This window comes from Streptomyces tremellae, assembly GCF_039540215.1.
GTDB classification, from domain to species: Bacteria; Actinomycetota; Actinomycetes; order Streptomycetales; family Streptomycetaceae; genus Streptomyces; species Streptomyces tremellae.
Genome location: NZ_BAABEP010000049.1, coordinates 1 through 50,463, shown reverse-complemented (window position 1 = coordinate 50,463; position 50,463 = coordinate 1). Strand labels below are relative to the sequence as shown.

The window sequence follows — 50,463 nt, the reverse complement described above, 5'->3', positions numbered from 1 at the left end:
GTCGGCTGCCGCTCGCGGCGGACGTGCTCGCCGCGTGCGCCTCGGCGGGCGCGGGCCCGCGCGAGGCGGCCGAGGCCGTCGGGACCTCGCTCGGCGGGCCGGTGGGCGACCTGCTGGCCGGCGCGGCGGCGGAGATCCAGCTCGGCGGCGAACCCGCCGTCGCCTGGGGCAGGTTCGGCGGGATACCGGGCGCGGCGGGACTCGCCCGCTGCCTGGAGCGCGCCTGCTCCACAGGCGCCCCCGCCGCCGAACCGCTGGCCCGGCTGGCACAGGGGCTGCGGGCCGAGCGGTCGAGGAGGGCCACGGCCAGGGCCCAGCGCGCACAGGTGCTGATCACGGGCCCGGTCGGCCTGTGCTTCCTGCCCGCTTTCCTCGCCACGGGGGTGGCCCCTGTGGTGCTCGGCCTGGCCACCGGGCTCCTGGGCGGCCGGTGAGGGGCGGCGCCCGGCGGGGGGCGAGGACGGGGGCCGCGTGGACGGGGGCCGCGTGCGCAGGCGGGCGGCGGGCGCCGTACGGCCACCCAGCGGGGATCGGCCGTACGGAACGAACACACCACGGCGAGTACGGAACGAACACAGCAAGGCGATCACCGAACGCATCCACGACGGCGGTGGCGCCGGACAAGGCGAAAGGCGAGGCACATGGACATGGGGATGAGCGGCATGAGGGGAACGGGCGGCGCGAGGGCGTTCGCGATCACGGCGGTGTCGCGGCTCAGGGCGGCGTGGGCGCGGCGCCCACGTTCGGACGCGGGCATGACCACGGCGGAGTACGCGATGGGCACGATCTCCGCGTGCGCCTTCGCCGCGGTGCTCTACAAGGTGGTCACGGGGAGCACGGTGCAGGGTGCCCTGCAGTCGCTGATCGGACGGGCGCTCCATGCGACGTTCTGACCGCGTCCCCGGCGGGCCGGGGCCGCGGCGCGACGGCGGCTATGTCACGGCGGAGGCTGCGGTGACCGTCCCGGGGCTCGTGGTCTTCTCGATGGCCCTGGTGTGGGGCCTTGCGGCGGCGGCCGCCCAGATCCAGTGCGTGGAGGCCGCGCGGGCCGGGGCGCGGGCGGCCGCCCGGTCCGAGCCGCGGGCCACGGCGCTCGACGCGGCCCGCTCGGCGGCGCCGGAGGGCGCCGAGGTCAGGCTCGCCAGGACCGGCGACCTGTGGACGGTGCGGGTGTCGGCGCCCACGCCGGGGCCAGGCGCGCTGGCGCTGACGCTGTCCGCCGAGGCGGTGGCGTCAGCCGAGGACGCGGTGCCCGCCGCCGGAGCGGCGGCAGGGGGCGGCGCGTGAGCGGGTGCGGCCGTGCCCGGTGCCGTCCCCGGGCGGCGCCGGGCCGCGGTGCGGCGGGAGACCGCGGTGCGGCGGGAGACCGCGGTGCGGCGACCGTGGTGGCGGCCGTGCTCGCCTGCGCGCTCTGCGCGCTGTTCGGGGTGTTGCTCGCGCTCGGCCAGGCCGTGGCGGCGCGGCACCGGGCAGGGGCCGCCGCCGACCTCGCGGCGCTGGCCGCGGCCGACACGGCACCGTACGGAGGTGCGGCGGCCTGCCGCCGCGCGGAACGGGTCGCGGCGGCGCAGGGGGCGCGGCTGGCCGCGTGCGCGGTGCAGGGGCCGGTCGCGGAGGTGACCGCGGTCGCCAGGGTCGGCCCGTACGCCCCGCACGTCAGGGCCCGTGCGGGGCCCGGGGCCCCGGCCGTCTTGGCGGCGAGCTCAGGGACCGGAGGCGCACCCTAGACCGGTGGTTCCGGCACCTGTGGGTCAGGGGCCTGAGGGGCCTGAGGGGCCGAGTGCGCCGAAGCCGGCGGGGCCGGTGCCCGTGGGGCGGCGCCCTGCTGTGCCGGGACCGACGGTGGTGGGCCTGGGGCCGGTGGCCCCTGGGGCGGGGCGGGTGTCCCCGGGGCCTCGTGGGGCTCGGGGGCGCCCCGGTGCTGGGCGGGCCCCGCGGAGACCGCGGACCCCTCGGAGTCCTCGGGCGCGTTCCTCAGCAGCTCCGTGAGGAGGCGGACCGCGGCGCGTTTGTGCAGGGGGTCGTTGCCGTTGCCGCACTTGGGCGACTGGATGCAGGACGGGCAGCCGGCCTCGCACTCGCAGGAGGCGATGACCTCGCGCGTGGCGGTGAGCCAGGCGCGGGCCGTGTGGAAGGCGCGCTCGGCGAAGCCCGCGCCGCCCGGGTGGCCGTCGTAGACGAAGACCGTGGGCAGCAGCGTGTCGGGGTGGAGCGGGATCGAGACGCCGCCGATGTCCCAGCGGTCGCAGGTGGCGAAGAGGGGGAGGAGCCCGATGGAGGCGTGTTCCGCGGCGTGCAGGGCGCCGCCGAGCTGTTCGGGGTTGACGCGGGCGGCGTCGAGCTGGTCCTCGGTGACCGTCCACCACACGGCGCGGGTGCGCAGCGTGCGCGGCGGCAGGTCGAGCTTGCTCTCGCCGAGCACCTCGCCGGTGATCAAGCGGCGTCTGAGGAAGGAGACGACCTGGTTGGTGACCTCGACGGAGCCGTAGCAGAGGCGTCCGCCGCCCCACGGGACCTCGGTCTCGGTCTCCAGCACGGAGATGGCGGTCGTGTCGCGGGCCGTCGTCGAGTACGGCGGGTCGGCCTCCTCGACCAGGGCGACGGAGTCGGCCAGGTCCAGGTGCTTCACCAGGTACGTACGGCCCTGGTGGAGGTGGACGGCGCCGTCGTGCACGGCGGTGTGGGCGGCGGCCTCGTCGACCGTGCCGAGCAGCCGTCCCGTGCCGGCCTCCACGACCTGGACGGGGCTGCCGCCCCCGCCGCGGATGTCCGCGAGGTCGGCCGCGCGCCTGCGCTGCGTCCAGTACCAGCCGGAGGAGCGGCGGCGCAGCAGGGCGGCCGACTCCAGCTGCGGCAGCAGCTTTGCCGTCGCGGGGCCGAACAGCGGCAGGTCGTCCTGAGTGAGGGGCAGCTCGGCGGCGGCCGCGCACAGGTGGGGGGCGAGCACGTACGGGTTGTCGGGGTCGAGGACGGTCGACTCGACGGGCTGCCTGAACAGCGCCTCCGGGTGGTGGACGAGGAAGGTGTCCAGCGGGTCGTCCCTGGCCACCAGCACGGCGAGGGCGCCCTGCCCCGACCGCCCCGCGCGCCCCGCCTGCTGCCACAGGGAGGCGCGGGTGCCCGGGTAGCCGGTGATCAGGACGGCGTCGAGGCCGGAGACGTCGATGCCGAGTTCGAGGGCGGTGGTGGCGGCGAGGCCGAGGAGTTCGCCCGAGTGCAGGGCGGCCTCAAGGGCGCGGCGTTCCTCCGGCAGGTAGCCGCCCCGGTAGGCGGCGACCCGGCCCGGCAGGGAGCGGTCGACCTCGGCCAGGCGCTCCTTGGCGATGACGGAGATCAGCTCGGCGCCGCGGCGGGACCGTACGAAGGCGACGGTGCGGACGCCCTGCACGGTCAGGTCGGTGAGGAGGTCGGCGGTCTCCGCGGTGGCGGTGCGGCGCACGGGTGCGCCCCGCTCACCGTGCAGGTCGGTGAGCGGGGGCTCCCACAGGGCGAAGACGACCTCGCCGCGCGGTGAGGCGTCGTCGGCGACTTCGCGCACGGTCAGGCCGGTGAGGCGGCCCGCTGTGAGCGCGGGGTCGGCGGCGGTGGCCGAGGCGAGCAGGAAGACCGGGTGCGCGCCGTAGCGCGCGCACACGCGGCGCAGCCGCCGCAGCACCTGGGCGACGTGCGAGCCGAAGACGCCCCGGTAGGTGTGGCACTCGTCGATCACGACATAGCGCAGGGCGCGCAGGAAGGAGGACCAGCGCGGGTGGGACGGGAGGATCCCGCGGTGCAGCATGTCGGGGTTGGTCAGGACGTAGTTCGCGTACTGGCGCACCCACTCGCGCTCCTCGACGGGCGTGTCGCCGTCGTAGACGGCGGGGCGTACGGCCGTGCCGAGCGGCGCGGCCAGCTCGCGCACGGCGCGGCGCTGGTCGGCGGCGAGCGCCTTGGTGGGCGCCAGGTACAGGGCGGTGGCGCCCCGGCCGTTCGGCGCCTCGGAGCCGTCGAGGAGGGTGCTGAGGACGGGCGCGAGGTAGGCGAGGGACTTGCCGGACGCCGTGCCGGTGGCGATCACCACGGACTCGCCGTCGAGCGCGTGCTCCGCCGCCTGAGCCTGGTGGGCCCACGGATGGTCGATCCCGGCCGTCTGGATCGCCGCGACGACCTCGCTGCGAATGCGATCGGGCCAGACCGCATGACGTCCCGGTCGAGGGGGCAGGTGCTCCGTATGGGTGATGCGCGCAGCCCGGCCCGCCGCGGCGGCGAGCCGGTCGAGGACCGCGTCCGGCGTGGGGCGGTCTTCCCCGCTCCCGGCGGGTCCACTGGGGTGGTGATTCCTGGCCATCGGCATCGAGTGTGTCACTGGCGTGCGGGACAATGGCCCCAAGGCGTCGTGCATGGCTGCTGGTAAGTGATTGAATGCCATCGCGGCTGGCGATACGTCCCCTGGCTCCGTCGGGGAGACCCGAGGGGCGACCGCTCGATAGCAAGGTGCTGGAGGATCCGTGGACCTGTCCCTGTCGACTCGCAACGTGTCCGGCCCTGGAGGCGACCGTACGGTCGTCGAGGTCGGTGGCGAGATTGATGTGTATACCGCGCCCAAGCTGCGCGAGCAGTTGGTGGAGTTGGTGAACGACGGCAGCTACCACCTGGTCGTCGACATGGAGGGCGTGGACTTCCTCGACTCGACCGGGCTCGGCGTGCTCGTGGGCGGCCTCAAGAGGGTCCGCGCACACGAGGGCTCGCTGCGTCTCGTCTGCAACCAGGAGCGCATTCTCAAGATCTTCCGGATCACGGGCCTCACCAAGGTGTTCCCGATCCACACCACGGTGGACGAGGCCGTGGCCGCCACCGACTGACGTCGGCAGCGGCTTCCGGAGGAATGGGCGGGGGAGCCGGGCGCGTCTGCCCGGGTCCCGCGTTCGCAGGCTCGTGGAAGTGGTGGAGAGTGCACGCTCGTATGTCCGAGGGGGATCCGAATGGCCACCGTTGAACTCCGCTTCAGCGCCCAGCCGGAACATGTCAGAACGGCCCGTCTGGTGGCCGCTGCCGTGGCGCGGCGGGCCGGAGTCGACGAGGCCGTTCTCGACGAGGTCAGGCTCGCCGTGGGTGAGGCGTGCAGCCGTGCCGTGGGGCTGCACCGCAGCCATGGCATCACCTCCCCCGTGATGGTGGCGCTGACCGAGGAGGAGAAGACCTTCTCCATCGAGGTCGGTGACGGGGTGCCGGGATCCGGCGCGTCCGGGGCCGGTCCCGGTGCGGGCGGCCCCGCCGCGGACTCCGAGGGCGGAGAGGGCGAGGACGAGATGGGGCTCGCGGTGATCAGCGGGCTTGTCGACGACGTCAAGGTCACCTCGGGCGCCGAGGGCGGCGTGATCAGGATGAGCTGGCCGACCGCTTCAGCGGTGCCGCTGGCCTGAGGGGCGCCGCGCGTTCAGGAGAGGTCCTGTGAGCAGGGCCTCTTTTCTCATGCCCGGCGCCGCCGGGGGCGTACGTCACCCCCTCCGGGCGTACGCCCCCGGCCGGTCGTGCGCGCCGCGTCTGGATCGTGCGCCCGCCCCCTTCCGGGCGTACGCGGCCCTGCCCCCGTCGTACATGTCCTGCTCATGCCCCACCTCCGCCTCCGCATCCACCTCCGCCTCCGCCCCGCCCCCGTCGCAGGCGGGGCTCTCGCAGCCGCCGGGGCGCTCGTACTCGTCGGTAGCGTGAGGTGTCTCTCGCCGTGAGGTGTCTCTCATGTGGGGCAAAACCGGTCAAGCCGGTGCGGAGGGGTTCGCTTCGGCGCCGCCACGGGGTGAGCGGCGTGTATGTTCCGGGGCCGAGAGCCTCGGAAGGGACCGATCGGTGAAGAAGAAGCTTGCGGCCACGCTGTCCGGTGGCGCTGTGGTGCTCCTGGCGCTGTCCGGGTGCGGCAACAACGACGGCAAGGTGAACGACTGGGCCAAGGGCTTCTGCGACAAGGTGCAGCCGCAGCGGCAGGCCATCTCCGACGCCAACGAGTCCATCGTGAAGGCCACCTCCACCGCGAGCTCGCCCGGGGACGTCAAGAAGGTGGACTCGGCGGCCTTCAGGACCAACGCCAACGCCTACCGTGCGCTGGCCTCCGCGGTGAAGTCGGCCGGCGCGCCGCCCGTGGACGACGGCGAGAAGACCCAGAAGGACGCGGTCAGCGAGCTCAACGCGACCGCGAGCGCGTACGCGGCGCTCCAGAAGCAGGTCGACGCGCTGGACACCAAGGACCAGGCGAAGTTCGCGCAGCAGCTCGGCGACGTCTCGACGCAGCTCGGCAAGATCGGGTCGAGCGGCGACTCCGCGCTGCGCAAGCTCCAGTCGGGCGACCTCGGCAAAGCCATGGCCAAGCAGCCCGGCTGCAAGAAGGGCACCCCCTCGGGGGCGGCCTCCGCCTCGGCGTCGTAGGCCCGGCGGGCGGGCCGGTGCCGGGCGCTGTCAGTGGTGCCCGTCACAATGTGGGGGTGAGTACCACCAGTCTTCCCGCACCCGACCGCGCGGCCCGGCTCCGCGAAGCCCTGCTGGCCGCGGAGTTCACCGCAGACGGCCTGCTCGACCTGCTCGGCGCGCCCGCCTACGCGGCGCTGGCGCGCAGCGAGACCGTGCCCGCGCTGCGTGCCACCGGTGGCGCGGCCCGGCTCGACACGCTGGTGCGGCTGTTCCTGCTCCAGCGCGCCGTGCCCGCGGAGCGCGCCGCGGCCGCGCTGCCGCTGGCGGACGCCCTGGCCGACGGCTGGCTCGCCGAGGCGGGCGGCGGGGGCGTGCGGGCGACGGTCGACGTCCGGCCGTACGGCGGGCCGGAGGGGCAGGACTGGTTCATCGTCTCCGACCTGGGCTGCGCGGTCGGCGGCGCCGCGGGCGCGGGCGGGCGCGGCGCGGGCGTCGTGCTGGGCGTCGGCGGCGCGTCGACCACCCTCGCGGGGCTCACGGTCCGCGCGCGGGCCGGCACCGCCCTGGACCTCGGCACGGGCTCCGGCATCCAGGCGCTGCACGCCTCGCAGCACGCGGGCAGGGTCACGGCGACCGACCTCAACCCGAGGGCCCTTGAGTTCGCCCGGCTCACGCTCGCGCTGTCCGGGGCGCCAGGCGCCGAGCTGCTCGAAGGCTCGCTGTTCGAGCCGGTGGGCGACCGGACGTTCGACCTCATCGTGTCGAACCCGCCGTTCGTGATCTCGCCCGCTGGCCCCGACGAGGACGCCGCGCGGCGCACGTACAGGGACGGCGGGATGGCCGGCGACGACCTCTGCCGCACGCTGGTGCGGCAGGCGGGCGACCATCTCGCGGAGGGCGGCTTCGCCCACTTCCTCGCCAATTGGGAGCACGTCGAGGGCGAGGAGTGGCAGGACCGGCTGCGCTCCTGGGTCCCGCAGGGCTGCGACGCCTGGATCGTGCAGCGGGAGGTCCAGGACGTCACCCAGTACGCGGAGCTGTGGCTGCGCGACAGCGGGGAGCACGGCGGCCCCGACCCCGAGCGGTACGAGCGGCTGTACGGGGCCTGGCTCGACGAGTTCGGCCGCAGGAGGACCCGCGCGGTCGGCTTCGGCTGGATCACGCTCCGCAAGGCCGCCTCCGACCGTCCCTCGGTCGTCGTGGAGGACTGGCCGCACCCCGTGGAGCAGCCGCTCGGCGAGACCGTGCGGGCGCACTTCGCCCGGCAGGACTACCTGCGCACGCACGACGACGCGGCCCTGCTCGCCGACCGCTTCACGCTCGCGCCCGAAGTAGTGCAGGAACAGGTCGGCCTGCCCGGCGCGGAGGACCCCGAGCACGTGGTGCTGCGCCAGCACCGTGGCATGCGCAGGGCGACGGAGGTCGACACGGTCGGCGCGGGCTTCGCCGGCGTCTGCGACGGCACCCTCACCGCGGGCCGCATCCTCGACGCGATCGCCCAGCTGGTGGACGAGGACCCGGTCGCGCTCAGGGACCGCACCCCCGAGTCCATCCGCCTGCTGATCGGTGAGGGCTATCTGGAGCCGGCGGCGGACGGCGCCCCCGCGGCGGTGGGGGAGGCCGCGGCGATCTAGGGCCTCTCGTGTGGGTCATGCCGGGCTCGCGTGTCCCGGCACCGCGTCTCGCGGCGTTGTCGTCGGTCGCCAGGGTCCCGCCATGACCCCCTCCTCCGCCGTGCGGTCCGGCCCCAGCCTCCGGCCCCCAGCCTCCGGCCGGGGGCACCCCCAGGCACCGGACCCCGCTCCCTGATCCGTCCTGAGCCAGACGAAAGACCCCAGACCCTGCCCCGGGGGCGCGCCCATAATCGCGGGCATGGACGTCGGGCACGCCGGGGCCCTCACCTTCGCCGGCTTCGAGATGTTCCTGGCCCTCAGCAGGAACGAGCACTTCGGGCAGGCCGCCGCCGAGCTGGGGGTGAGCGCGGCCACCGTCCAGCGCACCGTGCGCGCGCTGGAGCGGAAGCCCGGGGTGGCGCTGATCGAGCAGTCGGCGCGCCGGGTGCGCATGCTGCACAGCGGGCACGTGCTGGTGCGCGAGGCGCAGGCGGTGCTGCGGGCCAGGCCCGACGCCGTGGACACCACGCGGGCCGAGTCGGGGGTGCCGCACCGCAGGCTGCGGATCGCGCACACCCACTCCCTCGGGCTCTGCTTCGTGCCCGACGTGCTCGCCGACCTCCTCGGCGCCCACCCGGAGCTGCGATTCCGCTGCTGGCAGAGCTCGGCGACCAATGTGGTCTCGGCGCTGCTGCGCGGCGAGGCGGACCGCGTCCATGTCTCCGCGGCCAAGCACGGCCTGGTCGGCCTGACCCTGGCGCTCGCCGAGGCGTGCGCGGGGGACGGCAGCACGGTGAACGCGGTCTCGCCCGGCCACCTGAACGCCCCCGCGGAGGCGGAGACCGCGCGCGACCGCGCCGAAGTGGCGGCGGCGGTCGCCTTCCTCGCCTCCCCCCCCCACAGGCCGCCGGTGTCACCGGCGAGGTGATCTCGGTGGGCCCCCGACGCCCCGGGCCGACCCGCCCATGACGCGGCCACCCCAGACGCACCGACGCCCCGGCCGCGGGCCCGTCGCTGACGCACCGACGCCCCGCCCGCGGGCCCGCCGTGCGGCGCCCGCGCCTGAGCGCCTGCGACCCGTGCGCCTGCGACCCACGCCCCGCCCGCCGGCCCGCCGTGCGGGCGTCGCGTCGCGTGGTCCGTCGCGCTCCCGACGGCTGGTGCTTCGGGCGTAGGGGATGCACGCCGATCCGGCGGAACCGGGAGCGGGCCCGCAGAGCAGCGCCCGCTCCCGGTGGTGAGCGGAATCCCCTGTGAGGGGCCGGGACCGGGCGCGGGACCGCGCGGCACGAGGGCGGGACACCCACGCGGACCTGCGGTGACGCGACGGAAGCCGGGGCGGTCCTGGCAGGGCGCGGGGCGCTGCCCGGCGCCGGGGCGGAACGCGGAGCGCGCGTCCCCGCCGGTGCGCGGCGGCACGGCGGCGCGCGGGCCCCGGCGGCGGGAATGCCGGGAGTCGGGTTACCGTTCGAGGGGCCGTTGCGGGATTTCGCCGTTTGACACAGGGGCGGGTTGTACCGTCACACTCCGCAGCGGAGGAGCGTCACAGCGGGGCCGCGCCACGGGCTCCGTGGGCCCGCGCCGTACTGTCGTAAGTGAGCGCAGCAGTCGTACGGACCCGCAGGGCCCATCGAGCGTCGACCGGAGAGAGAAGAACGAAGTTGTCCCCGACCAGCGAGACCGCGAACGGCGGCCGCCGACTCGTCATCGTCGAGTCGCCCGCCAAGGCCAAGACGATCAAGGGGTACCTGGGTCCCGGGTACGTCGTCGAGGCGAGCGTCGGGCACATCCGCGACCTGCCGAACGGGGCCGCAGAGGTCCCCGAGAAGTACACCGGCGAGGTGCGCAGGCTCGGCGTCGACGTCGAGCACGACTTCCAGCCGATCTACGTGGTCAACTCCGACAAGCGCTCCCAGGTCAGGAAGCTCAAGGAGCTGCTCGCCGAGTCGGACGAACTCTTCCTCGCCACCGATGAGGACCGCGAGGGCGAGGCCATCGCGTGGCACCTCCAGGAGGTCCTCAAGCCCAAGGTCCCCGTCCACCGGATGGTCTTCCACGAGATCACCAAGGACGCGATCAGGGCGGCCGTCGCCAACCCGCGCGAGCTCAACACGCAGATGGTCGACGCGCAGGAGACCCGCCGCATCCTGGACCGGCTCTACGGCTACGAGGTCTCGCCCGTCCTGTGGAAGAAGGTCATGCGCGGCCTGTCCGCCGGCCGCGTGCAGTCCGTGGCAACCCGGCTCGTCGTCGAGCGCGAGCGCGAGCGCATCGCCTTCCGCTCCGCCGAGTACTGGGACCTCACCGGTACCTTCGGCACGGGCCGCGCGGGAGACGCCTCTGACCCGTCGTCGCTGGTCGCGCGCCTGGTATCGGTCGACGGGCGCCGGGTGGCGCAGGGCCGCGACTTCGGCGCCGACGGCCGGCTCAAGTCGGACCAGGTGCTCCACCTCGACGAGGCGAACGCGCGGGCGCTCGCCGCTGCGCTGGAGTCGGCGTCGTTCGCGGTGCGCTCCGTCGAGTCGAAGCCGTACCGCCGCTCGCCCTCGGCGCCGTTCCGTACGACGACGCTTCAGCAGGAGGCCTCGCGGAAGCTCGGCTTCGGCGCGAAGGCGACCATGCAGATCGCCCAGAAGCTGTACGAGAACGGCTTCATCACCTACATGCGTACGGACTCCACGACGCTCTCCGACACCGCGGTGTCGGCGGCGCGCGCCCAGGTCACGCAGTTGTACGGCGGCGACTACCTGCCCGAGAGGCCGCGCACGTACGCCGGGAAGGTCAAGAACGCACAGGAGGCGCACGAGGCGATCAGGCCCTCGGGCGACCGTTTCCGCACCCCCGCCGAGACCGGCCTGAGCGGTGACCAGTTCCGGCTGTACGAGCTGATCTGGAAGCGGACCGTCGCCTCCCAGATGAAGGACGCGGTCGGCAACAGCGTCACCGTCAGGATCGGCGGCCGTGCCGCCGACGGCAGGGACGCCGAGTTCACCGCGTCAGGCAAGACCATCACGTTCCACGGCTTCATGAAGGCGTACGTCGAGGGCGCCGACGACCCGAACGCGGAGCTCGACGACCGCGAGCGGCGCCTCCCGCAGGTCGCCGAGGGCGACCCGCTGCGCGCCGAGGAGATCACCGCCGACGGCCACTCCACCAAGCCGCCCGCCCGCTACACCGAGGCGTCGCTGGTCAAGGAGCTGGAGGAGCGCGAGATCGGCCGTCCTTCGACGTACGCGTCGATCATCGGCACGATCCTGGACCGCGGCTACGTCTTCAAGAAGGGCACGGCCCTCGTGCCGTCCTTCCTCTCCTTCGCCGTGGTCAACCTGCTGGAGAAGCACTTCGGCCGGCTCGTCGACTACGACTTCACCGCCCGCATGGAGGACGACCTCGACCGCATCGCGCGCGGCGAGGCCCGCTCGGTGCCGTGGCTCAGGCGGTTCTACTTCGGCGAGGGCGGCGACGACGCGGGCACCGCTTCCGTCGCGGGCAACGGCGACGGCGACCACCTCGGCGGCCTCAAGGAGCTGGTCACGGACCTCGGCGCGATCGACGCGCGGGAGATCTCGTCGTTCCCCGTGGGCAACGGGATCATGCTGCGCGTCGGCCGCTACGGGCCGTACGTGGAGCGCGGCGAGAAGGACTCCGAGGACCACCAGCGCGCCGACGTGCCGGAGGACCTCGCCCCCGACGAGCTGACGACCGAGTACGCGGAGGAGCTGCTCGCCAAGCCGAGCGGCGACTTCGATCTTGGCGTGGACCCGGAGACCGGCCACCCGATCGTCGCGAAGGCCGGAAGATACGGCCCGTACGTGACGGAGGTGCTGCCGGACGGCACGCCCAAGACGGGCAAGAACGCGGTGAAGCCGCGCACCGCCTCCCTCTTCAAGTCGATGTCGCTCGACACGGTCACGCTCCAGGACGCGCTCAAGCTGATGTCGCTGCCGCGCGTGGTCGGCACGGACGCGGACGGCGTGGAGATCACCGCGCAGAACGGCCGCTACGGCCCGTACTTGAAGAAGGGCACGGACTCGCGCTCGCTCCAGAGCGAGGAGCAGCTGTTCGACATCACGCTGGAAGAGGCGCTCGCGATCTACGCGCAGCCGAAGCAGCGGGGCCGCGCGGCGGCCAAGCCCCCGTTGAAGGAGCTGGGCACCGACCCGGTCAGCGAGCGGCCCGTGGTCGTCAAGGACGGCCGCTTCGGCCCGTACGTGACGGACGGCGAGACCAACGCGACGCTGCGCACCGGCGACACGGTCGAGGAGATCACGCCGGAGCGCGGCTACGAGCTGCTGGCCGAGCGGCGCGCCAAGGGGCCCGCGAAGAAGACCGCCAAGAAGGCGGCGGCGAAGAAGTCCACGACCAAGAAGACCACCGCGAAGAAGTCCACCGCGAAGAAGTCGGCGGCCAAGACGACGACCGCGAAGTCCACCGCCAAGAAGACCACGACGGCGAAGAAGACGACGGCGAAGAAGACGACGGCGTCGTCCTCGGCGGGCGCCTCCGGCGGCTCCGAGGGCTGAGGCGCTGCGGGACCGGGACCCGCCGCTCCGGCGGGTGGCCGTCGCTCCGGCGGCCCGAAGGGCTGGGCCGGCCGCTTCCGGGACCGCCCGGCCTGGACGCCTGTCAGCTGTTTCCTGGTCCGCCTGGGCGCCCGATGCCCGCTTCCGGCGCCGCCCGGCCTGGACGCCTGACGGCCCCGCCCCCGATCCGCCCGGACCCTGGCAGCCGTTCCGGATGAGTCGGCCGGCGGTTCGGGCGGCCGGTGGCCGGGCCCGCGGGCTCACCCGGTACGCACGGGCCGTGACGGAGCGTCGGGGCGGGTGTCCCGGTGGTCGTTGATGGGGTGGTTTCGTACGGAAACGCCGTAGGGGCCGCCGGGTGCGGCTCCCCGCGCGGGCGGGCGCCGTACTGCCGCGTTCGTACGGGCCGGGGCCTCCGGGTGCCCGTGCCGTCCCGATAGGCTGGGCGGATGACGCGAGCCGAGCAGCCAACGGTCGTGGTCCCCACCTCCGACCACGACGCACTTGCCGCAGACTCACGGGAGCGCGCCGTCCGTTCTCTGCTGCGCCTGCCCCCGCTGAGGCGGCTGTGGGGCGCGCAGTTCGCGGGCGGCATCGGTGATGTCCTCGCGGTCCTCGTCCTGGTGGTGCTGACTCTCCAGGCGGCGATCACGGACGGCTCGTTCGGATCCGGGTACCGGGGTGTCGCGTTCGCCGTGGCCGCCGTGTTCGGCGCGCGGGTCGTGGCGACGCTGCTGTTCGGCGCCGTCCTGCTCGGACCGCTGACGGCCCTCCTCGCGCCCGGCAGCGGACGCCCCCGCCCCGCCGGCGGCGCCAAGGACGCCAAGAGCGCCAGGGACGCCAAGGACGCTGAGAACGCCGATGACCCGGGCGCCGCGGAGAGGTCCGCGGGTGAGCCGGCCGCCGGGGGTTCGGCGATCGCGCCGGGCGACAGCCGCCCGACGCTCGACGCGGGCGCCCGGCAGGGCGCCACCGCGCCCAAGGCCGCGAAGAAGCCGCGCCCGCCGCGCGACGGCGGCCCCCTCGACCGCCGCTGGACGATGATCGTCACGGACGGCGTGCGGCTCGCCCTGCTGATCGTCGCGCCGCTGTGGATCGACTGGACGCCGGACCGCGCGCTGCCGATCCTGCTCAGCACGGTCTTCGTGGCCGGGGTCGCCGAGCGCTTCTGGACCGTCGCCAAGGACAGCGCCGCGCCCGCCCTGCTGCCCCCGCCGCCGCCCGAGGGCGACGCGGTCAGGCCGCTGCCCGACCACCTGGACGCGCTGCGCAGGCTGTCGCTGCGCACCTCGTTCTTCGCGGTGCCCGCGGCGGCCGCCGTGCTGCTCGTCGCCACGCTGATCGGCAATCTCCTCGGCACCGGCGTCGAGTGGTTCTCGCTCCACCAGGTGGCGCTCGCCTCGTACGTCGCGGCGGGCCTGTTCGCCGCGTCGGTCTCCACGCTCGTACTCCTGGAGATCCCCGAGGGCAGGACCCCGCGCCCGCGCTCCCCGCTGGAAGGGCTCCGCCGCCCCGCCGCCGCGGTCCGGGCGCGCGCCGCCGCAGGGGGCGAGGGGGGCGCCCCGGCCGCCGACGGGACCGGCACGCCGGACGCGGCTGCCGCTCCCGCCGCCGCGGACCGTGGCCGTACCGGAGCCGTACCGCTGCTCGTCCTCGCCTGTGGCGCCCTCGCCGGGGCGATCACCTCCGCGGTCGCGGTGTCCGTGCTCGACGCCAAGGACCTCGGCGGCGGCCCTGTCGCCTTCGCGCTGCTCGTCCTCGCCCTCACCGGCGGCACGGGCCTCGGCATCCGGCGCGGCCCCACGGTGCTGCCCGCCCTCTCCCGCAACCGCATGATGGTCCTCGCGACCGCCGTCACCGGTGTCGCGCTGCTCGCCATGGGCCTGGTGCCCGACACGGCGACGGTGCTGTTCCTCGCGCTGCTCGCCGGGTTCGCCGCGGGCGTCGCCGCGAACGCGGGCCACACCCTCGTCGAACTCCAGGCGGAGGAGCGGCGCAGGGCCAGGTTCGCCGACCACCTCCAGGCGGTCGTCCGGGTCTCCATGGCCGTCGCCGCGGTCGTCGCGCCGCTCGTCGCGGCCGCCATCGGCCCGCACCGCCTCGCGGGCGGCGACTTCGTCTTCGCGCACGGCGGCGCCGCCTTCACACTGATGCTGGTCGGCGCGCTGCTGCTGCCCGTGGCCGCGGTCGTCCTCGCCAAGACCGACGACAGGTCGGGCGTGCCGCTGCGGCAGGACCTGCTCGACGCGGTGCGCGGCGGCTCGGAACCCGCGCAGGCGTCCGCCGCGACCGGCTTCTTCATCGCCGTCGAGGGCGGTGACGGCGCGGGCAAGTCCACCCAGGTGGAGGCGCTTGCCGAGTGGATCAGAGGCAAGGGACACGAGGTCGTCGTCACCCGCGAGCCGGGAGCCACGCCGGTCGGCAAGAGGCTGCGGACGATCCTGCTCGACGTGTCGAGCGCGGGCCTTTCCAACCGCGCCGAGGCGCTGCTGTACGCGGCGGACCGCGCCGAGCACATCGACTCCGTCGTGCGGCCCGCGCTCGAACGGGGCGCCGTCGTCATCTCCGACCGCTACATCGACTCGTCCGTCGCCTACCAGGGCGCGGGCCGCGACCTGTCGCCCACGGAGATCGCCAGGATCTCGCGCTGGGCCACCCAGGGGCTCGTACCGCACCTGACGGTGCTGCTCGACATCGACCCGGCGACGGCGCGCGAGCGCTTCACGGAGGCGCCCGACCGGCTGGAGTCGGAGCCCGCCGAGTTCCACCAGCGGGTGCGCACCGGCTTCCTCACACTCGCCGCCGCCGACCCGGCGCGCTACCTGGTGGTCGACGCGGGCCGCGAGCCCGAGGCCGTCACCACCGCCGTACGCCACCGGCTCGACCAGCTGCTGCCGCTCTCCGAGGCCGAGATCAAGGCGCGGGAGGAGGCGCGCAGGGCGGCCATCGAGGAGGCGAGGCGCCGCGCAGAGGAAGAGGCCGCACGCGAGGCCGCGCGCAAGGCAGAGGAGGAGCGGCTCGAACGCGAACGGCAGGAGCAGCTCGCCAGGCTCCGCGCCGAGGAGGAGGAGCGCAAGCGCCGCGAGCTGGAAGAGGCGCGGCAGCGCGAGATCGAGCGCCAGGAGGAAGAGGCCAGGCAGCGCGCTAAGGAGGAGCGCCGCAGGGCCGAGGAGGAGCGGCTCGAACGCGAACGGCAGGAGCAGCTCGCCAGGCTCCGCGCCGAGGAGGAGGCGCGCAGGCAGGCCGAGGAGCAGGCACGGCGCGCGGAGGAGGAGCGGCAGCGGGCCGCGGAGGCCGAGCGCAGGCGCCTCGCCGAGCAGGAGGCGTACGAGGCGGAGCAGGAGCGGCTGCGGCAGCGGGCCGCCGAGGAGGCGCGCCAGCGCAAGGAGGACGCGGAGCGCCGCCTGGAGAAGCAGCGCAAGGCCGAGGAGGCCCTGCTGCGGGCCGAGGAGGCCAGGCGCCGCGAGGCGGAGGAGGCCGCGGCGGCGAGCCGGGAGGAGGGCGTGTCCCCCGGGGACACCCCGCCGTCCGGTGTGTCCCCGAGCGAGACCACGTTGCAGACCCCGGTCGTACGGGACCCGGAGGCGGAGCCGCCGGCCGCTGAGGGGCCCGCGGACGCGGAGCCCGGCACGCGCCGCAGGCCCTCGTGGGCCGCGGAGGAGTCGGCTCCTGCGCCGTCTCCGAAGGCCCCTTCGCCGGACGCCGACGCGCCGTCCGACGAGGAGGAGACCACGACGCTGCCCCGGTTCACGGACGCGGACGCGGAGCTTCCGGTCTCCGCCGACGAGCGTGCGGCCGAGGAGACGGCGGTGCTGCCGCAGTACCGTGCGGACCCGGCTGACGAGACCGCGGTCCTGCCGCAGGTACGGGACGAGCCCGAGCGCGGCGCCGACACCTCGGACCGCTTCCCGAAGGGGTACTTCAGGGACGAGGCCGGGGGAGGGGAGAGCGGCAACGAGCGCACGCGCGAGATGCCCCAGTACCCGGGCGGGGGCGCGGGCGACGACCGTGGCACGGGCGGCGGCAGGTCCGAGCGCCGCAGGTCGGACTGGGCGGAGGAGACCCCGCTCGACGACCTGCCGACCCTCGCGGACGAACTGCTCGGCCCGCACGACGACGAGGACGACGGCAGGGGCTGGGGCAGGGGGCGCGGCGGGCGCCGCTGACGGGCGTGCGGGACTGTCGTACCCACCCGCCACAATGGGGCAGGACGGTCGACATCGCGGACGGCACGGCCCCATGGTGTCGTGACGCCACGGGGCCGTGGGACACGGCGAACGACGTGCCCCGTCGCCATGGGACACGAGGCCCGATGTGCCGAGGCCGGGCCCGACGAGAAACCGGACCTGACGAGAAACCGGGCCCGACGAGAAACCGGACTTGACAAAGACCGGACTTGACGAAGACCGGACCTCATGAAGAACCGGACCTGACGAAGACCGGACCTGACGACGAAGACGCAGACGACAGGGACGGCGACGGGAGCGCGGGTGCCGCGCGGGCCCGTCGCCGTTCACACGGCCGGCGCCGCCCTTCCCGCGGTGCCGGGGGACGGAGCTGGGAGCGCGCATGCCGGTCTGGGACGACCTGGTGGGTCAGGAGCGGGTCGCCGCGTCGCTTGCGGCAGCGGCACGCGACGCCGACAGGCTGGTCACGGCCGTGGAGCGGGGCGAGGAGCCGCCCGAGGCGTCGAAGATGACGCACGCCTGGCTGTTCACCGGGCCGCCGGGGGCGGGCAGGGACACGGCGGCGCGCGCGTTCGCGGCGGCGCTCCAGTGCCTCAGCCCGGACCGCGCGCTCGGCGGCGAGCCGGGCTGCGGGTTCTGCGACGGCTGCCACACGGCGCTGATCGGCACGCACGCCGACGTCGAGGTCGTCCGCACCGACCTGCTGTCCATCGGTGTGAAGGAGACGCGTGAACTGGTCAGGCGGGCCCAGCTGGCGCCCGCGGGCGGCCGCTGGCAGGTCATCGTCCTGGAGGACGCGGACCGGCTGACCGAGGGCGCGGGCAATGTGCTGCTGAAGGCCGTGGAGGAGCCGGCGCCGCGCACGGTGTGGCTGCTGTGCGCGCCGTCCGTGGAGGACGTGCTGCCGACGATCCGCTCCCGCTGCCGCCTCCTGGTGCTCGGTACGCCCTCGGCTGACGCCGTCGCGGACGTCCTGGTGCGGCGGGACGGCGTCGAGCCGGAGGCGGCGCGGGCCGCGGCGCGTGCCACCCAGGGCCACATCGACCGGGCGCGGCGGCTCGCCACGGACGAGCGTGCCAGGGCCCGCAGGAGCACGGTGCTGAAGCTGCCGCTGCGCGTGGACGACGTGGGCGCGTGCCTGCGGGCCGCGCAGGAGCTGGTCGACGCGGCGGGCGAGGACGCCAAACAGGCCGCGGAGGACACCGACGCGAGGGAGACTGAGGAGCTGCGGGCGGCGCTCGGCGCGGAGAGCGGCGGCCGGATGCCCCGGGGCACCGCGGGCGCCATGAAGGAGCTCGCCGACCGCCAGAAGCGCCGCTCGACCCGTACCCAGCGCGACAGCCTCGACCTGGCGCTCACCGACCTGACCGGCTTCTACCGCGACGTACTCGCGCTCCAGCTCGGCTCGCGCGTCCAGCTGGCCAACGAGGACGTGCGCGATGCCCTCGACCGCGTCGCGCGCGCCTCCACCGCCGAGCGCACCCTCCGCAGGATCGACGCGATCGGCGCCTGCCGCGAGGCCCTCGACCGCAACGTGGCCCCGCTGCTCGCCGTCGAGGCGATGACGATGGCCCTGCGGGGCGGGGGCTGAGACGGGCGGGGTGTGGGGGCGGGTGGCGCCGGAGGCACCCCGTACGGACGGCCCGGCGCCGGAGGCGGCGCACGTCCCGCACGGACGGCCCGGCGCCGGAGGCGGCGCACGTCCCGCACGGACCGCGCCCGGGCGGTGTGCTGCCGAGCCCCCGGCGCGGACGCCGCGGCGCCCTCACCCGTACGGGCGTCGCTGTGCCCTTCCGTACCGGCGGGGCGGTTAGGCTCCCCCGATGGACACCAGGCGCCTGCTCCGTACCTCCGCCGCCGTGTTCGCGGCGGCCGGACTCCTCCTCTCCGGTTGTAGCTCGTCCTCCTCGGGCTCCGACCCCAGCCGGGGGGCCGGCCCGGCGAACCGGGAGGCGCTGGCGCGGTACTACGACCAGAAGCTGGACTGGCACGCGTGCGGGACGTCCGGCTTCCAGTGCGCGACGATGAAGGCGCCCCTCGACTACGCGAAACCGGACGGCGCGCAGATCGGCCTCGCCGTCTCCAGGAAGAAGGCCACCGGCCCCGGCAAGCGCCTCGGCTCGCTCCTCGTGAACCCCGGGGGGCCCGGCGGCTCGGCCGTCGACTACCTCAGGAGCTACGCGGGGATCGGCTACCCGGCCCAGGTCAGGGCGCGCTACGACATGGTGGCCATGGACCCGAGGGGTGTCGCGCGCAGCCGGCCGGTCGACTGCCTGACGAACCGGCAGATGGACGCGTACACCGAGGTAGACCAGACACCGGACGACCCGAGGGAGGTGACGGCGCTCACCGACGCGTACAAGACGTTCGCCCACGGCTGCGAGACCCGCGCGGCGAAGCTGCTGCCGCACGTCTCCACGGTCGAGGCCGCCCGTGACATGGACATCTTCCGCCAGGTGCTCGGCGACAAGAAGCTGTCGTATGTGGGGGCGTCGTACGGCACGTTCCTCGGCGCGACCTACGCGGACCTGTACCCGAAGAACACCGGCAGGATCGTCCTCGACGGCGCGATGAACCCGGCCCTGTCCTCGCGGGACATCAACCTCCAGCAGACCGCGGGCTTCGAGACCGCCTTCGAGTCCTTCGCGAGGGACTGCGTCAAGCAGGCCCAGTGCCCCCTCGGCACGTCGTCGCCGCGGGCCGCGGAGAACCGTCTCAAGGCCTTCTTCGAGCAGCTCGACCGCAGGCCGCTGCCGACCGGCCAGAGCCGCAGGCTCACCGAGTCGCTCGGCACGACGGGCGTCATCGCCGCGATGTACGACAAGGGCTCCTGGCCCCAGCTCCGTCAGGCCCTGCGCAGCGGCCTCACCGGCGACGGCGCCATGCTGCTCGCGCTCTCCGACTCCTACTACGAGCGGTCCCAGAACGGCGACTACTCGAATCTGATGTACGCCAACGCCGCCGTGAACTGCCTTGACCTCCCGCCCGCCTTCACCAGCCCCCAGCAGGTCGAGGCCGCGCTGCCCGCCTTCGAGAAGGCGTCCCCCGTCTTCGGCGAAGGACTCGCCTGGGCCTCCCTGAACTGCGCCTACTGGCCCACCCGCGCCACCGGCTCCGCCCACCCCGCCAAGGCCGAGGGCGCGGCCCCCATCGTGGTCGTCGGCACCACCCGCGACCCGGCCACCCCCTACCGCTGGGCCCAGGCCCTCGCCTCCCAGCTCGACTCCGGCCGCCTCCTCACCTATGACGGCGACGGCCACACCGCCTACGGCCGCGGCAGCGCCTGCATCGACACGGCGATCAACACCTACCTCCTCGACGGCACACCCCCCAAAACCGGCAAGAAGTGCACCTGACCAGCCCGAACGCCCCCACCCCCGGGGCGTGCGGAGCACCCCGCGAAACTGTGTAGACTTGGCGTCGCCGCTGATCGCACCATGGTGCGACCGGCAGGCCGCCTTAGCTCAGTTGGCCAGAGCAACGCACTCGTAATGCGTAGGTCTCGGGTTCGAATCCCGAAGGCGGCTCAGAAAAGCCCCAGGTCATGTAGCTCGTGACCTGGGGTTCTTGTTTCTGCTCCCCGCTCGTGGCCTCCCGGGTCGTGGCCTTTCGGGTTCGGGTCGGGCGAGGCTTCGCGCCGTTGATGACCGCCCTGCCGGTGTGACCTGGCCGCGTGTCTGCACAGCCGTCGAGGCTCGCCTCGATCGGGACGTTCTGGGGGAGGGCGAGTGCTCCGGAAGTCTCATGGGGTCTGCACGACGCCGTCGAACAGGTTGTCCACGAGGGCGTCCGCGAAGGCCTCGTCCACGGGCTCGTCCGGGATGAGGAGGCGGTGGTAGACGGCTCCCCAGAGCTGGTCCACGAGCACCCGTACGTCGATGCCCGGCCGGATCTGTCCGGCCTCCTGCGCGCGGCGGAAGCGGTCGGTCGCGAGCTGCCGGCGTGCTGAGGAGTAGAGGCGGCGGTACTCGGCGGCGAGGTCGGGGTCGGTCTGGGAGCGGCCGATGAGTTCGGTGAGCAGCCGTCCGGCGGGCGTCGTCGTCATCAGTTCCACGAAGTGGCGCAGCTGGGTGGTGATGTCGGCGCGGAGGTCGTCCGTGTCGGGAAAGGCGAGCGTGTCCTCGACGGTGTGGAAGTAGCCGTCGAGGGCGAGGGAGCCCACGGAGGGCCACCACTTGTGGAGCGTGGTCCGGCTCACGCCCGATTCGCGGGCGACGCGGTCGAAGGTGAGGGCGGTGAGCCCGCCGCCGAGCAGCAGGGCGCCGGCGGCGCGCAGGACGTCGGCGCGTACCTCGTGCGCGGGCCTGCGCCCGCGGCCTCGGCGCTGGGGACCGGCGGCGGGGCCGGTCGGCGGGGTCGACACCGCGGGGCCTCCTTCGTTCGTGAGCGCGCTGGCGCCTGTGCGGGAAGTCTAGGCGGCGGGGTGCGCGCGGGCGGTGGTCAGCCGATGGTGAGGCGGGCGATGAGCCCGTCGCGCAGTGTGAAGCGCATCGGGCCTGTGCCGTTGTAGCCGTCGCCGGTCACGGTGAGCGTGACGACGTGCTCGTCGGGGCCCTCGCCCGGAGCGAGCGTGACGACGTCGAAGTGGCTGTGGACCCCGATGTTGTCGGTGCGGTCCCAGGCGCGGACGCCCTCGCGGCCGTGGAACTCGCGGCCCCAGTCGTTGAGGTACGCGTCCGGTGTGAAAGCGGCGGCGAACGCGTCGGAGTCGCCGGCGTGGGTCGTGTCCACGAAGGTGCGGATGAGGGCGGGCAGTTGAGGAGCGGTCATGGCGCGGAACTCCTTGTCCGGTGTTCGTCGGGGGAGGGCGGGCCGGGGTGCTCCGCCCTCGCGGTGTTCACCCCGTGACAGCGAGGAGGTCGTCGAGGCCGACGCGGGTGAGGAAGTCGCGCCGGATGCGGTCGGCGACGTCCGAGACCTCCCCGGAGCCGTCGTTCGCGGGGTCGATGTGGACCCGGTACGGGCGTTCGCCGCGCGGCAGGGCGACGATACGGGCGATCTCCGCGGAGACCAGGGAGGCGTCGGTGCCTTCGGGGGCGAGGGCGGCGAGCTTCTGCTCCACCTGGTCCATCAGCCCGGCGTAGTGCTCCTCGTAGGCCTCCTCCACCGGGTGGTCCGCGGGGCGGCCGGAGTGCGCGAAGTGGCTGGTGCCGCTGGTGAACGAGCCGGGGACCACGATGGAGGTCTCCACGCCCCAGCGGGCCAGCTCCCCGGCGTAGGAGACGGCGAGCGAGTCCATCCCGGCCTTCGCGGCGAAGTAGGGGGCGAGGTACGGCGGGGTGCCACCCTTCACGGAGGAGCTGGAGACCCATACGACGAGTCCGGAGCGCCGCGTGCGCATGCCGGGGAGCACGGCGCGGTTGACCCGCTGCGTCGAGAGCACGTTGACGTCGTACAGCTCGGCGAGCTGCTCGGGCGTGAAGGCCTCGGCCGGGCCGACGACCATGTGGCCCGCGTTGTGGACGAGGACGTCGATGCGGCCGTGCTCGGCGGTGATCTGCCCGATCGCCGCGTCGACGGACTCCTGTGAGGTGACGTCCAGTTCGATGGCGCGCAGATCCACTCCGTGCTCAGCGGCATAGTCGGCGGCGGACCGGACCTGCGGCGCGTTGCGCCCCGTGGTCTGGCGCATACCGGCGTAGACGGTGTCACCCGCGTCGGCGAGGGCGCGGGCGGTGAGGGCACCGAAGCCGCTTGAGGCGCCGGTGATGACGACGATGTCGCTCATGCTGTTCTCCCTTAAATGGTCGGCATGTTCATATAAGCATGAAGTGAACAGTCTGTCCATATGGGAGTGCGGGTCTGTGGCGAACCGGCAGGTCGGTTCGGGTTGCCTCGGTCCCCGACCGAGGTCGCTGGGAGCTGCTGGAGGGCTCCGGAAGTCGCTGGAGCCGCTCGAACCCGTCGCCGGGGGTGCGGCGGACTCGTCGGGGGGCGTGTGCCGTGAGCGCGTGGTGGGTCACCGACGCGGGGCCGGCGAGGGCGTGGCCGAGGCCACCGGCGAGCGGTTACGGATCCCGCCGGGGCGGCACCGCGCTCAGGACCAGCTCGATCGACTCCAGATCGCGGCTCAGGCGCGCGACGCGCTCCCGGAGGCGGGCCGCCTCCTCCGCCAGCTGCCCGACGACATCCTGCGGCAGGTCCGCCGGTCTGACCAGGCCGTTCGCGCTCCGTTCGAGGAGTGGCAGGAGCGGGCGGATGATGCGGGTGGGCAGCCCGGCGTCGAGCAGGCCGCGGATCTGCTGGACGCGCACGACCGCACAGTCCGGGTACTCCCGGTACCCGTGCCCGGTCCGCTCCGGGCGGAGCAGGCCCTGCTGCTCGTAGTAGCGCAGCAGCCTGGCCGGGACCCCGGTGGCTTCCGCCAGCTCACCGATCAGCACCGCGTCTCCCTCCGGCGGCCGGGCCGGGGGGCCCGGTTTGCCTTCACATCAGTGTCATACCAGGACCATCGTCGCGGGGCCCGGTCACGGGTCCCGCGCCGTTCGCCGGGGACGTCTCGTGGCGAGGTGCCGGCCGGCGGCGCGTGGCACCACGGAAGGACAGATCCCATGAAGGCCATCGCACTGTACGAGCTCGGCGGCCCCGAGGTGTTGGAGCCCGTCGAGCTGCCCGCGCCCCGGCCCGGGCGCGGCGAGGTGCGCGTCAGGGTCCGGGCGGCGGCGGTCAACGCCGCCGACACGGGCGTCCGCACCGGGATGTTCCTCGCCCCCGGGGAGGAGCCCGCATTCCCGCTGGTTCCCGGGATGGAGGCCGCCGGCGTGATCGACGAGGCGGGTCCGGGAGTGGCCGGCAGGCACGTCGGCGAAGCCGTCATGGCGCTCGTCGTGCCCAAGGGCCCGCACGGTGCGTACGCGGAGCAGGTCGTCATCTCCGAGGACGCCGTCGCGGCCGTACCGGCAGGGGCGGACTTCCCCGCTGCCGCCACCCTGCCGATGAACGGGCTCACCGCCCTCATGGCACTGGACCAGCTCGCCCTCACGCCCGGGCAGACCCTCGGCGTGACGGGGGCCGCCGGGGCGGTGGGCGGCTACCTCGTCCAGCTCGCCGTGGCCGCCGGCCTGCGTGTGGTCGCCGACGCCTCGGAAGCCGACACCGGGCTCGTGCGGGGACTGGGCGCCCACGTGGTCGTGGCGCGCGGCGCCGGAGTGGCGGAGGCGATGCGGCGGGCGACCGGCGGGGAAGGAGTGGACGGCCTCGCCGACTGTGCCGCCCAGAACGAACGGGCCGTCCCGGCCGTCAGGGACGGCGGCGCGATGGCCACCCTCCGCTACTGGGACGGGCGGCCCGGACGCGGCGTCATCCTGCACACGGTGATGGTCAGCGCGTACGGCGAGGTCGCGGCGGGACTCGACGCCCTGCGCGCGTACACGGAACGGGGGGTGCTCACGCCCCGGGTGGCCGAGACCCTGGCGCCTGAGGACGCGGGACTCGCCCACCGCAGGCTTGAGGCAGGAGGCGTACGGGGCCGGATGGTGCTCGTCTTCGAGGCGTGACGTCCGCGCGTAGACGCGCGGCGGGGCCGGGTCGGAGATCGTGGCGGCCCGGTCGTCTCCGCGCCGGCCCCCGCCGGGGGCAGCGGCAGCCGGCGCCGCTGCCCGCGCGTACGGGTGACAGCCGGCCGGCGCTGCCCGTCTTCCACGGGAGGTGCCGGCGCGGGGCGCCACTGATCGGCCGCGCAGAGGGTCAGTGAGCGCGGGCGGTGCCCGGTGCGCCGGGAACGGTCAGCTCTGACGGTCGCCGTCGGCCAGGGCCGCGTCACTTCCCCAGCTGGCGAGTATGCGCAACGCGTCCTCGGAGGACGATCCCCTCTTGGCGGTGTAAAGGAACAGGTGCTGGTCGGGCTCCCCAGGAACGGGAAAGGTCTCGTACTCGATGGAGAGCTCTCCGACCAGCGGATGCATCAGGTGCTTGGTGCCGAAGGAACACTCGTAGACCTTGTGCTGCGGCCACCATCGGCGAAACTCGTCACTCTTGACGGAGAGTTCTCCAATGAGCTCGTTCAATTCGCGGTCACTGGGGTGGTTGGTGGAATCACGCCGGAGGATGGCGGTCATATCGGCGGCGGCATCCCAGTCGAGGTAGAAAGCGCGCCCTTCGGGGACGAGGAACGCCCAGCGGGCGAGGCTTCGGGAGAGCCCCGTCTCCTCCGTGAAGTCGTGCAGCAACACGGTGGCCAGATCATTCATCGCCAGCACTTCCATGCCGACGCCGAGGACGAATGCCGCGGTGGTGTCCATCTGATCCATCATCTGACGCAGGACAGGCCGAACTCTCGTGGCCCGCTTCTGCGGAACCGCCCGCCCGGTCCCTGGAGAGAACAGAGTGAACAGGTAGTCGCGTTCGGTTTCGTTCAGCCGCAGTGCCTTGCAGAGTCCGTTGATGACGGCGTCCGAGGCGTGTTTGATGCGGCCTTGTTCCATGCGTGCGTAGTAGTCGGCGCTCATGCCGGCGAGGAACGCCACTTCGTCACGCCGCAGACCTGGGACGCGACGCGCAGTGGCTCCGCCGCTCCCGAGGCCGACGTCCTGCGGCGTCACCCGTGCGCGCGCCGATCGAAGAAAGTCCGCCAGGGGTGAAGTGCTCTCCATCCGTCCATTGTCGCGCAGGGGACGGCGGTGTGGGTGGGTCAGATTTTCCTAGGCAGAACCGGTCCTGTCCCGGCAGCGCCATGGGCCTTTTCCGGTGTCACCATGGGTGGTGCAGGCGGAAAGTAATTCCCGCCGAACACAGATCATATCCGGGAGATTTCATGTACCATATCGCCGTTTCCTGGGACGTCCAGCCGGAGCGCGTGGCCGACTTCGTCGCCGCCGCACTGAAGGACGGCCGTGAATCCGGTGAGGCCGAACCGGGCACCCTCCGCTTTGAGCTGATCGCGGACCCCGAGGACCCGAACCGCTTCTACCTGAACGAGGCGTACGCCGACGAGGCGGCCTTCAACGCTCACGCCGAGGGCCGCTACTTCAAGGAATTCTTCGCGGAAGTGGGCCCGTACTCGGAGATCAGCTGGCTTTTCAAGGGCACGACGGTCACGGCCTGAGCGGCCTCCCCAACGATCCCGGTACCGAGCACGGTCCCGGTACCGAGCACGGTCCCGGTACCGAGCACGGTCCCGATGACGGGCACGGTCCCGATGACGAGGAGGAAAGCCGCTCATGACCGAAACCCTGGTCCTGATCGCCGAGTTCCAGGCCGGGCCAGGCCAGGAGGACGCGCTCCGCGACGCGCTCGCCGCGATGATCGCGCCCTCCGAGGCCGAGGCCGGATGCCTCGGATACCGGCCCCTCATCGACCCGGCACGGCCGGGCGCGATGATCTGCCTGGAGGAGTGGCGCGACAACGCCGCTCTGGAGTCCCACTTCCAGACGCCCCACTTCAAGAACGTCGCCCGTGTCCTCGACGCGATCCTCGCCGCGCCGTTCACCCTGCGTCGGCTGACCGGGACGGCGGCGACCTGACGGCGTCCGCTGCTACCGGCCGGATCGTCCGCTGCGAGGGGCCGGATCAGGGAACCGGGGGCCGGTCGGGGGCGCGGACGGCCCGACGCGACAAGCGCACCGGTGACCGGCCACCGGCGAAGGGGCCACGAGGGGCGGCACCAGCCCCCGCGCGTCCCCCGAGCCCCGTACTGCCCGTACCGCCCGTACCGCCCGTACTGCTCGTACTGCTCGTACCGCTTGTACCGCTTGTACCGCTCGTACCGCCCGTAGATTCCGCACTGTTCGCACACATGGTGCCCGGGCATCGCATCGCTCGCCGACTTCGCCCCGGACGGCTTCCGGCTGACGAACCCCAGGTACACCGAGGAGAACTTCCGCGTCGGCCTCGACCTCGCCGACGAGGTCCAGGCCGGCGCGGCCGACGCCGGAGCCACCCCTGCCCAGGTGGCGCCCGCCTGGCTCCTGACCAGGTCCGAGCAGCTCGCCGTCATCCCGGGCACCAAGCGCGCCGAACGCGTCGAGGAGAACGGGGCCGCCGACCGGGTCGTATTCGACGACGACCGGCTCGCCAGGCTCGACGCCCTCGCGCCGGCAGCCGGCCGCCGGCCGCCGCTACGGCGAGGGCGATCTCTCCGGCATCAACCAGTAGGGCGCCGGTCCGGCAGGGAGGGGTGGGGTGTGGCTCAGCCGGGGCTCACGGGTTGGCTGCCGGACCCGTCAGGTGGGCGTTGACCGCGCGGGCGGCCGCGGCCAGGGCGGGGGTCTCCACCACCGTGATCCCCGCCTCCCTCAGGAGTTCGACGCCTACGCAGTTCTCCACGAAGGTGCCGGGTTCGCGCCAGGCGATGACCACGCGCCGGATGCCCGAGGCCAGGATGAGGCGGGCGCAGGGGCGGGGGCGTGACGCGCGGCGCGAGCAGGGTTCGAGTGTGCTGTAGAGGGTCGCGTCGCGCAGGGCGGGGTGGCCCGGGTCGAGCGCGGCCAGTGCGGCTTCCTCGGCGTGGACGTGTGGGTCGCCGCCCTGCCGGCTGTGGCCCCGGCTGAGTTCGCGGCCGTCGGCGGCCACGATGATCGCGCCCACCGAGTACGCGGCGTCGGACGGCGGGCACAGGCGTGACAGCTCGATCGCGCGGGTCAGCCACGCGATGTCCGTGTCTTCCCGGGTGCTCTCGGTCATCACGTACGCTCCTTCGGCGCGTAGCGGAGCAGGACGACGTCCCCGACGCGGGCGGTGCCGAGCAGCCGCATCCGCGAGGCGCGGTCGGCGCCAGGGTAGGGGGCCGGGGCGAGGAAGGCGGGTGCGCCCGCCTCGCCGACCAGGACGGGCGCGACCGCCAGGTGCAGTTCGTCTGCGAGGTCGCGGGACATGAACTGGGTGTGGACAAGACCGCCGCCCTCGACCATCAGCCGCCGCACGCCGCGGTCGCCGCACTCGTCGAGGACGCGGTCCCAGTCGAGCGACGGGCCTGTGCCGACCACGTCGGCGAGGCCGGCGAGCCTGCGGCTGAGCTGGTCGGCCACCGCGTCCACGGTGAAGACCAGCCGGTCCCCGCCCTCGTGCCACAGGTGCAGGGAGGGGTCGAGGTCTCCCGAGGCCGTGACGGTGATCCGCAGCGGGTGGGGCGGCAGGCCGCGGGCGACGCGGGCCGCCCGGCGGGCGGCGGAACGTATCAGGAGCCTGGGGTTGTCTCGGCGCAGCGTCCCCGCCCCCACCAGGATGGCGTCGGCGCCCGCCCGTACCTCGTCGACCCGGTCGAGGTCCTCGGGGCCCGAGAGGAGGAGCCGCCGCGGGCCTGTGCCGTCGAGGCGGCCGTCGAGGCTCACGGCCGCGGACAGCAGCACGTGGGGGCGCGCGGGCGCCGACGGTCCGTGGGGACCCGCGGGCGCCCGCCCGTCGCCGGGACCCGTCGGCGCGGGTCCGCAGGGGCGCGTGTTCATCGGCGCGGTGATCCGTTCTGGTGTGTCGTCCGTGTGGCCTGTCCGGCTGCCGGTGCCGGTACGGGTGCCGCCGCCGGTGCCGGGTCGGAGGGCGCGGTGCCGTTGAGGGGGGCCGCGGGGTGGGACGGCGGCGCGGGGGCCGGGCGGATGCGGCTGGGCGGGGAGAGGACCCGGCTGGCGGCCGGGACGTCGGTGACCACGAGGGCGTGGGCTCCGACGAGGCAGTCGGCGCCGACGTGGACCGGGCCGAGCACGGAGGCGTTCGCGCCGACCACGACCCGGTCGCCGAGCGTCGGGTGGCGCCGCTCGCCCGCCGGCCTGCCGCGGTCCCGCCACCACCCGACGGCGCCGATGGTGACCTGGTGGTAGAGCGTCACGTCGTCGCCGATCACGGCGTCCTCACCGATCACCACGGCGGCCCCGTGGTCGACGAAGAAGCGGCGTCCGAGCCGCGCCCCGGGGTGGATCTCGACGCCTCCCGACAGGGCCCTGCCGACCAGCGACACGATCCGGGCGGTGCAGCGGTGGCCCGCGCGGTAGAGCCGGTGGGCCAGGGGGTGCAGCCACAGCGCGGGCAGGTACGACGAGAGCAGGGCCTCGCGCTTGTCGTGCACGGCGGGGTCGCGCTCGACCACGACCGCCAGGTCCTCGTTCATCCTGCGCCAGGCGGACTTCAGGGCGCTCACCTGGCGCCTCCCGGATTTTGGACGGGTGCCGGGCTGTCCATCAGGCGTCCTCTGGGTCGTTCTGGTCCGCGGCGTAGACGACATGGGTGTGGGCCTCGACGAACGCCAGCCGCTCGCGCACCTCGCGCTGTGTCGAACCGGTCACGACATAGGTGGCGAGGCCGCCGCCCGCCATGTGCGCCGGCCTGAACCACTGGCCGGGCTCCACGGCGTGCCGCCGCTCGACGAGCCACTCCCGGGGCACCGCGTCGTCGTCGATGCGGGCCACCCTGCCGTGCCTGCCGTAGACGAGGAGGAGCCCGGCGGCGGCGCCGCGCTGCGGATAGGTGGTGGTCGGCGCCTCGCCGAGGGCCAGGCGCACCATCGCCTCGTGGATGCTGACGCCCGTGACGGACCTGACCATCGCGCCGATGCTGCTGCCGCCGGCCCGGCAGGCCACCTCGCTGAAGACCAGTCTGCCGTCGTCCGTCAGGAAGGCCTCCAGGTGCAGGACGCTGTCGGTGACCTTGAACGCCTCGACCACCTGCTCGGTGAAGCGAACGCATTTCTCGACGAGTCCGGGGTCGTCGAGGGTGACCGTGGAGAGGGGCCTGCCCTCGGTGAAGGCGAGCGTCGAGGTCAGGTAGCGGGACGGTACGACGGTGTGGAGCCTGCCCTGGCACACCGCCGCGTCGATGTGCACCATGGGCGCGTCGACGAACTGCTCGGCCTGGCTGTAGGTCAGGTCCACCGTCGGGTCGGCGTCGAGTTCCCGCAACCGCGCCTCGGTGGACACGATGTGCAGCCCCGCGGAGCCGTAGCCGGCGCGCGGTTTCAGCACGATCCTGCCGTGGGCGGCGAGCAGGGGCAGCGCCTCGGCCGCGGTGTCCACCTCGGCCCACTCGGCGACGGGCAGGCCGCCTCCGCGCGCGACGGCCTTCATGGCCGACTTGTCGCGGAAGGGGACCACGGAGTCGGCCGAGGGACCGGGGATCCCCAGCCGGTCACGCAACCGGGCGGCCGGCAGCAGGAGCCCTTCCGTGAAGGCCAGTACGTGGTCGATGCCGACCCTGCGGTGCACGGCCTCGGCGATGCCGTCCCGGAGCCCGTCGTCGCCGATGTCGAGGGTCATCACCTCGGCGCACTCCCCGGGCCTCGCCCGGTCCCCGAGTCCCGGGCGGGTGAGCAGGGTGACCCGGTAGCGCTCCGGGTCGAGCACGGGCCCGCCGTCCGGCATGCGGTACCAGTCGTAGCCGACCCGGTCGATGAACAGCACGTTCTCCCGTCGGGTGTGCAACGTGACCTCCAAGGGGTCTGGTGGCGGGTACGGGACTGCCGCCTGCCGCTCAGTCGCCGGAGCGCCGGGCCAGCACGAGGAGGTAGGCCCAGCCGGGGCGGCCTCTTGCGACCCGCCGGGCCGAGGCGATGGTGAAGCCCGCCCCGGCCAGCATCGAGCGGGCCTCGGGCTCGGTGAACTCGCGGGAGAGCCGCCCGTCGTCGAGGACGTGCAGCTTCCCCTCCGACTCCTGCTCCCCGCGCACGAACAGGCTGATGCCGAGCAGCCCGCCGGGACGCAGCAGCGCGTGCAGCGCGGCGAGGTGCGCGGGCTGGTCCCCGGGGAGCTGGTGGTGCAGCACCCCGTTGTCCAGCACGGCGTCGTACGCCTCCTCGTCGCGCAGGCCGCGTACATCGCCGACGACGAAGCGCACCCGGTCGCCCCAACGGGCGGTGATCTCCGCCCACTCGGGCAGTTCGACGAGGTCGGCGGCGGTGACCCGGTGGCCCGCGGCGAGCAGGGCCCCGGTGTCCCTGCCGCGGCCCGCGCCGACGTCGAGGACCCTGCTGTCGGGCGCCAGTTCCTCAAGGACCAGCTCCACCAGGCGCTTCATGGCGGGCTCGTCGGTCCAGCGGTCGTCCTCGCTCGCATACAGGTCGTGGAACGAGCGGCGCATCAGCTCGCGGTAGGTCTCCGTCTCCGGGTGTCCACCGGTGGTGGCCATCAGCCGATACGCTCCCATTCCTCCGGGGTGCCCGCGTCGGGGAAGACGGTGAGCACGGTGGACGTCGGGGGGAGCGACGCGGCGATCTCCCTGGCCACGGCCCAGTTGGCCGCCGCCGAGCTGCCGATGCGCACACCGGTGAGGTCGCGGTACTCGGCCATGAGGTCGAGGCACCGCGGATACGACACGTTCCTGTGCTCGATCTCCGCGTCGTGCGCGGCCACGAAGGGCTGCTTGAGCCCGTGCCCGAAGCCTCCTGAACCTCCGTACTTGGGCAGCCCGTTGGGCGGCTGCGGGCTGCCGTACGGGAGTTCGCTCGGGCAGACGCCGACCGCGCGGACACCGGGGAAGCGGGCACGCAGCGCGCGCAGCACCCCGATCAGTGTGCCGCCGGTGCCGATCGAGGCCACCCAGGCGTCCGGTGTGCGTCCGCCGGGCCGGGCCGCGAGCGCGTCGACGATCTCGGCGCCCGTGGTGCGGGCGTGGAAGGCCGGGTTGGCGGAGTTGCGGTGCTGGTAGAGGAGGGTCCAGTCGGGCTCCTTCTCGGCGATGGCGAGCGCGGTGCTGATGACTTCGATGAAGCCCAGGTCCTTGTCGACCAGGTCGAAGCGCGCGCCCCGCTCCTCCAGTGTGTCCAGCAGGCTGCGCGGGCTCGCGGAGGAGAGGACGAACCGGGCGGCGATCCCGAGGCCCTGGCAGAGGCCGGACAGGGCCCGGGAGAGGTTGCCGCCCGAGTACTCCAGCACCCGCAGCTCCTCCACCGGCCGCTGCCCGTGCTCGTGGAGGGCCGCGCCGATCAGCGCGTACGCCACCCGGTCCTTGATGGATCCCTCGGGGTTGTGCCACTCGCACTTGGCGAGGACGGCGGCGCCGCCCGCGGGTCCCGGCGCCTCGACGAGCGGGGTGCCGCCGAGCCGGGCGCCGAAGGCGCGGAAGGCGGGGTGGCGCCGCTCCACCTCGGCATAGTCCACTTCGGTGTCCACCGGCGCCCAGGGCGCGTCGATGGGTGCCACTGTTCGCTGTGCGCTGCTCACACGTCCTCCGCGAGGCGGAAGCCCATGGCGTAGATGGGCTTGCGGTACCAGCCGTGGCGCCGGCTGCACCTGGTCAGGTCCCCGTAGCGGGTGAAGCTGCCACCGCGCGCCACGCGGTAGGACTCGGCGTCCGTCAGCAGGTCGTCCGCGACGAACGCGCCGCCGGGGTAGGGCCGGTAGTCGTCCGACACGTACTCCTCGACGTTCCCGCCCATGTCGCTCAGGCCGAACGGGCCGCGTCCCTCGGGGTAGATGCCGACCGGGGTCGTGCTCAGGGGCCCCTGCTCCACGGTGTTGGCGGCGCCGGCGGCGAAGGTCTCGCCCCACGGGTAGGCGCGGCCCGCCCCGGCCGCGTACTCCCACTCGGCCTCGGTCGGCAGCCGGAAGGGCCGGCCGGTCCGCCGCGCCAGCCACGCGGCGTAGGCGTCCGCGGCCTCGGGGGGCACGGTCCACACGGGGTGGTTCGCCAGGTGCGCGGGGAAGACGCCGAACTGCCAGGAGGTGGGGAGCCATTCGGCGGACGTGTCGGCGAGGAAGCCCCGGTACTCCAGGTTGGTGACGGGGTAGCGGGCGAGCCGGAAGGGTGCCACGTCCACCGGGTGGCGCGGGGTCTCCTTGGCGATCCACTCGCCGCGCACCCCGACGTGGCTCCACTGGGCGGTGACGTCCTCGACGTCCGCCTCGCGCAGGCCGATGGCGGCCCGGCCGCCCGGGATCGCCACCATGGCGGGGGAGTCGGGGTCGATGCGGGGATCGCCGGCGAGCGCGAGCAGCGAGCCCGCCGTCCAGCGGTCGGCGAACGGGCGGTCCCGGTCCTCGGCGATCTCCGCGAGCCCGGCCGGGCTGGTGCCACTCAGCCTGCGGTACGCCGCGCGGACGTCGGCGGGGTCGAGCCGGGACACGAAGGTGCGCGGCAGACCCATGGCGGCCCGGTCGTCCAGCAGGTTGGGGTTGGCGGTCGGGGCGCTGCCCACGGTCACGACGGCACCTCGACCGGGTAGACCGAGCCGTCGTACGACCCGGCGAGGAAGCGGCCGCCGTCCTCGTCGAAGCAGAGCGAGGAGATGCCCGCCGTGGTGGGCCTGACGACGACGGGCCACTCGCCCGTGGTGCGGTCGTAGAGGGCCACCAGGCCGTTGTAGCCGCCGGTGGCGATGTGCCGGCCGTCCGCCGAGGTGCTGATGCTCTTGATGGAGTGGTCGTGCGGGGTGCTCACCACCTGCGCGGTGCTGCCGGTCCATATCCGCAGCCTGAGGTCGCGGCTGATGCTGACGAACTCGCCCGTGTCCGTGCCCGCGCAGCCGTTGGCGATCTTGTCGTGGGCTTCGGGGACCCGGGCCACCTCTTCGAAGGTCCCGGCCGAGAACCAGGCCGCCTCCGCGTCCGCGCTCACCGAGAAGATGAGGCCGCCCGCGGCGGCCACGCCCTTGACCGCGCCCGCGTGCAGGGGGAGCGTCGCCTCCAGGGTGAAGGCGCCGTCGTCGCCCAGCGAGAACACCAGCCCCTCGCCCGTGTAGGTGCCGACCACCACGTGCCTGCGGCCGTCGCGGTCGAACGCGGCGCCGCAGTTCAGCGGGGACCTGTGCTGGTGGATCGGGGCGCCGGTGAGGGCGTCGAAGACCGTGCCCATCTGGCCGCCTGTGAGGACGCGGTCGCCGACCGCGGTGAGGAAGTTGCACAGGCTTCCGGTGCGCGCCACCTCCCGGCCGTCGCGCCACAGCAGTCCGGCGTCGCCGATGGTGAGGGTCGAACCCTGGTGGCGAAGAACGGCGTTCACACCGAACGTCGGCTCGACACCGGCCAGGTCCCACTCCTCGGCCGCGATGTCGTACGTCGCGTACGAGGAGCCGAAGGTCGCGAACACCAGCGTCGTGTCGTCGAGGAACGCGCAGGAGCGCGGCCACACGTCGCTCGGCAGCGACGAGGAGGCGACCTCGCGGAGGTCCTGGCCCGAGACGTCCCAGACCCGCAGCTTGCGGTCGTAGCTGAGGCTGACGATGAGTTCGCGGGCCGCGTTGTACACGAGGCGCTTGATGCCGGCGTCGTGCGCCGGATGGGCGGTGGTGCCGGTCTCCTCGACCACCACGATCTCGCCGTCGTCGTTGCCCGCGTACACCGTTCCGCTGGAGGCGAGGGCCACGGTGTCCGTCTCGACGCCGCCGAGGTCGACGTCCTTCACCATGGTGCCGGTGGCGAGCGACCACCGCTTGACGGTCCCGTCGTCGCTCGACGAGATCAACTCCTTGCCGTCCGGGGACCATTCGACCGAGATGACATCGGCGGTGTGTCCCGTGAAGACGGCCTTGAGGCTACCGTCGAAGCCGTAGACGCGGACCCGGTGGTCGCGCGAGGCCGTCGCGATCAGGGGCTCGGTCGGGTGGAAGACCGACATCTCCACGTCGTCCTCGTGGTCGGAGAGGACGCTGACGAGTTTGAGGTCGGGCAGCGACCACAGGCGGGCCGTGTAGTCGCTGGAGGACGTGAGCAGGTACGCGCCGTCGGGGCTGAACGACACCTGGTTGGCCAGGTGGTCGTGGACGGAGCGGCTCAGCGGCCGCTTGCTCGCGGCATCCCAGAGGATGACCTGGTTGTCGTAACCCGCCGTGGCGACGTACGTGCCGGCGAACGCGGCGATCCCGCTGATGGGACCGGAATGGTGCATCACAGTGCCATTCCTTCGATGTCGATGGTGTGCTGGGTCTCGGAAACCTTCGCGCTGAGGTAGCGGTAGTTGTTCGGGTTGACGTGGGCCCCGGTGGGCACGGCGTGCCGTATCCGGATCCCGAGGGCCGTCAACTGCCTCACCTTGTCGGGGTTGTTCGTCAACAGGTCGATCTCGGCGGCACCGAGGACCCGCAGGATCTCCGCGGCAGCCGTGTAGTCGCGCTCGTCGGCCCTGCGGCCGATCGAGAGGTTGGCGGTGTAGGTGTCCTGCCCCTCGTCCTGGAGGCGGTACGCGTCGAGCTTGTTGTAGAGCCCGATCCCCCTGCCCTCCTGGCGGAGGTAGACGAGGTAGCCGCCCCGGTCGTGGATGCGGGTGAGGGCCTCGCGCAGCTGCGGACCGCAGTCGCAGCGGAGGGAGCCGAGCACGTCTCCCGTGAGGCACTCGGAGTGCAGCCGTACCAGGGGGACCGCCTGGGGTTCGCCGAGGCTGAGGGCGAGGTGTTCCCGTCCGTCGCTCAGGCCGTCGAAGGTGATGGCTCTGACGGTCACGGGGCTGTCGAGTCCCAGGTCGAGCGGAACGGGTGTAACTCCGCGGATTCGAACCGACCCGGACACATGGTGACGAGTGTTCATTTCCTGGGTTTCGCCACTCATTCGCGCGCCTTTCTGACGGCCTGATGAATGGAGTCGCTTCAACCATAAGGTGATCGAAGCGACTGACGAACAGGCGAAAATGAGCCAGGTCGCTGGCCGGAAACCGTCTGTCACGCAAGCGGAAGGTGATGCATCCTGCCTCGGGTGGCGTGACCGGGGAGTAACCCGGGATATCCGCATTTCCCCCACGGATGCTTCACTGGAGTCGTGAATGTCGACTTTGATCTCTTTCGGCCGAAGATGGCCAAGAATCTGGTTCTCGTCCTAGAGCGGGCCACGGAACGCGGCATCCGAGAATCGCCGGACCGTCGCGTAAGTGGTCGATCCGCAGCCGAGCAAAGGATATCCGGTGAAGATTCTCTGCATACTGGGGAGCCCGAGCCCCGCGGCGTGGTCACGTCGGCTCGCGACGGCGGTGGCTGACCGACTGCGGGTGCACGACTGCGAAGTTGACCTGCTTGACCTGCGGGATCTCCCTCTCGCCATGCTCGACACCGAGGCCTACGGCAGAGGCGGGGTCTATCCGCACGAGGGCGCCAGGGAGCTGCGCGCCCGCGTCGCAGCCGCGGACGGGGTGGTGCTCGCGACCTCGGTCTTCCATTCGAGCTACTCCGGCCTGCTCAAAAGCGCCCTCGACCATTTGGAAGCCGACGCGTTCGAGAACAAGCCGGTCGCACTGCTCGCCAACGCGGGTTCTGAACGTGGTGCGACCATTGCGTGCGAACATCTGCGCTCCGTGGTGAAGGCGCTGTCCGGCTGGGCGGTGCCCATGCAGGTCGCGAGTTCTCAAGCGGACTTCGACCAGGAGACCGGGCAAATCAAACCCGGAAACGTGGTGAGGCGCTGTGAAATCATGTGTGACGAGCTGGTGAAATTCATCGAAGCGTTCTCCTCCCTGCGGGTTCCCCGTTGAACAGGAAGACGGCGGAACCCACCGTGGGGCAGGTGGCGCGGCGGGGCCGCTTCAGTACGGCGCTCCGCGCGCTCAGGGTCAGGCAGTACCGGAATTACCTGATAGCCGAGACGATTTCCCTGATCGGCACATGGCTCCAGTTCACCGGTCAGATCTGGCTGGTCGTCCAAGTGCTCGCGCCCAACGACGGCTTCATGCTCGGGGTGACGTCCGCGGTGCAGTCCGCGCCGATCCTGCTGACCCTGTGGGGCGGAGCCATCGCGGACAGCCGGGACAAGCGCAAGGTCCTGCTGGTCACCCAGACCGTCTCGGGGATGGTGGCGCTCGGGCTCGGGCTCACCACCTGGGCCGGCGTGATCAGCCTCCCCATCGTCTGGGTCGCCGCCTTCGTCCTCGGCATGACCAACTCCGTCGACTCGCCCGCCCGCCAGGCGCTCGTCGCCGAACTCGTCGACGACGAGACGCGCCCGAGCGCCGTGGCCCTCAGCAGCGCCGTGTTCCAGGGCACGCGGGCGGTGGGGGTGGGCCTCGCGCCGGTGCTCGTGGCGGTCTGGGGGCTGCCCGCGCCCTTCCTGATCAACGCCCTCTCGTTCGGCGTGGTCCTCTTCATCCTCGTCAGGATGAAGGTGCGCCCGATCGCGCCGCAGGCCGACGCGCGGCGGGCGCTGGTCCGCGAGGGTCTTTCGGAGCTGCGGACCAGGCCCACCATCATGGCGCCCCTGGTGATCCTCGCCGTCATGGCGGTGTTCGCGCTCAACTTCGACGTCACACTGCCACTGCTCGCCACCAACACCCTGCACAGCGGGCTCGGGCTCACCAGCACACTGCTGACGGTGAGTTCGATCGGCGCCGTCGTCTCGTCGCTCCTCATCGCGACGACCCGCCAGGTCACCGACAGGACCCAGCGGACCTATGTCCTCGTGCTGGCCCTTTCGATGTGCGCCCTCGCCCTCACGCGCGTGCCGTGGCTCGCCATCGTCATCATGTTCCCGCTCGGCGGCGCGATCGCCGCGACGACGGCCAGCACCAGCACCCTGCTGCTCCAGCGCAGCGAACCCACCATGCGGGGCCGCATCATGTCCGTGTACGGGCTGATCATGCAGGGGTCCTCGCTGATCGGCGGCCTGATCCTCGGCGCACTCGCCGACCCCGGCGTGTGGGGTGCCCCCGGCAGCCTCTACGTGGGGGCCGCCGCCATCGGCTTCGGAGTGGCCCTCAGCCTCCTGGTGCTGGCGGGCCGGCTGCCGCTGCTGGTCGCGGCCGCGGTCAGGAAGCGCGGCAGCGCCAGGGAGGCCGGCCGGGAGGGGGACGCTCCGCGCGGGAACGCCCCACCGGAGGGCGACAGCGCCGGGACCTGACCGGAGGCGGCGGCCCCGGGCCGTGCCTCAGCCCTCCTGCCCGTAGGCCCAGGGGGCGAGGATCACGACCCACCCGTCGGGGTCCTCGAAGGCGACCGCGCCGCGGTCCGACCAGTAAGGGTTGGCCGTCACCACGGTCCTGTGGCCCGCCGCGCGCACCGGCGCAGCCGCGCCCTCCACCGCGGCGGTGTCCCCGAGGTACAGCACGACCTGGTTCTCCGGCGACGGCTCGGGCACGGCCCCGCCGTCGTGGACCAGCTCCAACTGGACGGCTTCGTCCGGCAGTCCGATCACCACTCCGTCATATCCCGCGTGTCCGGAGAACTCGGCGATCACCGGGAGGCCGAGCACCTCGTGGTAAAAGCGCCTGCACTCCGCCAGCTTGGCGGTTGGCCGAGCGAACCTCACGTTGGCGAGGGGGAGTTCACTCAGCCGGCCGTTCTTCGGCATCTTGCTCCTCAAGGTCGCTGCTGCTGGCGGCCACTGTAACGCCGCCCGGCGCACGCCTCCGGGTCCTGCCCGCAGGCCCTCTGCCGGCGGCCTCGCCGCCGCACACCGGACCCCCGTCCCGCCGCCGTACCCCGCACGCCGACACAGCCCAGGGAGGCGCAGTGAACACCCCGCAGGCCGACAGGACACCCCCGCAGGGCACCGCCGGGGGGCCCGCGTCCCCGCCGGGGGCGGCCGAGGCCCGCGGCGCCCGAGCCCGGGACGCGGGCGCGGCACCCGCCGCGCCCTCCCCGGCCGGCGCCACCGTCGGCTGGAGCGCCGCCGCCGACGCGGGCGCCCCCACCGTGCTGGTGCTGCTGCGCCACGGCGAGACGGCCCTCACCCCGGAGAAGCGGTTCTCCGGGAGCGGCGGCGACGACCCGTGCCTGTCGGCGGCAGGCCGGCGGCAGGCGGCGGCGGCCGCCGCGGAACTCGCCGCGCGGGCCGGCATCCAGGACGTGGTCTCCTCGCCCCTCGGGCGCTGCGTCGAGACTGCGGGCGCGGTCGCCGCGCGGACCGGACTCGACGTCCACGTCGAACACGACCTGCGGGAGGCCGACTTCGGGGCCTGGGAGGGGCTCACCTTCGCCGAGGCCAGGGAGCGCCACCCGGCGGACCTGGCCGCGTGGCAGTCCTCCCCCTGGGCCCCGCCGACCGGAGGGGAGAGCTTCGGCGCGCTCGGCGAGCGGGTCGAGGCCGCGCTCGCCGCCCTCCTGGCGCGGTACGCGGGCCGCACCGTCCTCGTCGTGACGCATGTGACGCCCGTCAAGACCCTCGTCCGGCGGGCGCTCGGCGCACCGCCCGAGGCCCTCTTCCGCATGGAGCTCTCACCTGCCTCGACCTCGGCCATCGCCTACTACCCGGACGGCAGCGCCTCGTTGCGAGTCTTCAATGACACGTCCTACCTGCGCTGACGTCCGCGTCCCTCCGGGGTGCGCGCCGTGCGCAGGGCGTGGTCGGCGTCGGCGCGGGCCAGGGCGAGCAGGTCGGCCATGGCCGCGGCGGCGCGGTCCGGGTCGCGCTCGCGCACCGCGTCGAGGACGGCGCGGTGGCTGGGGACCGGGTCGCCCGCCGCGCCCGCGGAGCCGTGGACGAGGCTGTCCCTGGCCTGGAGGGCGGCCTTCATGAGGTCGTCGAGCCTGGTCAGCATCTCGTTGCCGGAGGCGTGCAGGAGCGCGCGGTGGAAGGCGGCGTCGGCTGCTGCGGCCTCGCCCTCGCCGCGGGCCCCGGCCATCGCTCCGAGCGCCAGGTCGAGCGCGGCGAGGTCGTCGTCCGTGCGGCGCTGCGCGGCGCAGCGCACCGCCGCCGGTTCGACGATCACGCGCAGCTCCTGGAGGTCGCGCAGCAGCGACTCGCCCTTGCCGCAGGCCACGCGCCAGCGGATGACGTCCGCGTCGAGTGTGTTCCACTCGGCGCGCGGACGGACGAACGTCCCGCGCTTCTGCCGGGAGGCGACCAACTCCTTGCTCGCCAGGACCCGCAGGGCCTCGCGGACGACGGTGAGGCTGACGCCGAGTTCGCCGACGAGTTCCCTGGGGTCGAGCGTGGCGCCCTCAGGCACCTCGCCCGAGACGACGCGGTAGCCCAGCTGCTCGACCACCCGGCCGTGCGTGCCCCGGCCCGCGTACGACGCCATGGCGCTCCGTCTCCTCGCTCTGCGCGGCGGTGGCGCGCCCCCACCGCGCGGCGGCCACCTCAGAGGGCGATTATCGCCGTCCGCGCCCCTCTCCCCGGTCGCCGGGGTGGCCCGGCGGGCCGGGGCGCCGACCCCGGTGGCCGCCGAGCGTGGTCCGGTGGCTGCCGGTGTCCGCAGGTGCGCTCCGGTGGCCGCCGGGTGTGGACCGGGAACCGCCGGGTGTGGACCGGGGGCCGCCGGGTGCGGGCGGACGCCCACCCGCCCGGCACAGGGCGCAGGACGGGCGCCCGCCCACCCCTCTGTGATGCAGGTCACTATTGAGGAGCCTTATTAATTCATATTTAATGGCGGCCGTGCGATGGCGCACAGCCGCCGCCGGCACCCCCACGCCGGCGGTTGCGGCGCCGGGATGAGGAGGAGCCTGGATGCGTACGACCTCCGGTGGGCCCGAGGGGGAGCCGGCGCCGCCAGGGCCGCTCCCGCTGGTGGAACGGATCGGCATACCGCGCCCCCTGGCGTGGGGTTACCTGGCGGTCCTCGTCTTCATGATCGGCGACGGCGTCGAGTCGAACTACCTGGAGCCCTACCTCGCCGACTGGGGCTTCGGCGACCACTCGGCGGGCCTCGTCATCAGCGTCTACGGCGCGTTCGTGGCCGTGGGCTCCTGGTTCTCCGGCGCGCTGTCCACGCTGTGGGGCCCGCGCCGGGTGATGCGGCTGGGTGCCGCGCTCTGGGTCGTGTTCGAGGTCCTCTTCCTGGCCGTCGCGCTCCCCAGCGGCAACCACGCGCTGGTGTACGTCTGTTACGGCCTGCGCGGTGTCGCCTACCCTCTCTTCGCCTATGCCTTCCTGCTCTGGGTCCAGCTGACCAGCCGCAGCGAGCTGCGCGGTTCCGCGGCCGGCTGGTTCTGGTTCGCCTACAGCGCGGGGCTGCCCACCATCGGTTCCGCGCTCGCCGCGGTGGCGATCCCGCTCGTGGGCGCGTACGCGACCTTCTGGCTCTCCCTCGGGCTCGTGGCGGCGGGCGGCCTCATCGGCTCCCTCGCCGTGCGCGAGGCGCATGGCACCCGGCCCGTCACGGTAGGCGAGCGCCCCCGTGCGCGAACCGAACTGCTGCGCGGGATCAGTGTGTTGAGGCGCTATCCGCGCACCGGTGTCGCCGCGCTCGTCCGGATGATCAACACGACGCCGTACTTCGGCTTCTTCGTCTTCCTCCCGTCCTTCTTCAGCGACCGCATCGGCCTTGGCACCTCCGAGTACCTGGCGCTCGTGAGCTTCATGGGCGTCATCGGCATCCTCGCCGACCCGGTGCTCGGCCGGCTCAGCGACCGCTTCGGCTGGCGGCACACCATCGCCCTGGCCGGCGGCACCGGCTGCGCCGCCGGTGTGCTCGTCCTCTACTGGCTTCCCCAACTCGACCCCGGCAACTACCCGTTGGCGCTCGCCGCGACGGTCCTCTACGGCATCATGCTGGCCGGGTACATCCCGCTCTCCGCCCTGCTGCCCTCCCTGGTCCGCGAGGAGGACAAGGGCAACGCGATGGGCGTCTACAGCCTCGCCGCCGGCCTGTCCACCTTCGTCGGGCCGCTCACGTACGCGGTGTTCGACCCGCTCGTCGGGCACACCGGCGTGGTGCTGATCTACGCGGGGATGTACGTGGCGGGCGCCGTGCTCACCTGGCTCCTGCTGCGCGTCGACGAGGACCCCGGAGAGCTGCGGGCCGCCGCCGCGAAGGAGGCCGCCACCGCGGGCGCTGCGCGCGCCTGACCCGCAGTCACCCGTGGGAGCGCGCCCCGCGCCCACGCCCCGAAGGACCAGAAAACGAAGGGCAGGGACCACCATGACCGCCTCCGCCTCACCCTCCGGAGCCCCCGGCCCCGCCGTGCCCGCCCGGATGACGGGCGCGTACCTGCCGGGCGACGGCACGGTCGCGCTGCGCGAGACCGCGGTGCCCGTACCCGGCGAGGGGCAGGTGCTGCTGCGCACCCGCGCCTCCGGGATCTGCGGCAGCGACATCCACTACATCTACAACGGCCACATCGGCGAGGGCGGCGCCGCCTACCGAGGCGTCGTCGCGGGCCACGAGCCCGCGGGGGAGGTCGTGGAGGCCGGCCCCGGCTGCCGGCGACTGCGCCCCGGCGACCGCGTCGCCGTCTACCACATCTCCGGCTGCGGCCAGTGCGAGGAGTGCTCCCGCGGCTACTTCATCGGCTGCACGTCAGAGCTCCGCGCCGCCTATGGCTGGCAGCGCGACGGCGGCCACGCGCCGTACCTCCTCGCGGACGAGAACACCTGCGTGCCGCTGCCCGAGCCGCTCACGTACGTCGACGGCGCGTTCATCGCCTGCGGCGTCGGCACGGTGTACGAGGCGCTGACGCGCATCGGTGTCAGCGGCGCCGACCGGCTCCTCGTCACCGGGCTCGGCCCGGTCGGGGCCGCCGCCGCGCTGGTGGCGCGGGCGCTCGGCGTCTCCACCGTGTACGGGGCCGAGGTGGTGCCGGGCCGGATGGCGTGGGCGCGCGGCCTCGGCCTGTTCGACGAGGTGATCGACTCCTCGGACGCGCCGCTCGACGCGGTGCGCGCCCTCACGGGCGGCACCGGCGTGGAGGCCGCGGTCGACTGCTCGGGCCACCCCGCGGCCCGCTCGCTTGCGCTGAGGTCCCTCCGGGTGCGCGGCAGGCTGGCGCTGGTCGGCGAGGGCGGCCCGATGTCCCTCGACGTCTCCGAGGACGTCCTGCACAAGCAGGTGCTGATCTCCGGTTCGTGGGTCACCTCCGTGCCCGGCATGACACGCCTCGCGGAGCTGCTCGCCCGCCGGGGTCTGCACCCGGAGGCCCTGGTCAGCGACCGCTTCCCGCAGGCGGAGGCGGGCCGGGCGTACGAGGCGGCCGTGGGCCGGGCCGCGGGCAAGGTCTGCCTCGTCTTCGACGACTGACGTCCCCGGCTGCCCCCGGCTGCCGCCCGGGGGACGACGGCCGACCCCACGCACATTAATTACGAAATAAATATTGACCTGCCGTCGGCGGAATGGTGCAGTCCTGCCCGGAAGGCTCCCCCTGCCAGATCCCCCGGGAAGAACTCATGACCCCCACACCGCCCGCCCCGCCCGTCCCCGGCCTCGCGGCCCCCACCCGCCTGAGGCAGGTCGTCCTCGTGGCGGCCGCCGCCGCCATGGGCGGGTTCCTCTTCGGCTACGACAGCTCCGTCATCAACGGCGCGGTCGAGGCCGTACGTGACAGGTACGACATCGGCTCCGCGGCCCTCGCCCAGGTCATCGCCGTCGCGCTGATCGGCTCCGCGATCGGCGCTGCCGTCGCGGGCCGGATCGCCGACCGCATCGGGCGCCTCGGCTGCATGCGCATCGCGGCGGCCCTGTTCTGCGTCAGCTCCGTCGGCTCCGCGCTGCCCACGGGCATCGGGGACCTCTCGGCCTGGCGGGTGATCGGCGGCTTCGGCATCGGCATGGCGTCCGTCATCGGCCCCGCCTACATCGCGGAGGTCGCGCCGCCCGCGTACCGGGGCAGGCTCGCCTCGTTCCAGCAGGCGGCCATCGTGACCGGCATCGCCGTCTCCCAGCTCGTCAACTGGCTGATCCTCAGGTTCGCCCACGGCGACCAGCGCGGCACGCTCGCCGGTCTTGAGGCGTGGCAGTGGATGCTCGGCGTCATGGTCGTGCCGTCCCTGGTGTACGGGCTCCTCTCGTTCGTGATCCCCGAGTCGCCGCGCCACCTCATCGCGCGGGGCCACACCGAGCGGGCGCGCCGGATCCTGGTCAGGCTGGAGGGCGAGGGGCCCGGACTCGACGGGCGGATCGCCGAGATCCGCGACCACCTGGCGAGCGGCGCGCGCCCCGCCTTCCGCGACCTGCGCGGGCCCGTGCTCGGGCTGCGCGGCATCGTCTGGGTGGGCATCGGGATGGCGCTGTTCCAGCAACTCGTCGGGATCAACGTCGCGTTCTACTACTCGGCGACGCTGTGGCAGTCCGTGGGCATCGACCCGGGCAGCTCCTTCCTCTACTCCTTCACCACGTCGCTGGTGAACATCGTGGGCACGGTCGTCGCGGTGCTGCTGGTGGACCGGGTGGGCCGCAAGCCCCTCGTGCTGGTCGGCTCCGCCGGCATGGCGCTGTCCCTGGCCTGCGAGGCGTGGGCGTTCTCCGCGCACCTCGTGGACGGCAGGCTCCCGCACGCTCAGGGGCTGGTGGCGCTCGTGGCGGCCCATGTGTTCGTGCTGTGCTTCGCCTCGTCGTGGGGCGTGGTGCTGTGGGTCATGCTCGGGGAGATGTTCCCCGTCGCGATCCGCGCCGCCGCCCTCGGCGTCTCCTCGGCCGCCGTCTGGGTCGCCAACTGGGTCGTCACGGCGACGTTCCCCAGCCTGTCCGACTGGAACCTCGGCGGGACCTACCTCGTCTACACCGCCTTCGCCGCGCTCTCCCTCCCGTTCGCCGCGAAGTTCGTCCGCGAGACCAGGGGCAGGAGGCTGGAGGACATGGGCTGAGCACCCCCGCCGGGGGCGCCCGGCTGCACACGCGCCTGGGCCGTGCTCCGTACCTGTGGATCGCTCGTGGCGGACGGTGGCGTACGTCCTGGCCGTCAGTCCATCCCCTTGCTGCCCGGCGTCCAGAACGGCTTGGTCAGGACCGCGCGCCGGTCCCAGCCCGCTTCCTGGACGAGCACCCGCCGCACTGCTTGCACGTCCCGTGCCTCCCCGGCGACGTAGGCGATCCCGCCGGGTCCGGGAGCGAGGCGTCGTACGGCGTCCGGCAGGGACGTCCCGCCCCGGGGCACCCGGCCGAGCCGGTCGACCGGGGCACCCGGCCGAGCCGGTCGCCCACGGGTCCGTGTCGACCGCGAAGGCGAACGGCTCGGCCGGCTCCGCCGCCGGTCGCCGGCCATCCAGCCGTCGAGCTCTGCCGCCGAGCCGATCAGGTCCCGCCGCTGCCGGGCCGGACCGCTGTCTTCACCCGACCGGTCCGACGTATCGGTGACTCCGCCCCGCGGGCACTCACGTGAGCCAACCTGGGAGGATCTCCGCCACACGCCCTGCACGCCTGCCTTCGCCGGCGCGACCAGAACGCCCGCCACCACGAGGTCCCGGCAGCTCAGCCCCGTGCACCTTCCCGGTCACAGGGCCGGCGGGACTACAACCGGGGCGGCGCTGCTCTGCCAGGTGTGGCCGCGGGCCGCTAAGCCGCCCTCGAACAACTGCTCCGGCACTGCAGGCACGCCTTCGCCACGGACGCCGCGCCGGCGCCGCCGCCCCCGGCGTGACGGCGGCGCCGTCAGGGCGACGGGGGCAGCCAGCCGATGAGTTCGCGGGCGCCGAGTACGAGCGCGCCCATCTCGGCGCATTCGTCCATGCCCCGCGGGTACGCGCGCGAGACGGCGTCGGGGACGACGACGGCGTGGAAGTCGCGTTCGCTGGCCTCGTAGAGGGTGGTGCGGGGGCAGTTGGGGAAGTTGGCGCCGATCACGACGACCGTGTCGACGCCGAGGCCGCGCAGATGCCCGGTGAGTCCCGTGCCGAAGAAGGCGCCCCAACGCGGCTTGTACATCAGCCATTCGGCCTCTCCCACCGGTTGGAACGCGCCCCGGAGCAGGGCGGCGTGGTCCAACTCCACCGGGCAGGGCGCCAGTTCGGGGCGCAGCCCGCTGCCGGGCGAGCCGGGCAGCACGATCCGCGCGCCGCCGGCCAGGGCGTCCCGGCGGGAGAGCTCCGCGTTCGACCCGTCCGGCAGGTAGAGCCGTACGACGTGCACCACCGGCAGCCGGCGGGCGCGGAACGCGGCGGCGATCTCCGCCATGGCGGGCACCAGTTCGTGGGTGCCGGGGATGGCGTGGGGAGAGCCGGGCAGGGTGAAGTCGTTCTGCACGTCGATGGTGAGCAGGGCGCTGCGGCTCGGGTCGGGGCGGTTGGTCACGGGGCGTGCTCCTCTGCTTCTCGTCCGGCGCGGGCGTACGGCGGCTCGGATCGTACGGCGGCCGGTGGCGGCACGGGCACCCCGCGGGCACCCCGGGGCGGCCCGGCCGGGCGGTCCTGGCGTCCCGCGCGCACCGGTCCTGACCCGGTCGGAGGCGGGCCGGGAGGCCCCTCGGGCCCACCCCGGGGCGGCCTGGCCGGGGCGGTCCTGGCGCCCTCGCGGGTCCGCCCGCCAGCATGTGGTCCCTTCTTGACGTGGACGGCTTCGACCTGTTTGGCTATTTGGTATGAAGGTCGGATCAACGCTCACGCGACGGCGCCACGTCGACTATGGTCGTCTCGCCAGCACCTTCTGCTGTCCCGCCGCTCACTGAGGGCGCGCTTCCTCGTACCGCGGGCCCCTTCCGCCGCGGCCCCCGCGCCTTTGCGCCCCGCCCGTCCGGACCGCTGAAGCTCCGGACCGCCGCAGCCCCCTCTCCTTCCGATCCCCCTGCCCCGGGCCGGACCTCCGTCGTCCTGGGACGGCTCCGCCACCCGTGTCGCACATCAGGCAGGACCCGCCGTGCCCGGGTGCGCACGGCGGGGTGCTCCGGCGCACGCTCACGACGAAACGAGTGCTCATGGCCACCGTCCTGTCCCTCTCCGGAAGCCCGTCCGCCTCCTCCCGCACCGCGCGGCTCCTGCGCCACCTGGACGCCAGGGTCGCCGAGCACGGCCACACCGTCGTACCGCTCGACGTGCGGACGCTGCCGGCCGGGCCGCTGCTGCACGCCGACACCTCGGACCCGGGCATCGCCCGCGCCGTCGACCTGGTGGAGAGCGCCGACGGGATCATCGTCGGCACCCCGATCTACAAGGCGGCCTACTCGGGCCTGCTGAAGTCCCTGCTCGACCTGCTTCCGCAGTCCGCGCTCGCGGGCAAGACCGTGCTGCCGCTGGCCACCGGAGGCACGGCCACGCACGTCCTCGCGATCGACTACGCGCTGCGCCCTGTGCTCTCGTCGATGGGGGCCCATCACGTCGTGCAGGGCTGGTTCGTGCTCGACCGTCACATCACCGTCCACGACGGAGGGGTGAGCGTCGACCCGGCCGCGGAGGAGGGGCTGCACAAGGTCGTCGACCGGTTCACCCGGGCGCTGGCCTCGCAGTCCGACCTGAGCGCCGTCCGCTGAGCCCTGCCCGCGTTTTTTCTCGCCTCAGACCATATAAATTATTTTTTACCTGAGGCGGGTCCGTACTCTTCCGCACCTCCTGGAGCCCCCGTGTCCGTACGCGACCGCACGACCCTCGCCGTGCCACCCCAGCCGCAGGACTTCCCCGACAGCCCGCTGAGCCGGGCCTTCAGGCAGCCGCTGATGCTGGGCGTCTTCCTGCCGTTGCAGACCGGCGGCTGGTCCCAGTCCACGCTGCCGCGCGGCACCGACTGGACCTTCGACTACAACCTCGAACTCACCCGCCGCGCCGAGGACCTCGGCTTCGACATCGCCTTCGGCCTCTCGCAGTGGCTGCCGAAGGGCGGGTTCGGCGGCGCGAGCCACTACCGGGAGAACTTCCTCGACCCGTTCGTCTCCGCCGTCGCCCTCGCCTCGGCGACCCGCTCGATCCTGCTGCTCGGCACCATCCACGCGCTCTACGGGCCGTGGCACCCGCTGCACGTCGCCAAGTTCCTCGCCACCGCCGACCACGTCTCGGGCGGCAGGTTCGGGGCGAACATCGTGACCGGGTACGCCGACACGGAGTCCGCCATGTTCGGCATGACGCGCCCCGAGCACGACCGCAGGTACGAGATGGCCGACGAGTTCGTCTCCGTCGCCAAGGATCTGTGGGCGGGCGAGGACAACCTCACCTTCGAGGGCGAGCACTGGTCCCTCAAGGAGGCGTACGTCTCGCCGCGGCCCGCCTTCGGCAGGCCCGTCCTGGTCTCCGCGAGCGGCTCGCCCGCCGGGTTCGCCTACGCGGGGCGCCACTCCGACATCGTCTTCATCTCCAGCCCCGCGGGGGAGCAGATCGACGACGCGCTCGCCGCGCTGCCCGCGCATGTGCGGGCCGTGAAGGAGGCCGCCCGCGGGCAGGGCCGCGAGGTGCGCGTGATCATCAACCCGACGGTGGTCTCGCGGCCCACCAGCGCCGAGGCGCACGCGTACTACCAGGCCATCCAGGACCACGCGGACCTGGAGTCGATCGGCGCGTTCCAGTCGCGGCACGCGGCCGGCGACAGCAAGTCCTGGCTCGAACACACCGCGCGCGGCCGGGCCGTCGGCGGTCACCTGCACATCGTCGGCTCGCCCGAGGAGGTCACCGACCGGCTGGACCGGCTGCACGCCACCGGCGTCGACGGCGTCCAGCTCACCTTCTACGACTACCTGCCCGACCTCGACCACTTCGGCCGCGAGATCCTGCCGCTGCTGGAGGAGGCAGGGCTGCGCAAGCCCGTGCCGCCCGCCGGCGGGCGGCACGCGGCCGGCGCCCGCACGGCCCCTGAGGGAGGCGCGTCATGACCGCGGTCTCGCCCCCGGCCGTGGACCGGGCGAAGGGGCCCGCGCTCGGCCGCGATTCCTGGCTCGTCCTCGCCATCACCCTGGTGTTCTGGGTCGCGGACGGCTACGACACCTTCGTCCTGATCATCACGGGCAGGCCCGCCCTGCTCGACCTGCTCCCCGCGGCCCAGGCGGCCGCCGTGCCGCGCTACATGGGCTACCTCCTCGCCATCACCCTGGCGGGCTGGGCCACCGGCGGCATCGTGGGCGGCATCGTCGGCGACCGGCTCGGCCGCCGCAGGACGATGGTCGCGGGCGTCGCCCTCTACAGCCTGGCGACCGTGGTCGCGGCCACCACGGGCACCTGGTGGCTGCTCGGCGTCACCCGCTTCTTCACCGGCGTCGGCATCGGCGCCGAGTGGGGCGTGGGCACCTCGCTGCTCCAGGAGACCTGGCCCGAGCGGTGGCGCACCCGCGGCGCGGGACTGCTCCAGGCGGGGTTCTCGCTCGGCGGCCTCGTCGTGTCCGCGCTGTGGGTCCTCATCGGCTCCACCTGGGGCCTGTCGTGGCGCTGGATGTACGTGTTCGGCGTGGTGCCCCTGGTGATCATCGCCCTGGTGTACCGGCGCATCCCGGAGTCCGCCCGGTGGGCGAGCGGCGGCGGTGGGCGCCGGGAGCGCGCCGGGCTGCTGCGCGGCGCGACCGGCCGCAGGTTCCTCGCCGCGCTCGGGGTGTCCGTCGCCATCACCGTGGGCTGGTGGGCCGTCTCGTCGTACCAGCCGACCTTCGTGGGCGGCCTCGTCGACGACCCGCGCAGGACGGCCTTCTACACCGGCTGGGCCGGGGCGCTCTACAACGTCGGGGAGATCGCCGGCTGCATCGCCTTCGGCTTCCTCGCCGAGGCGTGGGGACGCAGGGCGACCACCCTGGTCTTCCTCGCCGGATCGTGCGTGATCGTGCCCGTGGTGTTCCTCGGGCTGCACGAGGCGGGACCCGCGACGCTCGCGCAGCTGGTCGCGGGCCTGTTCACCGGCGGCCTCTACAGCTGGTACGCGGTGCACACGCCCGAACTCTTCGCGACGCGGATGCGGGCCACGGCGATCAGCGCGGTGTTCTCGGGCGCCCGCTACCTCGCCATGATCGCCTCGATCGTCTCGGGCTCCCTGGCCTCCGCGCTCGGCGGCTTCGACCGGGCCGCGGTGATCTTCACGCCCGTCTACCTGCTGGGCGCCGTCGCCGTGCTGTGCCTGCCGGAGACCCGCGGCAAGGGGCTCCCCGCGTGAGCGCCGCGCCGTGGGCGCCAGCCCCTCCTCCCGTACCGAACCGCCCCCGCGCGCAAGGAGCGCACCGATGACACGTCCCGACCCCGAATTCCTCTGGTACTACGTGACGCACGACGGCCCCTACCCATGGGAGCCCGAGGGGCGCCGCGACATCAGGCTGCCCGACATCACGGCCCTCGCGTCCGCGCTCGACCGGCTGCCCTACAGCGGCGCCCTGCTCTCCACGACCGGCCACAACGTGTGGGTCACCGGCACCGCGGCGGCCGCCGTCACCCGCGACTTCCGCCCGCTGCTCGCGCTGCGCCCGCAGTTCACCTCGGTCACCGAACTCGCCAACATGGCCATCAGCTTCGACGACCTCTTCGACGGCCGGCTGCTGATCAACGTCATCAACTCCGAGACGCCGGTGTGGCGCCAGCACGGCATCAGGCTGGAGAACGACGAGCGCTACGACCTGCACGCCGAGTACTGGGAGGTCTTCAACCGCCTGGTGGCGGGCGAGACCGTGACGTACCGCGGCCGGTACGTCGACGTGGAGAACGCGCGCGGCAACCCGTGGGTCGAGCCGCGCCGCGACCACATCCCGCTGTGGTTCTCCGGTTCGTCCCCCAAGGCACTCGACGTGGCGGGCCGGTTCGCGGACGCGTACCTCACCTTCTCGGAACCCCTTGAGCAGTTGAACGAGAAGACCGCGGCCGTACGGGAGAAGGCGGCGCAGTACGGCAGGTCGCCCAGGATCGGGCTGCGCGCCTCGCTGATCACCGGCGCCACCGACGAGGACGCCTGGCGCAAGGCGGACCGGCTGCTCGCCGCGACCAGCAGGGCCACCCTCGACCGCAAGCTCGGGCTGATCGCGAAGGGCGGCAACGGCGGCGGCACGTCCGTCACCCAGTCCCGCGTCTTCGCGCACCTGCCCGCCAAGGCCCTCGACGTGCTGCGTGACGGCGGGCTGCCGGCCGCCCGCGACCTCGCCCACGACGACAACCTCTGGCCCGGCATCTCGCTGCTCCAGCAGGGGCCGCCGATGGCCCTGGTCGGCGGCTACGACAGCATCGCCGCCCGGCTGAGGGAGTACCACGCGGCGGGCGTCGACATCTTCATCCTCGACTCGCTGCCCCTGCTCGAAGGGGCCTACGAGGTCGCGGAGCACATCCTCCCCGCGTTCAAGACCCCCTGAGCCCTGCCCGGTCACCCGCCGAGGCATGACCAACGCCCCAGCCCCTCCCACGACCTCAAGGAGAATCTCAATGATCGTGTCAAGCCGCATGCGTGACCGGTGGGGCGGAG

General features: G+C 73.5%; 43 protein-coding genes, 1 tRNA gene and 2 pseudogenes. 28 read left to right on the top strand and 18 right to left on the bottom strand.

From position 1 onward, the window contains the following. The 4 genes from ABEA77_RS25965 to ABEA77_RS25950 all read left to right on the top strand — a co-directional run. Positions 1-434: type II secretion system F family protein (locus ABEA77_RS25965; protein WP_345652351.1), on the top strand; the 434-nt coding region annotated here is incomplete at its 5' end. A gap of 228 nt (positions 435-662) precedes the next feature. Next, positions 663-893 (top strand): DUF4244 domain-containing protein, encoded by a 231-nt coding sequence (locus ABEA77_RS25960; protein WP_425588391.1) that lies wholly within the window; start codon positions 663-665, stop codon positions 891-893. Beyond that, a complete protein-coding gene (locus tag ABEA77_RS25955; protein ID WP_345652345.1) occupies positions 880-1,287 on the top strand; it encodes a TadE family type IV pilus minor pilin in 408 nt (135 codons plus the stop codon). Before ABEA77_RS25960 ends, ABEA77_RS25955 begins: the two co-directional genes overlap by 14 nt. Positions 1,288-1,382: 95 nt before the next feature. After that, entirely contained in the window at positions 1,383-1,727 is a 345-nt protein-coding gene (locus ABEA77_RS25950; RefSeq protein WP_345652343.1) for an Rv3654c family TadE-like protein, read from the top strand. Here the strand turns inward: ABEA77_RS25950 and ABEA77_RS25945 are convergent. Next, the gene (locus ABEA77_RS25945; protein WP_345652341.1) at positions 1,724-4,408 is read right to left on the bottom strand and encodes a DEAD/DEAH box helicase; all 2,685 of its coding nucleotides are present in this window, start codon (positions 4,406-4,408) and stop codon (positions 1,724-1,726) included. The two genes, ABEA77_RS25950 and ABEA77_RS25945, sit on opposite strands and share 4 nt — an antisense overlap. 79 nt (positions 4,409-4,487) lie before the next feature. Between ABEA77_RS25945 and ABEA77_RS25940 the strand changes: the two genes are divergently transcribed. The 10 genes from ABEA77_RS25940 (at position 4,488) to ABEA77_RS25895 (ending at position 20,231) form a co-directional block, all read left to right on the top strand. Beyond that, entirely contained in the window at positions 4,488-4,841 is a 354-nt protein-coding gene (locus tag ABEA77_RS25940) for an STAS domain-containing protein (protein ID WP_003967428.1), read from the top strand. A 120-nt stretch (positions 4,842-4,961) separates the two neighbouring features. Then, the gene (locus tag ABEA77_RS25935; protein ID WP_345652338.1) at positions 4,962-5,402 is read left to right on the top strand and encodes an ATP-binding protein; all 441 of its coding nucleotides are present in this window, start codon (positions 4,962-4,964) and stop codon (positions 5,400-5,402) included. A gap of 424 nt (positions 5,403-5,826) precedes the next feature. Further along, complete coding sequence (locus tag ABEA77_RS25930; RefSeq protein ID WP_345652335.1) at positions 5,827-6,399, top strand: small secreted protein; 573 nt, start codon at positions 5,827-5,829, stop codon at positions 6,397-6,399. A gap of 56 nt (positions 6,400-6,455) precedes the next feature. Continuing rightward, positions 6,456-8,015 (top strand): DUF7059 domain-containing protein, encoded by a 1,560-nt coding sequence (locus ABEA77_RS25925; protein WP_345652332.1) that lies wholly within the window; start codon positions 6,456-6,458, stop codon positions 8,013-8,015. Between the two features lie 238 nt (positions 8,016-8,253). Then, positions 8,254-8,922 (top strand): SDR family oxidoreductase, encoded by a 669-nt coding sequence (locus tag ABEA77_RS25920; RefSeq protein WP_345652329.1) that lies wholly within the window; start codon positions 8,254-8,256, stop codon positions 8,920-8,922. A gap of 733 nt (positions 8,923-9,655) precedes the next feature. Continuing rightward, positions 9,656-12,517 carry a type I DNA topoisomerase gene (gene topA, locus ABEA77_RS25915; protein ID WP_345652326.1) on the top strand — a complete coding sequence of 954 codons (2,862 nt, stop codon included), beginning with the start codon at positions 9,656-9,658 and terminating at the stop codon, positions 12,515-12,517. A 449-nt stretch (positions 12,518-12,966) separates the two neighbouring features. Further along, a complete protein-coding gene (gene tmk / locus ABEA77_RS25910) occupies positions 12,967-16,683 on the top strand; it encodes a dTMP kinase (RefSeq protein ID WP_345652323.1) in 3,717 nt (1,238 codons plus the stop codon). A 403-nt stretch (positions 16,684-17,086) separates the two neighbouring features. After that, complete coding sequence (locus ABEA77_RS25905; RefSeq protein WP_345652320.1) at positions 17,087-18,295, top strand: DNA polymerase III subunit delta'; 1,209 nt, start codon at positions 17,087-17,089, stop codon at positions 18,293-18,295. A 232-nt stretch (positions 18,296-18,527) separates the two neighbouring features. Further along, the gene (locus tag ABEA77_RS25900; RefSeq protein ID WP_345652317.1) at positions 18,528-20,060 is read left to right on the top strand and encodes an alpha/beta hydrolase; all 1,533 of its coding nucleotides are present in this window, start codon (positions 18,528-18,530) and stop codon (positions 20,058-20,060) included. Positions 20,061-20,157: 97 nt separating this feature from the next. Continuing rightward, positions 20,158-20,231 (top strand) — tRNA-Thr (locus ABEA77_RS25895). 215 nt (positions 20,232-20,446) lie between these two features. Here the strand turns inward: ABEA77_RS25895 and ABEA77_RS25890 are convergent. The 4 genes from ABEA77_RS25890 to ABEA77_RS25875 all read right to left on the bottom strand — a co-directional run bounded on the left by ABEA77_RS25890 (position 20,447) and on the right by ABEA77_RS25875 (position 23,087). Further along, positions 20,447-21,067 (bottom strand): TetR-like C-terminal domain-containing protein, encoded by a 621-nt coding sequence (locus ABEA77_RS25890; RefSeq protein ID WP_345652314.1) that lies wholly within the window; start codon positions 21,065-21,067, stop codon positions 20,447-20,449. A gap of 77 nt (positions 21,068-21,144) precedes the next feature. Then, entirely contained in the window at positions 21,145-21,474 is a 330-nt protein-coding gene (locus ABEA77_RS25885) for a nuclear transport factor 2 family protein (protein WP_345652311.1), read from the bottom strand. Between the two features lie 67 nt (positions 21,475-21,541). Beyond that, the gene (locus tag ABEA77_RS25880; protein ID WP_345652308.1) at positions 21,542-22,432 is read right to left on the bottom strand and encodes an SDR family oxidoreductase; all 891 of its coding nucleotides are present in this window, start codon (positions 22,430-22,432) and stop codon (positions 21,542-21,544) included. Between the two features lie 280 nt (positions 22,433-22,712). Then, positions 22,713-23,087, bottom strand: coding sequence for a MerR family transcriptional regulator (locus ABEA77_RS25875; RefSeq protein WP_345652305.1), 375 nt, complete (start codon positions 23,085-23,087; stop codon positions 22,713-22,715). 168 nt (positions 23,088-23,255) lie between these two features. Between ABEA77_RS25875 and ABEA77_RS25870 the strand changes: the two genes are divergently transcribed. Continuing rightward, positions 23,256-24,200, top strand: coding sequence for an NADP-dependent oxidoreductase (locus ABEA77_RS25870; RefSeq protein ID WP_345652303.1), 945 nt, complete (start codon positions 23,256-23,258; stop codon positions 24,198-24,200). A gap of 228 nt (positions 24,201-24,428) precedes the next feature. On the opposite strand, the gene ABEA77_RS25865 is transcribed toward ABEA77_RS25870, so the two are convergent. Beyond that, positions 24,429-25,295 carry a helix-turn-helix transcriptional regulator gene (locus ABEA77_RS25865; RefSeq protein ID WP_345652302.1) on the bottom strand — a complete coding sequence of 289 codons (867 nt, stop codon included), beginning with the start codon at positions 25,293-25,295 and terminating at the stop codon, positions 24,429-24,431. A 161-nt stretch (positions 25,296-25,456) separates the two neighbouring features. Between ABEA77_RS25865 and ABEA77_RS25860 the strand changes: the two genes are divergently transcribed. The 3 genes from ABEA77_RS25860 to ABEA77_RS25850 all read left to right on the top strand — a co-directional run bounded on the left by ABEA77_RS25860 (position 25,457) and on the right by ABEA77_RS25850 (position 26,879). Further along, positions 25,457-25,747, top strand: a complete 291-nt coding sequence (locus tag ABEA77_RS25860; RefSeq protein ID WP_345652301.1) for a putative quinol monooxygenase — start codon at positions 25,457-25,459, stop codon at positions 25,745-25,747. A 115-nt stretch (positions 25,748-25,862) separates the two neighbouring features. Beyond that, entirely contained in the window at positions 25,863-26,165 is a 303-nt protein-coding gene (locus ABEA77_RS25855; RefSeq protein WP_345652299.1) for a putative quinol monooxygenase, read from the top strand. Positions 26,166-26,417: 252 nt separating this feature from the next. Then, on the top strand, positions 26,418-26,879 hold the full coding sequence (locus ABEA77_RS25850) for an aldo/keto reductase (protein WP_345652354.1): 462 nt from the start codon (positions 26,418-26,420) through the stop codon (positions 26,877-26,879). Here the strand turns inward: ABEA77_RS25850 and ABEA77_RS25845 are convergent. From ABEA77_RS25845 to ABEA77_RS25810, 8 genes and pseudogenes are all read right to left on the bottom strand, one after another. Further along, positions 26,842-27,989, bottom strand: a pseudogene (locus ABEA77_RS25845) (dihydrofolate reductase family protein). The gene ABEA77_RS25850 and the pseudogene ABEA77_RS25845 sit on opposite strands and share 38 nt — an antisense overlap. A 92-nt stretch (positions 27,990-28,081) precedes the next feature. Continuing rightward, the gene (epsC, locus tag ABEA77_RS25840; RefSeq protein WP_345652298.1) at positions 28,082-28,771 is read right to left on the bottom strand and encodes a serine O-acetyltransferase EpsC; all 690 of its coding nucleotides are present in this window, start codon (positions 28,769-28,771) and stop codon (positions 28,082-28,084) included. Between the two features lie 40 nt (positions 28,772-28,811). After that, positions 28,812-30,047: an ATP-grasp domain-containing protein gene (locus tag ABEA77_RS25835; RefSeq protein WP_345652296.1), complete on the bottom strand. Its 1,236-nt coding sequence runs from the start codon at positions 30,045-30,047 to the stop codon at positions 28,812-28,814. A 49-nt stretch (positions 30,048-30,096) separates the two neighbouring features. Next, a complete protein-coding gene (locus tag ABEA77_RS25830; protein ID WP_345652293.1) occupies positions 30,097-30,750 on the bottom strand; it encodes a class I SAM-dependent methyltransferase in 654 nt (217 codons plus the stop codon). After that, complete coding sequence (locus ABEA77_RS25825; protein ID WP_345652291.1) at positions 30,750-31,784, bottom strand: pyridoxal-phosphate dependent enzyme; 1,035 nt, start codon at positions 31,782-31,784, stop codon at positions 30,750-30,752. Before ABEA77_RS25825 ends, ABEA77_RS25830 begins: the two co-directional genes overlap by 1 nt. Next, positions 31,781-32,764 carry a formylglycine-generating enzyme family protein gene (locus ABEA77_RS25820; protein WP_345652289.1) on the bottom strand — a complete coding sequence of 328 codons (984 nt, stop codon included), beginning with the start codon at positions 32,762-32,764 and terminating at the stop codon, positions 31,781-31,783. The genes ABEA77_RS25825 and ABEA77_RS25820 overlap by 4 nt, the downstream gene beginning before the upstream one ends. Continuing rightward, positions 32,761-34,446 (bottom strand): WD40 repeat domain-containing protein, encoded by a 1,686-nt coding sequence (locus tag ABEA77_RS25815; protein WP_345652287.1) that lies wholly within the window; start codon positions 34,444-34,446, stop codon positions 32,761-32,763. The genes ABEA77_RS25820 and ABEA77_RS25815 overlap by 4 nt, the downstream gene beginning before the upstream one ends. Beyond that, positions 34,446-35,081, bottom strand: a complete 636-nt coding sequence (locus ABEA77_RS25810) for a GTP cyclohydrolase II (RefSeq protein WP_425588390.1) — start codon at positions 35,079-35,081, stop codon at positions 34,446-34,448. Before ABEA77_RS25810 ends, ABEA77_RS25815 begins: the two co-directional genes overlap by 1 nt. Before the next feature lie 337 nt (positions 35,082-35,418). On the opposite strand from ABEA77_RS25810, the gene ABEA77_RS25805 reads away from it, so the two are divergent. Together ABEA77_RS25805 and ABEA77_RS25800 are read left to right on the top strand one after the other, a co-directional pair. Then, on the top strand, positions 35,419-36,015 hold the full coding sequence (locus ABEA77_RS25805; protein ID WP_345652282.1) for an NADPH-dependent FMN reductase: 597 nt from the start codon (positions 35,419-35,421) through the stop codon (positions 36,013-36,015). After that, complete coding sequence (locus ABEA77_RS25800) at positions 36,012-37,373, top strand: MFS transporter (protein WP_345652280.1); 1,362 nt, start codon at positions 36,012-36,014, stop codon at positions 37,371-37,373. Before ABEA77_RS25805 ends, ABEA77_RS25800 begins: the two co-directional genes overlap by 4 nt. 27 nt (positions 37,374-37,400) lie before the next feature. On the opposite strand, the gene ABEA77_RS25795 is transcribed toward ABEA77_RS25800, so the two are convergent. Next, a complete protein-coding gene (locus ABEA77_RS25795) occupies positions 37,401-37,823 on the bottom strand; it encodes a VOC family protein (RefSeq protein ID WP_345652277.1) in 423 nt (140 codons plus the stop codon). Between the two features lie 110 nt (positions 37,824-37,933). Here ABEA77_RS25795 and ABEA77_RS25790 point away from each other — a divergent pair. Continuing rightward, positions 37,934-38,776 (top strand): annotated as a pseudogene (locus ABEA77_RS25790) (histidine phosphatase family protein); the annotation flags it as partial. On the opposite strand, the gene ABEA77_RS25785 reads toward ABEA77_RS25790, so the two are convergent. Next, entirely contained in the window at positions 38,764-39,498 is a 735-nt protein-coding gene (locus ABEA77_RS25785) for a FadR/GntR family transcriptional regulator (protein WP_345652275.1), read from the bottom strand. The pseudogene ABEA77_RS25790 and the gene ABEA77_RS25785 sit on opposite strands and share 13 nt — an antisense overlap. Positions 39,499-39,923: 425 nt before the next feature. Here ABEA77_RS25785 and ABEA77_RS25780 point away from each other — a divergent pair, with 425 nt between their 5' ends. The 3 genes from ABEA77_RS25780 (at position 39,924) to ABEA77_RS25770 (ending at position 43,994) form a co-directional block, all read left to right on the top strand. Beyond that, positions 39,924-41,264: an MFS transporter gene (locus tag ABEA77_RS25780; protein WP_345652272.1), complete on the top strand. Its 1,341-nt coding sequence runs from the start codon at positions 39,924-39,926 to the stop codon at positions 41,262-41,264. 73 nt (positions 41,265-41,337) lie between these two features. Beyond that, the gene (locus ABEA77_RS25775; protein ID WP_345652269.1) at positions 41,338-42,432 is read left to right on the top strand and encodes a zinc-dependent alcohol dehydrogenase family protein; all 1,095 of its coding nucleotides are present in this window, start codon (positions 41,338-41,340) and stop codon (positions 42,430-42,432) included. 146 nt (positions 42,433-42,578) lie between these two features. Beyond that, positions 42,579-43,994: a sugar porter family MFS transporter gene (locus ABEA77_RS25770; protein WP_345652266.1), complete on the top strand. Its 1,416-nt coding sequence runs from the start codon at positions 42,579-42,581 to the stop codon at positions 43,992-43,994. 95 nt (positions 43,995-44,089) lie between these two features. Here ABEA77_RS25770 and ABEA77_RS25765 read toward each other — a convergent pair whose 3' ends face one another. Both ABEA77_RS25765 and ABEA77_RS25760 read right to left on the bottom strand, forming a co-directional pair. Beyond that, entirely contained in the window at positions 44,090-44,392 is a 303-nt protein-coding gene (locus ABEA77_RS25765; protein ID WP_425588389.1) for an SIP domain-containing protein, read from the bottom strand. A 386-nt stretch (positions 44,393-44,778) separates the two neighbouring features. Next, positions 44,779-45,417 (bottom strand): cysteine hydrolase family protein, encoded by a 639-nt coding sequence (locus ABEA77_RS25760; protein WP_345652263.1) that lies wholly within the window; start codon positions 45,415-45,417, stop codon positions 44,779-44,781. Between the two features lie 619 nt (positions 45,418-46,036). Here ABEA77_RS25760 and ssuE point away from each other — a divergent pair. The 4 genes from ssuE (at position 46,037) to ABEA77_RS25740 (ending at position 50,353) form a co-directional block, all read left to right on the top strand. Further along, complete coding sequence (gene ssuE / locus ABEA77_RS25755) at positions 46,037-46,588, top strand: NADPH-dependent FMN reductase (RefSeq protein WP_345652260.1); 552 nt, start codon at positions 46,037-46,039, stop codon at positions 46,586-46,588. Positions 46,589-46,678: 90 nt separating this feature from the next. Continuing rightward, complete coding sequence (locus ABEA77_RS25750; protein ID WP_345652256.1) at positions 46,679-47,914, top strand: LLM class flavin-dependent oxidoreductase; 1,236 nt, start codon at positions 46,679-46,681, stop codon at positions 47,912-47,914. Beyond that, complete coding sequence (locus tag ABEA77_RS25745) at positions 47,911-49,176, top strand: MFS transporter (RefSeq protein ID WP_345652253.1); 1,266 nt, start codon at positions 47,911-47,913, stop codon at positions 49,174-49,176. Before ABEA77_RS25750 ends, ABEA77_RS25745 begins: the two co-directional genes overlap by 4 nt. A 67-nt stretch (positions 49,177-49,243) precedes the next feature. Further along, positions 49,244-50,353, top strand: coding sequence for an LLM class flavin-dependent oxidoreductase (locus ABEA77_RS25740; RefSeq protein WP_345652250.1), 1,110 nt, complete (start codon positions 49,244-49,246; stop codon positions 50,351-50,353). Positions 50,354-50,463 lie beyond the last annotated feature (110 nt).

Bases quoted from the DNA above. Each gene is read 5' to 3' on its own strand.
- ABEA77_RS25960 (WP_425588391.1), top strand. From the start codon at position 663: ATGAGGGGAACGGGCGGCGCGAGGGCGTTCGCGATCACGGCGGTGTCG.
- ABEA77_RS25955 (WP_345652345.1), top strand. From the start codon at position 880: ATGCGACGTTCTGACCGCGTCCCCGGCGGGCCGGGGCCGCGGCGCGAC.
- ABEA77_RS25945 (WP_345652341.1), bottom strand. From the start codon at position 4,408: ATGGCATTCAATCACTTACCAGCAGCCATGCACGACGCCTTGGGGCCA.
- ABEA77_RS25935 (WP_345652338.1), top strand. From the start codon at position 4,962: ATGGCCACCGTTGAACTCCGCTTCAGCGCCCAGCCGGAACATGTCAGA.
- ABEA77_RS25920 (WP_345652329.1), top strand. From the start codon at position 8,254: ATGGACGTCGGGCACGCCGGGGCCCTCACCTTCGCCGGCTTCGAGATG.
- tmk (WP_345652323.1), top strand. From the start codon at position 12,967: ATGACGCGAGCCGAGCAGCCAACGGTCGTGGTCCCCACCTCCGACCAC.
- ABEA77_RS25905 (WP_345652320.1), top strand. From the start codon at position 17,087: ATGCCGGTCTGGGACGACCTGGTGGGTCAGGAGCGGGTCGCCGCGTCG.
- ABEA77_RS25900 (WP_345652317.1), top strand. From the start codon at position 18,528: ATGGACACCAGGCGCCTGCTCCGTACCTCCGCCGCCGTGTTCGCGGCG.
- ABEA77_RS25885 (WP_345652311.1), bottom strand. From the start codon at position 21,474: ATGACCGCTCCTCAACTGCCCGCCCTCATCCGCACCTTCGTGGACACG.
- ABEA77_RS25880 (WP_345652308.1), bottom strand. From the start codon at position 22,432: ATGAGCGACATCGTCGTCATCACCGGCGCCTCAAGCGGCTTCGGTGCC.
- ABEA77_RS25870 (WP_345652303.1), top strand. From the start codon at position 23,256: ATGAAGGCCATCGCACTGTACGAGCTCGGCGGCCCCGAGGTGTTGGAG.
- ABEA77_RS25865 (WP_345652302.1), bottom strand. From the start codon at position 25,295: ATGGAGAGCACTTCACCCCTGGCGGACTTTCTTCGATCGGCGCGCGCA.
- ABEA77_RS25860 (WP_345652301.1), top strand. From the start codon at position 25,457: ATGTACCATATCGCCGTTTCCTGGGACGTCCAGCCGGAGCGCGTGGCC.
- ABEA77_RS25855 (WP_345652299.1), top strand. From the start codon at position 25,863: ATGACCGAAACCCTGGTCCTGATCGCCGAGTTCCAGGCCGGGCCAGGC.
- ABEA77_RS25830 (WP_345652293.1), bottom strand. From the start codon at position 30,750: ATGGCCACCACCGGTGGACACCCGGAGACGGAGACCTACCGCGAGCTG.
- ABEA77_RS25815 (WP_345652287.1), bottom strand. From the start codon at position 34,446: ATGCACCATTCCGGTCCCATCAGCGGGATCGCCGCGTTCGCCGGCACG.
- ABEA77_RS25810 (WP_425588390.1), bottom strand. From the start codon at position 35,081: ATGAACACTCGTCACCATGTGTCCGGGTCGGTTCGAATCCGCGGAGTT.
- ABEA77_RS25795 (WP_345652277.1), bottom strand. From the start codon at position 37,823: ATGCCGAAGAACGGCCGGCTGAGTGAACTCCCCCTCGCCAACGTGAGG.
- ABEA77_RS25785 (WP_345652275.1), bottom strand. From the start codon at position 39,498: ATGGCGTCGTACGCGGGCCGGGGCACGCACGGCCGGGTGGTCGAGCAG.
- ABEA77_RS25780 (WP_345652272.1), top strand. From the start codon at position 39,924: ATGCGTACGACCTCCGGTGGGCCCGAGGGGGAGCCGGCGCCGCCAGGG.
- ABEA77_RS25775 (WP_345652269.1), top strand. From the start codon at position 41,338: ATGACCGCCTCCGCCTCACCCTCCGGAGCCCCCGGCCCCGCCGTGCCC.
- ABEA77_RS25770 (WP_345652266.1), top strand. From the start codon at position 42,579: ATGACCCCCACACCGCCCGCCCCGCCCGTCCCCGGCCTCGCGGCCCCC.
- ABEA77_RS25765 (WP_425588389.1), bottom strand. From the start codon at position 44,392: ATGGCCGGCGACCGGCGGCGGAGCCGGCCGAGCCGTTCGCCTTCGCGG.
- ssuE (WP_345652260.1), top strand. From the start codon at position 46,037: ATGGCCACCGTCCTGTCCCTCTCCGGAAGCCCGTCCGCCTCCTCCCGC.
- ABEA77_RS25745 (WP_345652253.1), top strand. From the start codon at position 47,911: ATGACCGCGGTCTCGCCCCCGGCCGTGGACCGGGCGAAGGGGCCCGCG.
- ABEA77_RS25740 (WP_345652250.1), top strand. From the start codon at position 49,244: ATGACACGTCCCGACCCCGAATTCCTCTGGTACTACGTGACGCACGAC.